The 57671-nt window shown below is 60.5% G+C and carries 44 protein-coding genes, 1 tRNA gene and 2 riboswitches (2 of these 47 cut by a window edge); of the genes, 32 read left to right on the top strand and 13 right to left on the bottom strand.

All coding sequences use genetic code 11. The features are described from left to right. Positions 1 to 1046 carry the 5' portion of a glycosyltransferase family 4 protein gene (locus JFN91_RS15205; protein ID WP_199390037.1) on the bottom strand. Its footprint begins 151 nt before the window's first position, so the window shows 1046 of its 1197 coding nt (coding positions 1-1046); its start codon is at positions 1044 to 1046; its stop codon lies beyond the left edge, outside the window. A 238-nt stretch (positions 1047 to 1284) separates the two neighbouring features. Here JFN91_RS15205 and JFN91_RS22300 point away from each other — a divergent pair, with 238 nt between their 5' ends. Beyond that, positions 1285 to 1419, top strand: a complete 135-nt coding sequence (locus JFN91_RS22300) for a hypothetical protein (protein ID WP_268898711.1) — start codon at positions 1285 to 1287, stop codon at positions 1417 to 1419. A gap of 24 nt (positions 1420 to 1443) precedes the next feature. On the opposite strand, the gene JFN91_RS15200 is transcribed toward JFN91_RS22300, so the two are convergent. From JFN91_RS15200 to JFN91_RS15190, 3 genes are all read right to left on the bottom strand, one after another. Beyond that, positions 1444 to 2997, bottom strand: a complete 1554-nt coding sequence (locus JFN91_RS15200; protein ID WP_199390036.1) for a sensor histidine kinase — start codon at positions 2995 to 2997, stop codon at positions 1444 to 1446. Positions 2998 to 3047: 50 nt separating this feature from the next. Beyond that, complete coding sequence (locus JFN91_RS15195) at positions 3048 to 3506, bottom strand: hypothetical protein (protein WP_199390035.1); 459 nt, start codon at positions 3504 to 3506, stop codon at positions 3048 to 3050. Positions 3507 to 3660: 154 nt separating this feature from the next. Next, positions 3661 to 4158, bottom strand: coding sequence for a Spy/CpxP family protein refolding chaperone (locus JFN91_RS15190; RefSeq protein ID WP_199390034.1), 498 nt, complete (start codon positions 4156 to 4158; stop codon positions 3661 to 3663). Positions 4159 to 4425: 267 nt separating this feature from the next. Between JFN91_RS15190 and JFN91_RS15185 the strand changes: the two genes are divergently transcribed. The 4 genes from JFN91_RS15185 (at position 4426) to JFN91_RS15170 (ending at position 8048) form a co-directional block, all read left to right on the top strand. Continuing rightward, positions 4426 to 4629, top strand: a complete 204-nt coding sequence (locus tag JFN91_RS15185) for a GSU3473 family protein (protein WP_183348214.1) — start codon at positions 4426 to 4428, stop codon at positions 4627 to 4629. A gap of 417 nt (positions 4630 to 5046) precedes the next feature. After that, a complete protein-coding gene (locus JFN91_RS15180; protein ID WP_199390033.1) occupies positions 5047 to 6342 on the top strand; it encodes an L-lactate MFS transporter in 1296 nt (431 codons plus the stop codon). 114 nt (positions 6343 to 6456) lie between these two features. Beyond that, the gene (locus tag JFN91_RS15175; RefSeq protein WP_199390032.1) at positions 6457 to 7635 is read left to right on the top strand and encodes a pilus assembly protein TadG-related protein; all 1179 of its coding nucleotides are present in this window, start codon (positions 6457 to 6459) and stop codon (positions 7633 to 7635) included. Positions 7636 to 7643: 8 nt separating this feature from the next. Then, a complete protein-coding gene (locus JFN91_RS15170; RefSeq protein ID WP_236015214.1) occupies positions 7644 to 8048 on the top strand; it encodes a DUF309 domain-containing protein in 405 nt (134 codons plus the stop codon). Positions 8049 to 8123: 75 nt separating this feature from the next. Here JFN91_RS15170 and JFN91_RS15165 read toward each other — a convergent pair whose 3' ends face one another. Then, entirely contained in the window at positions 8124 to 8813 is a 690-nt protein-coding gene (locus tag JFN91_RS15165; protein ID WP_199390031.1) for a carbonic anhydrase, read from the bottom strand. 226 nt (positions 8814 to 9039) lie between these two features. Here JFN91_RS15165 and JFN91_RS15160 point away from each other — a divergent pair, with 226 nt between their 5' ends. Further along, positions 9040 to 9213, top strand: a complete 174-nt coding sequence (locus JFN91_RS15160) for a hypothetical protein (protein ID WP_199390030.1) — start codon at positions 9040 to 9042, stop codon at positions 9211 to 9213. Positions 9214 to 9221: 8 nt separating this feature from the next. Here the strand turns inward: JFN91_RS15160 and JFN91_RS15155 are convergent, their stop codons facing one another. Both JFN91_RS15155 and JFN91_RS15150 read right to left on the bottom strand, forming a co-directional pair. Then, a complete protein-coding gene (locus tag JFN91_RS15155; protein ID WP_199390029.1) occupies positions 9222 to 9536 on the bottom strand; it encodes a DUF1634 domain-containing protein in 315 nt (104 codons plus the stop codon). Then, on the bottom strand, positions 9527 to 10363 hold the full coding sequence (locus tag JFN91_RS15150) for a sulfite exporter TauE/SafE family protein (protein ID WP_199390028.1): 837 nt from the start codon (positions 10361 to 10363) through the stop codon (positions 9527 to 9529). The genes JFN91_RS15155 and JFN91_RS15150 overlap by 10 nt, the downstream gene beginning before the upstream one ends. 511 nt (positions 10364 to 10874) lie before the next feature. Here JFN91_RS15150 and JFN91_RS15145 point away from each other — a divergent pair. The 8 genes from JFN91_RS15145 (at position 10875) to JFN91_RS15110 (ending at position 20357) form a co-directional block, all read left to right on the top strand. Next, a complete protein-coding gene (locus JFN91_RS15145; RefSeq protein ID WP_199390027.1) occupies positions 10875 to 11618 on the top strand; it encodes a hypothetical protein in 744 nt (247 codons plus the stop codon). A gap of 176 nt (positions 11619 to 11794) precedes the next feature. Continuing rightward, positions 11795 to 11871, top strand: a tRNA-Met gene (locus tag JFN91_RS15140). A 258-nt stretch (positions 11872 to 12129) separates the two neighbouring features. Continuing rightward, complete coding sequence (locus JFN91_RS15135; protein WP_199390026.1) at positions 12130 to 12795, top strand: class I SAM-dependent methyltransferase; 666 nt, start codon at positions 12130 to 12132, stop codon at positions 12793 to 12795. 39 nt (positions 12796 to 12834) lie between these two features. Further along, positions 12835 to 13866: a radical SAM protein gene (locus JFN91_RS15130; protein ID WP_199390025.1), complete on the top strand. Its 1032-nt coding sequence runs from the start codon at positions 12835 to 12837 to the stop codon at positions 13864 to 13866. A 234-nt stretch (positions 13867 to 14100) separates the two neighbouring features. Further along, positions 14101 to 14694, top strand: coding sequence for a transposase (locus JFN91_RS15125; RefSeq protein WP_236015193.1), 594 nt, complete (start codon positions 14101 to 14103; stop codon positions 14692 to 14694). A 480-nt stretch (positions 14695 to 15174) separates the two neighbouring features. Then, positions 15175 to 16980, top strand: coding sequence for a TIGR03768 family metallophosphoesterase (locus JFN91_RS15120; protein ID WP_199390023.1), 1806 nt, complete (start codon positions 15175 to 15177; stop codon positions 16978 to 16980). 48 nt (positions 16981 to 17028) lie between these two features. Next, a complete protein-coding gene (locus tag JFN91_RS15115; RefSeq protein WP_199390022.1) occupies positions 17029 to 18507 on the top strand; it encodes a metallophosphoesterase in 1479 nt (492 codons plus the stop codon). A gap of 230 nt (positions 18508 to 18737) precedes the next feature. Then, positions 18738 to 20357, top strand: coding sequence for a methyl-accepting chemotaxis protein (locus JFN91_RS15110; RefSeq protein WP_199390021.1), 1620 nt, complete (start codon positions 18738 to 18740; stop codon positions 20355 to 20357). A 102-nt stretch (positions 20358 to 20459) separates the two neighbouring features. On the opposite strand, the gene JFN91_RS15105 is transcribed toward JFN91_RS15110, so the two are convergent. Together JFN91_RS15105 and JFN91_RS15100 are read right to left on the bottom strand one after the other, a co-directional pair. Further along, on the bottom strand, positions 20460 to 22739 hold the full coding sequence (locus JFN91_RS15105) for an Ig-like domain-containing protein (protein ID WP_199390020.1): 2280 nt from the start codon (positions 22737 to 22739) through the stop codon (positions 20460 to 20462). Positions 22740 to 22968: 229 nt separating this feature from the next. Then, positions 22969 to 23045: riboswitch (cyclic di-GMP riboswitch) on the bottom strand. Between the two features lie 119 nt (positions 23046 to 23164). Then, positions 23165 to 23240, bottom strand: a riboswitch (cyclic di-GMP riboswitch). 364 nt (positions 23241 to 23604) lie between these two features. Next, a complete protein-coding gene (locus JFN91_RS15100; RefSeq protein ID WP_199390019.1) occupies positions 23605 to 24078 on the bottom strand; it encodes an Lrp/AsnC family transcriptional regulator in 474 nt (157 codons plus the stop codon). A gap of 163 nt (positions 24079 to 24241) precedes the next feature. Between JFN91_RS15100 and ald the strand changes: the two genes are divergently transcribed. After that, on the top strand, positions 24242 to 25357 hold the full coding sequence (ald, locus tag JFN91_RS15095) for an alanine dehydrogenase (RefSeq protein WP_199390018.1): 1116 nt from the start codon (positions 24242 to 24244) through the stop codon (positions 25355 to 25357). A gap of 157 nt (positions 25358 to 25514) precedes the next feature. Here ald and JFN91_RS15090 read toward each other — a convergent pair whose 3' ends face one another. Beyond that, positions 25515 to 26378 carry an ABC transporter substrate-binding protein gene (locus JFN91_RS15090; protein ID WP_199390017.1) on the bottom strand — a complete coding sequence of 288 codons (864 nt, stop codon included), beginning with the start codon at positions 26376 to 26378 and terminating at the stop codon, positions 25515 to 25517. Further along, positions 26378 to 28255: a TonB-dependent receptor plug domain-containing protein gene (locus JFN91_RS15085; protein WP_236015192.1), complete on the bottom strand. Its 1878-nt coding sequence runs from the start codon at positions 28253 to 28255 to the stop codon at positions 26378 to 26380. Before JFN91_RS15085 ends, JFN91_RS15090 begins: the two co-directional genes overlap by 1 nt. A 364-nt stretch (positions 28256 to 28619) precedes the next feature. On the opposite strand from JFN91_RS15085, the gene JFN91_RS15080 reads away from it, so the two are divergent. Next, a complete protein-coding gene (locus JFN91_RS15080; RefSeq protein ID WP_199390015.1) occupies positions 28620 to 30977 on the top strand; it encodes a hybrid sensor histidine kinase/response regulator in 2358 nt (785 codons plus the stop codon). Between the two features lie 88 nt (positions 30978 to 31065). Here the strand turns inward: JFN91_RS15080 and JFN91_RS15075 are convergent, their stop codons facing one another. Beyond that, positions 31066 to 32070, bottom strand: coding sequence for a peptidylprolyl isomerase (locus JFN91_RS15075; protein ID WP_199390014.1), 1005 nt, complete (start codon positions 32068 to 32070; stop codon positions 31066 to 31068). A 397-nt stretch (positions 32071 to 32467) separates the two neighbouring features. Here JFN91_RS15075 and JFN91_RS15070 point away from each other — a divergent pair, with 397 nt between their 5' ends. The 7 genes from JFN91_RS15070 to JFN91_RS15040 all read left to right on the top strand — a co-directional run bounded on the left by JFN91_RS15070 (position 32468) and on the right by JFN91_RS15040 (position 41901). After that, positions 32468 to 33835 carry a cytochrome c3 family protein gene (locus JFN91_RS15070; RefSeq protein WP_199390013.1) on the top strand — a complete coding sequence of 456 codons (1368 nt, stop codon included), beginning with the start codon at positions 32468 to 32470 and terminating at the stop codon, positions 33833 to 33835. A gap of 353 nt (positions 33836 to 34188) precedes the next feature. Further along, on the top strand, positions 34189 to 35124 hold the full coding sequence (locus tag JFN91_RS15065) for a hypothetical protein (RefSeq protein ID WP_199390012.1): 936 nt from the start codon (positions 34189 to 34191) through the stop codon (positions 35122 to 35124). Between the two features lie 379 nt (positions 35125 to 35503). Then, a complete protein-coding gene (locus tag JFN91_RS15060) occupies positions 35504 to 36508 on the top strand; it encodes an NHL repeat-containing protein (protein WP_199390011.1) in 1005 nt (334 codons plus the stop codon). Positions 36509 to 36525: 17 nt separating this feature from the next. Next, positions 36526 to 37101, top strand: a complete 576-nt coding sequence (locus JFN91_RS15055; RefSeq protein WP_199390010.1) for a cytochrome c3 family protein — start codon at positions 36526 to 36528, stop codon at positions 37099 to 37101. 966 nt (positions 37102 to 38067) lie between these two features. Next, positions 38068 to 39099, top strand: coding sequence for a hypothetical protein (locus JFN91_RS15050; protein ID WP_199390009.1), 1032 nt, complete (start codon positions 38068 to 38070; stop codon positions 39097 to 39099). Next, the gene (locus tag JFN91_RS15045) at positions 39096 to 40124 is read left to right on the top strand and encodes a 6-bladed beta-propeller (protein WP_236015191.1); all 1029 of its coding nucleotides are present in this window, start codon (positions 39096 to 39098) and stop codon (positions 40122 to 40124) included. The genes JFN91_RS15050 and JFN91_RS15045 overlap by 4 nt, the downstream gene beginning before the upstream one ends. Positions 40125 to 40197: 73 nt before the next feature. Continuing rightward, positions 40198 to 41901, top strand: coding sequence for a cytochrome c3 family protein (locus tag JFN91_RS15040; RefSeq protein ID WP_199390008.1), 1704 nt, complete (start codon positions 40198 to 40200; stop codon positions 41899 to 41901). A 40-nt stretch (positions 41902 to 41941) separates the two neighbouring features. Here JFN91_RS15040 and JFN91_RS15035 read toward each other — a convergent pair whose 3' ends face one another. Continuing rightward, positions 41942 to 42322, bottom strand: a complete 381-nt coding sequence (locus JFN91_RS15035; protein WP_199390007.1) for a hypothetical protein — start codon at positions 42320 to 42322, stop codon at positions 41942 to 41944. Positions 42323 to 42852: 530 nt separating this feature from the next. Here JFN91_RS15035 and JFN91_RS15030 point away from each other — a divergent pair. From JFN91_RS15030 to hgcA, 9 genes are all read left to right on the top strand, one after another. Then, positions 42853 to 43320, top strand: a complete 468-nt coding sequence (locus JFN91_RS15030) for a cytochrome C (RefSeq protein WP_199390006.1) — start codon at positions 42853 to 42855, stop codon at positions 43318 to 43320. A gap of 33 nt (positions 43321 to 43353) precedes the next feature. Further along, the gene (locus JFN91_RS15025) at positions 43354 to 47142 is read left to right on the top strand and encodes a hypothetical protein (protein WP_199390005.1); all 3789 of its coding nucleotides are present in this window, start codon (positions 43354 to 43356) and stop codon (positions 47140 to 47142) included. A 253-nt stretch (positions 47143 to 47395) separates the two neighbouring features. Beyond that, positions 47396 to 50377 carry a hypothetical protein gene (locus JFN91_RS15020; RefSeq protein ID WP_199390004.1) on the top strand — a complete coding sequence of 994 codons (2982 nt, stop codon included), beginning with the start codon at positions 47396 to 47398 and terminating at the stop codon, positions 50375 to 50377. 135 nt (positions 50378 to 50512) lie between these two features. Further along, positions 50513 to 51928, top strand: a complete 1416-nt coding sequence (locus JFN91_RS22395) for a sensor histidine kinase (protein WP_199390003.1) — start codon at positions 50513 to 50515, stop codon at positions 51926 to 51928. A gap of 62 nt (positions 51929 to 51990) precedes the next feature. Next, a complete protein-coding gene (locus tag JFN91_RS15010) occupies positions 51991 to 52665 on the top strand; it encodes a response regulator (RefSeq protein ID WP_199390002.1) in 675 nt (224 codons plus the stop codon). 337 nt (positions 52666 to 53002) lie between these two features. Further along, positions 53003 to 53443 (top strand): cytochrome C, encoded by a 441-nt coding sequence (locus JFN91_RS15005; RefSeq protein WP_199390001.1) that lies wholly within the window; start codon positions 53003 to 53005, stop codon positions 53441 to 53443. Positions 53444 to 53494: 51 nt separating this feature from the next. Continuing rightward, positions 53495 to 56614, top strand: coding sequence for a PKD domain-containing protein (locus JFN91_RS15000; protein ID WP_199390000.1), 3120 nt, complete (start codon positions 53495 to 53497; stop codon positions 56612 to 56614). 100 nt (positions 56615 to 56714) lie between these two features. After that, positions 56715 to 57119, top strand: a complete 405-nt coding sequence (locus JFN91_RS14995) for an ArsR/SmtB family transcription factor (RefSeq protein ID WP_199389999.1) — start codon at positions 56715 to 56717, stop codon at positions 57117 to 57119. Then, positions 57112 to 57671, top strand: partial view of a mercury methylation corrinoid protein HgcA gene (hgcA, locus tag JFN91_RS14990; protein ID WP_268898710.1) — the 5' portion only. It continues 601 nt past the right edge of the window; only the first 560 of its 1161 coding nucleotides appear in the window; its start codon is at positions 57112 to 57114; its stop codon lies off the right edge, out of view. The genes JFN91_RS14995 and hgcA overlap by 8 nt, the downstream gene beginning before the upstream one ends.

Genomic DNA, 57671 nt, shown 5'->3' with positions numbered 1-57671 from the left:
CGGTCACGCAACAGGGTAACCACTGCCCGGGCAAAATCCTGCGCCGAATCGGCAACGAGCAGGTCCGTTCCCGGGGCGGCCTCGACCCCCTCGTTGCCGAAGGGGGTGGTGACCACCGGGGTGCCCGCTGCCAGGGCATCCAAGACCTTGACGATGATGCCGCCTCCGGTTAGAATCGGCGCCACGAAAACGCTGGCACTCTTGTAGAGCTCATCGGTGTCGTCCACGAACCCGGTCACCACGGTTCCCTTGTCCCGCTGCGCCAGTTCCTGCAGTCGCGGCGGCGGCCCGAAGCCGGCAATGACGAATTCCGCCTCCGGGACCTCGCGGCGCACCAGCGGCAGCACCTCCTCGTGGAACCAGAGGGCGGCCTCGACGTTGGTGGGGCGGTACTTGTAGGAGGCCAGGAACAGGAGCCGCCCCGGTACCCGCGGGTAGCTCTTCGTGGTGAGATCCATCCCCGCGGGAATGGGGATGGTGGTCACTGCCAACCGCGGGGCGAGGTCGAGCAGGTAGCGGCGGTCGAACTCGGACATGGTGAAGACCCGGTCGAAACGCGCCATTATGGTCACTTCCAGCAGGCGCACCACTCGCCAGCGGACCCACTGTACCAGGCGCGCCGCTCCCCGGCTGCGCAGGTAAGAGCGCCACGCGGGCTTGGTGATGACGTCATGGGCGTCCAGGACCATCGGTATCTTGCCGCGGCGGATCATGACGGCAGTCTCGACCCATTCCACCTGGACCAGGTCGTAGTCCCCCCGCTGGATCAGGCGGTTGGCGAAGAGGCTGAAGGCAATGTAGTTGGCTGCCAGGCGCAGCGAGGCGAGCAGGCCGCGCTTGGGGAGGCGGGGATAGCTGAAAGGGTGGAGGCCGGCGCAGTAGGGGGCAAGTTCCGCCAGCAGCGGTTCCTCCCCCTGCTCGAGGCGGGTGGCCAGGTGGACCTCGTGGTGCTGCGACAGGCGCCGCACCAGTTCGTTTACGTAGCGCCCCCCGGCATGGTAGGCCTTCTGCTGCGGCAGGAAAAGTGAGACGAACAGGATCTTCATGTGGCCGGCTCGCGCTGCAAAGGCGGCGTAAGGCGGCCGCCAGGATGACGTTGAATGCGGCACAGGGTAACCCGATTGCGGCGGCGGGTAAAGACAAATCTCCTCACCGTTCAGCGTCGGAGTTGTTGACACAACGGGCTGGAACTTTAGAATTACCTCATCGGCCCAACACTCATTCCAGAACGCGGAGCGAACGATGAACCCAGATCTGGCCAGATTGACACCGGGGCAGAAGTTGATGAAGCAGGCTATCCATGAGATCGACGACTATTTCGGCGAAGGAGTGGCGTTTAAGAACATCGACTTTCTAGGTGAGTACATGCAGACCCTCGCGATCCTCGAATTGAAGGAAACTCTCAGGAACAAGCTTTAGCCGGCGTTTCTTCCTGTGACGGGGTCACTCGAACTTGTTGGGCAGCGAGAACCAGAAGCAGGCGCCTGTGCCCACTCCCCCTTCGGCCCAGACCCTGCCGCCATGCCTGAGCACGATGCGCTGCACGATGGCGAGGCCCACGCCGGTTCCCTCGAACTCTTCGTTGGCGTGCAGGCGCTGGAACAGCCCGAACAGCTTGTTGGCGTACGCCTCGTCGAAACCGACCCCGTTATCCCTGACGTAGATCTCCTGCTCGTTTTCCCGCTGCACCGCGCCGATGGCTATGGTGGCTGTAGCGCGGGACCGGGTGAACTTGACGGCGTTGCCGATCAGGTTGATCAGCACCTGGCGCAGCATGGCGGCGTCACCCAAGACCACCGGGAGCGGCGCGATATCCCATTGCACCTCCCTCCCTTGCAGGTCCCCCTGCAGATCGGCCACGATCTCCCGCACTAAAAGCCCCAGGTCCACCCATCCCTTCATCATTTCGCTGCGCCCCATCCTGGAGAAGGCCAGCAGGTCGTCGATGAGCAGCCCCATCTTCTTGGCCGCGCCGCCGATGACGTCGAGGTAGTGGCGGCTCTTCTCGTCCAGTCCCGTACCTGCCTTCGCGTTCAGAAGATCGACAAAGCCGATGATATGCCGCAGCGGCGCACGCAGGTCGTGGGAGACGGAGTAGCTGAACGACTCCAGCTCGCGGTTGGTGGCGGCGAGCTGCTCCACCTGGTTCCTGAGGGCGAGGTTCAGTTCCATGATCTTCGCCTCCCCCTGTTTTTGGACGGTGATGTCGCGGATCACAGCGAAAACCCAGGTCGATTCCTGCGCCTCGATGGGGTTCAGCATGATGTCGACGGGGATTTCTGAGCCGTTTTTATGGCGCCCGTACAGCTCCAGTCCGATTCCCATTTTCCGTGCCCTGGGATCGCCGAAGTAGTTGTGCAGGTGCTGGCGGTGGCGCTTGTGGAAACGCTTGGGGATGAGGATCTCGATGCGCTGGCCTACCAACTCCTCGCGCATGTAACCGAAGATCACCTCGGCCTGCTGATTCACCTTCCTGATCACACCCCCGCCGTCCACTATCACGATGGCGTCGGGTGCGGTTTCAAAGAGACGCTCCAACATGGTGCGGCTCTTCACCATCGCCTCCTCGGACGCGCGCCGCTCGGTGTTGTCGTGCAGGATCAGCACGTATCCGGCACGCTCACCGTCCTCGTCGCGGAACTCGTTCAACGCGATGGCGGCCCAAAAACGGCTGCCGTCCTTACGCAGACGCCACCCCTGCAACTCGAGGCTCCCCATGCTGTCCGTGATGGAGAGCTCCCGATGCGGCGCTCCGGAACGGATCTCCTCCTTGGGGTGCAGCACGGAGAAGTGCCTTCCCAGTATCTCGTGGGCGAGATAGCGGGTAATGCGCTCGGCGCCGGTGTTCCAAGACACGATCTCCCCCTTGGCGTTGAGCAGGATCAGGGCGTAATCCTTTACCTGCTCCGCCATCAGGCGGAAGTACTGGTCCCGGGCCCGCTGCGAGGGAGCCTTAACCTCATCGACGATCTTTTTTTCATCCCGCTTGTTGAACATTGCCTGTCCCTATGCCGCAGACGTTGCCGCGCTTGGTGCATAACGGCCGGCTACCGCGCCGGAATGGTGGTCTCGAAACTCTGCATCCAGTTGGTGCCGTCACCAAGGCCGTGGGTGCCGCCATCGGTGCCGAAGTACTTATAGGTAATGCGGAGCCGGTCCCCCGCAGCCAGTGGCGCCGGGACCTTGATGCTGAAGTCCGCACTCTCGTCGAGCCCCAACTCCGACGGCATGATGAAGGTCATCCCCTGGGCCCGGACCTTGCCCCGGTCGTCCAACTGCGCCGCCCAGATCTCCAGGTTGCGCATCCGGAAGTAGCGCACGTTCTTCACGACCCCCTGGACGACGGTGTGCCCGCCGGCAGGAAGCACTTCATATCCCATGAGGACGTCGAATTGCTTGTAGTGTTGCGGCAGGGCGGCCATCCGTTGCTGCTGAACATCGGGATAGGTGGCGCAGGCGCCAACGAGGAGGAACAGTATTAAAAAGATAGGTCGCAGCAGTCTCATGTGACACCTCCTTGAACAGCTGCTATTTTACGCCACTGGAGGGTAATGCACAACGCGCAGGGAATTTGTACGGCACCCGGGGAGGTGGCTGGTAAGCAGGAGACGGCTTGGAGGGAAGGCGCCGCCGCAGCCGGGGCGGCAGCGCCTGGTGCGGTTATCGGTTGTGACGGGGAGACGGCCCCCGGCCTTGGTGGCGTGCTTCGCGCATGGCTTTGAACTTGGCGGCTTGCTCCGGTGTCAGCAGGGCGATGAACTGCCTGCTCTGTGCTGCTCTTTGCACCGCGAGGTCAGCCTGCAGCGCCGCCACTTTTGCCGACTGGGCGCGGATCGCGGCTTCGTCGGCGCTGCCGGAGCGGACCAGGGCCTGCAATTCGTGCCGTTCGTGCCTGAGGGACGCGAACAGCGGGGCGTTCTTGGTGCGGCCTGACTCGAAGATGGCCCGTGCCTCGTGCCTTTGCTGGTCGGACAGCCCCAGCTCCTTGGCCATCTTCATGAACATGCCCCGGCGCCCGCCGTCTTCCTGCTGTTCTACGCACCCTTTGCTGCCGTCGCCCTCCATCGGGCCGTAGCCGGCGAAGGCATTGTGGCTCCCCAAAACGGCCGACGCGGTAATGCAGGTGAACAGTGCCAGTTGCTTTAGCTGTGTTTTCATGTCAGTTCTCCTTTGTGGATCAGGCTTAGTGGTGGCTCTTCCGGCTGTCGTATGTAGATACCGTACCTCCAGATTATGAAGGTAATGTGAAGGAAATGAGGAAACCGTCACTGCGTACTCTCGATAAGGGGGCAGATGCTCTCACCGTAATGGATATGACTGTGGCGGTGTGAATTTTGCCGGAGTCGTTCTTGCCATCCCGGCTGATATTGCTAAAATATACTAACAAAGATGGATCTACCCTGAAGAGCCATGGAGGAGGGTGCTATGAAGATTCCGGTTGTGTTTGCTGATGAAAGGCGCGGGCTGGTAAAAGCAGAGGAACTCCAGGAACTGATCGAGCAGGCAGCCATCGTCTCCTTCTTGCGCAGCGATGGTGAGTGCGTGCAGGTCGGCGTCGACAGCGTGAGAGGAATGGGGGGGAGAACCTATCGCGGCCCCGAGCGCAGAGGTAACGTCCTGTTCTGCTAAACCTACCCCGCAGGGCAAGAGACAAGGCCGGCCTTCATCGTTGAGCCGGCCTTTGCTTTTGGTCTCCCCAAAATTCGATACCCCACCTGTTATACAAATCCGGCCTTATTTACAGTTTTGCAAAACACGAACATCCCTTTTGCATTTATGCGAAAGGGATGCGGCGACGTGGCAGCGATGATCAACGTGCTGATATCACGCCGCATCACGGAGGTCCGGCGGTTTTATCCGCGACCGGACCTTTTGCTGTAATGCGAAAAGGGGGCGCCGCCGCTCACCCGCACCGAAATATCATTGACGTTGTAAGTTGCCGATTTTGCGCGACTTGTAAAAATATACAAAATCGTAAAACATTGGTATGCGAGTTGCTAAGGTCTGTGGCAAGAGTGGTCAATCCCAACATGGAGGTATAAAGGCATGACACAGACAACATCTAACAAGGGCTGGCAGGTAGTTTTCGCCGGAACCGGAATCAACCTGGCGCTCGGGGTGCTGTATGCCTGGAGTATCTTCAAGGGTGCCATCAAGGCGTCCATCGAGTCTCACGCCCCGGACGCCTTCCAGTGGGACAAGGCTTCCATCAACGATCCGTACGCCCTCTGCTGTCTCGCCTTCGCCTTCTCCATGATCCTCGCCGGCAAGTGCCAGGACAAGATCGGCCCGGCGCGTACCGCGCTGATCGGCGGCATCCTGGTGGGCTCGGGCTTCTGCCTCATGGGCTACTCCAACAGCTACGCCGCCTGGGTCACCGGCTTCGGCGTACTGGCCGGCTCCGGCTTCGGCTTCGGCTACTCCGCCGCCACCCCGCCGGCACTGAAATGGTTCTCCTCCAAGAAGACCGGCCTCATCGCCGGCATCGTGGTCGCCGGCTTCGGCTTGGCGCCGGTGTACATCGCGCCGCTCTCCAGCTACCTCCTGGGCGCCTACGGCATCCAGCAGTCCATGTACATCCTGGCCGCCGGCTTCGCGGTCATCGTCTGCGGCCTCTCCTTCGCACTGGTGAACCCGCCCCAGGGTTACGTCCCGGCCGAGCCGGCTCTCAAGGGCGACGAGGCCCCGGCCAAGAAGTCCGGCTATGACGCCACCGTGAGCGAGATGCTCAAGTCCCCGAAATTCTATATGCTGTGGGCTACCTTCTTCATCGGTGCCGGCGCGGGCCTCATGGTAATCGGTTCCGTCGCGGGTCTCGCCAAGAAGAGCATGGGCCCCATGGCGTTCGTAGCCGTCGCCATCATGGCCATCGGTAACGCCTCCGGCCGCGTCGTCGCCGGCGTGCTCTCCGACAAAATCGGCCGTCGCGCCACTCTGACCCTCATGCTCGGGTTCCAGGCCATTCTGATGTTCGCCGCCGTCCCGGTGGTCGGCTCCGGCTCCGCCGCCATGCTGGTACTGCTCGCCTCGCTGATCGGCTTCAACTACGGCTCCAACCTGACCCTGTTCCCCTCCTTCGCCAAGGACTACTGGGGCTTCAAGAACTACGGCCTCAACTACGGCGTGCTCTTCTCCGCCTGGGGCGTCGGCGGCCTGGTCATGGGGCGCGTCTCCGAGATGATGAACGCACAGCCGGGCGGCCTGAACAAGTCCTTCATCCTGGCAGGTTCCTGCCTGGCCCTGGGCACCGTGATCACCTTCTTCCTGCGTGAGAAGAAGGCGGTCGAGGTCGAGGCCACCGAGGTGGCTGGCGAGAAGGTCGCCGTCAAGGCTTCCGCCTAGGTCTTGTTACTCCGAGGTTAAAAAAAATGAAGGGGCCATGCGATTCTGCATGGCCCTTTTTTTCGCGATGATGCTATTATGTCGCACCCGTAACAAACACTGCCCATTCCGGAGATGATCGTGTCCGAAGAAGAGTCCGCCTTCGATACCAGTTACGTCACCATCATGCTGGTCGTCTTCCTGGTGGTGACAGGTCTTGCCATCGACATCGGGTACATGTACGTGAGCGAGGAGGACCTGCAGCATTCCGCGGAGACGGCGGCCCTGACCGGTGCCCAGAGCATCAAGCAGCGCTACCTTTTGCAGGCGCAGACCGACCCGGCGCGCCTGCCCGAGCTCTCCTGCGACACCGTCCAGTCCCAGGCCCGCGCCGCAGCGGTGGACCTGGTCACCGGCAAGCACGATGCTGCGGCGCTGGTAGGTCTTTTGAACAATAACGGTAACGCCCTGACCGGCGACAACGACATCACGGTCGGCTTCTGGAACATGAGCAGCCGCAGTTACACTCCCGGCGCCACTCCGGTGAACGCCATACAGATAAGGACCAGGCGCACCGCCGAAAGCAGTTCGGTGGGACTGGGCACCCTGGGGACCTTCATCGCCAAGATCAGCGGCACCGAGGACTTCGGCTCCACGCCGGTGGCGACCGCCGCCCTGGTGCCGGGAACCCGCTCCAACATAGCCATCTGCTCCGAGGCGTGCCAGCCCTCCTGCACCTTCCCCCAGATCTGCAACATCCCAGAACGGCGCATGAGCCATGCCGCCTGGGATCCGAAATCCGGGGTGTCGCTCTCCGGCCGCTACCTCTACACTTCCTTGCTGCATCCCGTCACCATCACCAACTCCATGTCCGATCTGGTCTGCCAGGAGATGCCGGTCCAGGAAGTCTGCGGCCTTCCCATCTTCGCCGCGGCCAGCAACAGCGATACCGTTTTACGCGACATCAAGGCTATGATGTACGACCCGCAGGTGGACCGCTCCAACAAGGAGTACGACAAGAACGGCAAACTGATCGGGTGGTGGGTGATCGTTCCGGCCACCGACTGCTCCGGGTTCCTTCCTGGCGAAAGCTATCAGCAGCACGTAGTCAGCAGGTACTCCCTGGTGCGCATCAGCAGGATCTGCACCAGCGGCGCTGCCGGCTGCGGCAAGTCCGCCAGCCAGTCCGACCTCCCGGCAGCCTCCTGCACCCCCGGAGCCGACGGGCTCTACATCGACCGGATCAGCTGCGTAGGATGTGACAGCCAGGCGAGAAAGCTCCTGCCGGGGCTGCGCCCGGTGCTGGTGGACTAGCGGTGACCATGCCGGGCATGCCGGATGCCGGACCGTGCCGGGAGGCGCCTCCGGAGGAGCTGCACCAGGCCATCGAGGAATTCAACCTGCGGGAGTGGTTTGCCTGCCACGAGACGCTCGAAGAGCTCTGGGTGGGTGCACAAGGGGAGCTGCGGGATTTCTACCAGGGGGTGTTGCAGGTCGCCGTGGCGCTGTACCACTGGCGTAACGGGAATTTCAAGGGCGCCGAGGGGTTGTTGCAGCGGGGACCCGACCTGCTGCGACGGGTCCCCGATACCTGCCTGGGCGTGGACGTCGCCCGCCTGGTGGCGGAGGCGGGGGGGCTGCGCGAGGCACTCCTCTCGCTGGGGGAAGAGCGCATGGCGGACGTGGACCAGGCCCTGATCCCGAAGCTGCACCGGCTGCAACCCTGAATCGGTCGCCTCAGGGAAAACTGAAAAAGCCGCCCCCGGATGGGAGGGCGGCTTTTTCTTTGCGCGTGGCAGGGGCTACTTGAGCAGGGTGACCTTGCCGTCGTCCAAGTCGTACTTGGCGGCGACGATCTTGATCTTCCCCTCCTTCAGCTCCTTGGCCAGGATCTTGGACCTCTTGGGCAATTCGGCGGCAACGGCCTTGGCGTTGATCTCGACCGCGCACTCGACGATCTCCTCCTTCGCCTTACCCTTGCAGGTGGCCTTGGCCTTCTTGGCGGCAGGGGCGATCTCCTTCACGATGGCGCCGATGTTTCCTTCCGGCTTGCCTCCGGCGACGGTTGCGGTGACCGCACCGCAGCGCTCGTGCCCGAGCACCATGATGAGCGGGCTCCCCAGGTGCTCGGCGGCGTACTCCACGCTCCCCAGGACCAGCGGGTCGGCCACGTTGCCGGCGACGCGCACCACGAAGACCTCGCCCAGCGCCTGGTCGAAGATGATCTCGGGGGGGACGCGGGAGTCGGAGCAGGAGAGGATGATGGCGTAGGGGTGCTGGCTCTTGGCCAGCTTGCCGCGGGCCGTGGCGTCGCACAGCGCCAATGCCGAGAGCTTGCTGTCGACGTAGCGGGTGTTACCGTCCATCAGTTTTTGGAGTGCCTGGTCTGCAGTGATGCCGCTTACTTCGCCGGAGGCGAAAGCGATGCCGACCGTTGCGGCCAGGGCTGCTGCCACTACTGCGATCCTGCGTGCTAGCTTGCTGCTCTTCATAATTTCCTCCTTTAATGTAGCCCTGGGGGCGAAGCAGATCCTTTCCTTCTCGGTTCGGGAACTGCTGGTCATGAGGGAAAAGCCGCCTCATTCTACATGAAAAGAAATATTACGCCAGTCTAATTTGTCCGGAGGGTTTACGGGTGCGGGGATGGGGAGGTTGACAAGCGTCGGCGCTTCAGGCAGATTGGGCTGGCGTAAAGACACGGGAAAAGCGGGGTAAGCGATGTTCTTGCTGAAACTTTTGGCTATCGGTGTGCTGGTCACGGCGGGGATCGCCATGATCGCCTTTCTGGAAGAGAAACTGGTGAGCGGGCCGCGCAGGCGCCAGATCGCCGAACGGGCGCGCCAGAAACTGGCCGGCAGCGGCAAAGGGGAAGGGGAAGGGGAAAAGGAGTAATTCCCCGGTCACATCCCCTTGCCGAAGTAGATCCCGGCGGCGAGGGCGCAGAGTACCACCAGGGAGAACAGGGCGAAGTGCCAGTCGCGCTCCTTCACGAAGATCACGGCGGCAGCCATTACCCGCAGGACCGGGGTGCCGAGCAGCACCAGGAGACCGGCGGTGATCAGCTTGGGCGCAAACCCGGTCTGCCCGAGCACCATCAGGGCGATCCCCACGGCAAGAAGCGCCGCAGCCACCAGGGATCCCAACCGCAACAGCCGCGCCAGCACCAGCTCGATCGGGTGCTCGCTCTTTTCCTCCGGCTCGATTGCTACCACCATTTCACCCCCTTGTAGATCATCTCGATCGCCGTGTAGGCCAGGATGGGCATGAAGAACAGCCTGATCTTGCTGGCCGGCATGCGCATCATCAAGCGTGCCCCGAGGATTGCCCCGAGCAGCACCCCGAGCACCACCGGCCCCGCCACCAGCGGCTTCACGTCGCCGCGCGCGAAGTACACCACCGCCCCCGAGGCAGCGGTCACCCCGATCATGAAATTGGAGGTGGCGCTCGACGCCTTGAAAGGCATCCCCATCACCTGGTCCATGGCCGGCACCTTGAAAATTCCGGCCCCGATCCCCAAAAGTCCTGCAGCCGCTCCCGAGAAATACATGATGATCAGTCCCGGCAGCGTGCGGGTCACCTGGTACTCCACCCGACGCCCCAGCGCCTTGTCGTAGTAGGAGCCGCCCAGCCTGAGCTTGCTGGAGATGGCGTCCGGCACCACCTCGGGCCTTGCGTGCTCTTTGCGGGTGCGGAACATGTTGTAGGCGGAATAGGCCAGCAGCAGGCCGAAGAGGATGAACAGGACGCGCTGGTTCACGAGGGCCGCCACCAGGGCGCCGGTCAGCGCCCCCAGCGAGGTTCCCATCTCGAGCCAGATCGCCACCCGGGTGTTGGTGAGGCGGTCCCTGAGGAAAGCCACCGCGGCACCGGTCGAGGTGGCGATGATGCAGACGGTCGAGGCCGCCACCGCGGTACGCATCGGCATGCCGAAGCCTAAGGTGAGGGCCGGGACAATGATGATGCCGCCGCCAAGGCCGAGGATCGCCCCGACCACGCCGGCCGCGATCCCTATCGCGAATATCGTTATGAAGGTGATGACCACGTACGTCCTCCGCCCGGCGCCTGCCGGGTCTCGTTGCAACCGGGACAATCTACCTTTTCTTGATCCGCTTTACAAATAAATAAAGGGTCATAAAAACCGATATCCAGGCCGGTTCGCGTTGTGGTCGGCACGGCTGTTCGCGCGGGGGGGTGAGGCGGCCGCGGGAGCCCCTGCCGCTGCACAAGTATTAGGCGCTTCTGCCTGTTTTGGGTCACGGGTGTCGGGCGCATTGAACGGCCAATTTTGTCTAAGTAGCCGTAATGGTAGATGCTTATGCTGAAAACGATAATGTGGCACAGCTTCTGCTAAAAGGTGGCCAGGTAACGAAGCACAACGAAGTGCACGGGACCGCAGGCACGACAGGCAAAGGCGCCTCTCCATAATGGGTGAGAGGCGCCTTTTTTTATGCAATCCAGTGAAAGGGGGATGTTCAGTCGTAACGGTAATCAGTCTCAAAGAGATCTACGCAGCACCAATACAGAATGAAATACAATTACAAAGGAGTAAGGACATGAAAAGAACCATTAAAAGCCTCATCTTGGCAACGGCGCTGACCATCGCAACCAGCGGGATCGCTATGGCGACTCCCTCCACCCAGATCTGGATTCCCTCCACCGACATCCAGGGCTTCAAGAGCCTGCACCTCGGTATCGACAACTACACCCGCACCTCCAACAACTCCAGCGTGGGCAACGTCTACGACCTCGGTGTCACCGCGGGCGTGCTCCCCTTCGAGAAGATCCAGGCCGAGGTCGGTGTGGACTACATAACCAGCGGTTCGAACGGCTACGACAGCAGGCCGATCTATTTCAATGCCAAGATCGGCACCCCTGAAGGATCCCTGTTCGAACTCTCCCCGGCTCTGGCCGTCGGCGGCTACGGCTTCGGCACCAACGGCGACAAGAACAGCGCCTTCCGCACCGACCAGAACATCGTGTACGGCCTGGCCGCCAAGACCCTGCCGGTAATAGGCCGTCTTTCCGCAGGCTACTACTTCGGCAACGACAAGGTGATCGGGCCCAAGGATGACGGCGTGCTTCTCTCCTGGGACCGCACCATGAGCGAGATTTCCGACAAGCTCTGGCTTGCCGCCGACTACCAGGGCGGCAAGAACACCGTCGGCGCCTTCAGCTTCGGCGCCTCCTGGGCCTTCTCCAAGAACGTCTCGGTGATCCTCGGCTACGACATCTACAATGACCAGCAGCTTGCCGGCAAGAACACCTTCACCACCCAGGTGGACATCAACTTCCCCTAAGGTGGCGTAACAGCAGGGTGAAACGGGACGGGGAGGTGCCTCAGGGCGCCTCCCCCGTTCTTTTATTGCCCGGCCGGTTGGTGCCGAGCGGGGATTTTTTTTGATTTGTTCAAACTATTTCCCAAAAAAGGGTTGACGGCACCGGAACGGCTGTGGTACAAGTTGGGACTCGATGACGCGGGGTGGAGCAGTCTGGTAGCTCGTCGGGCTCATAACCCGAAGGTCATAGGTTCAAATCCTATCCCCGCAACCAAAACAACAATGGCCAGTTAGCTTACAGCTAACTGGCTTTTTTGTTACCCTGCAAAAAATCGCACCCACCAAGCACACTGTTCCCAAAGCCATCTCGTCTCGCTGTGACATGTAAATCAGCTTTCATGTTTGCGGCTTTCATGATATAAACCAGCCGGATTAGCATCCCCCCATTTCAACACTCCATGTCAGTCCATGCCATCTGCTACATGCTACCAATGCAGCACGTGACATCTGCAATGTATAAAGGAGAAACTGAATGAAATTCGAAGTAATAAAAGAACGCTTAGAGGGCCTTCTTTTTATGACTCCCGACGAGGGGAAAAAGGTCTATGACTTCATAATTAATAACGAGCTGACTGAGTGTCTTGAACTGGGTTTTGCCTATGGCGTGAGTAGTTGTTACGTAGCTGCTGCACTTGATGAGATGGGGAAAGGCCACTTGACCAGCGTGGATATGGAGAAGGCGAAATCATGGCAGAAACCTTCTATTGAGGAAACAACGGCACGAGTTGGCCTTGACGCATATGTAACCCCTGTGAGAGAAAAAACCTCCTACACATGGTTTCTAAAGCAGGAAATCGAGCGGAACACCGTGAATGGGGTGTGTGTGCCGAAATACGATTTTTGTTATATCGATGGATGTAAGAATTGGACGGTGGATGGACTCGCCTTCTTCTGTGTCGACAAACTGCTGAAACCGGGAGGCTGGATTCTTTTTGATGATTATAAGTGGACATATGGTGCTACTGGAAGAGAGCAGACTGACGGTATCATTCATGCGCAACTTTCTGATGAAGAACGCGACAACCCGCACGTAGAAGCTATCTTCAGGTTGCTTGTCCAGCAGCACCCGGATTATGCCGACTTCAAGGTAGAGGGAAATTGGGCATGGGCGCATAAGTCCCCAAAAGCGACGAAATAGCCGGCTTGCACTGAAACACCGTGTCGTTGGAGAAATCATATGACTAAAGTACCCTTCTGTTTCTATCCTTTTTACTTCATGGAATTTGCTTTTTTTGGGAAAGTGTTCTCCTGCTGTCCGGCTCACGTAAAAAAAGAAATCGGTAATATCGGTACTCAAACTATTGCAGAAATATGGAACGGCGACTACATCAGATTTATGCGGTCGGAGTTGTTAAAAGGTGATTGGGAAAATACTTGTGATCCGTCTTGTCCTTTTGTTCAAGATTTCATCCACAACAATAAATTTCAATCTCTCGATGATCTCGTAAAAAACCAACGCATAACCAGAAGTATAGCCGAGGAAATAACTGCCGGCAGGACTACTTTGACCAGTATGCCTACTGTCTTTAACTTTTGTAACTCGGATATATGCAATCTTGATTGCATCATGTGTTGCTGCAAAGGCATGAAGTCGGATACGGATCTGACGAAGAAGGCTTATGATGATGCATTCAAATACCTTCCTACGCTGAAAACTCTCGCTTTAAGTGGTTCAGGTGATCCCTTTGCTTGCACGGATACCCGAAACCTGCTTATGTCGTTTGAAGGGCACAAATATCCGGAAACCAAAATACAGCTTTTGACCAATGGGTTGCTTTTACCGAAGTTCTGGGACCAAGTGAAGCACAATAATTTCTCATTTATTGGCATCTCAATCGATGCAGCTTCAAAGGAGACCTATGAGCTGATAAGGAAAAATGGCCGTTGGGACGACCTCCTACGCGCTCTTGACTTTATCAACTCCATAAGGGAAAGGTTTAGTGGCGTAATGATCAACATGACTGTTATGAAACATAACTATCATGAAATTGAGAAGTTCCTGGAGCTTGGCGTAAAGTATAATTTCGGGGTGTCTTTTAATGAGGTAAGAGTAGAGGGGAATGCTTCACAAGATTTGGATATTTTTTCAAACGTCGAGAACGATGATTTCCCTAAATTTGTTTCCATAGTCAAAGAAGCTTCAAGTAAGAAATATCCCGTCTACGTCAATTGGGGCAACCTATCCTCCTACACTAAATGGGGCTGCTGAATCGGGAGCCACGCTCCCGGGCATTCCGGTCCGCGGGACTGGGCGCTTTTCCGGCGCTTTTCCGGGGACATCGCTTTTCCGGGGACATAATACAGATTGCGCTTTTCCGGGGACATAATACAGATTGAATCTTGACACATTAGTTGGTCCTTGTATTCTGCTGTGATGGCACGCATTTCCAGGGTCGTAGTTCCCGGACATCCCCATCATGTAACGCAGAGAGGCGTCAGGTCGATGGGCATCTTCGACAGCGACGATGACCGCTGCGCTTACCTGCAATTTCTAAAAAAACACACCGATGATAGCGGCGTCGAGATCCTTGCCTGGTGCCTGATGACCAACCATGTTCACTTCATCGTGGTTCCTGAGACGGAGTTGTCTTTGGCACGCGCGTTTGGGGAGGCTCACAGGTCGTACACTCGAATGAAAAACTTCCGCGAGGATGTCAGAGGATATTTATTCCAGGGACGCTTTGGATCCTGCGTTTTAGATGAACTTCATCTCATTGCTGCGGCCAGGTATGTCAACCTAAACCCGGTGCGCGCAAAAATGGTCAATGCGGCTTGGGACTATGAATGGTCCAGTGCCCGTTTCCATGTGGGTGTCAGGGGCTCTGATCCTCTCGTCAAGGACCGGACTCTTAAGGGATTGGTTAATAATTGGCGTGAGATTCTCACAGAGGGAAATGAGGATGTAGACAAGCAGCTTCGTGAACGCTTTAGAACCGGTAGGCCACTTGGCAATGATGACTTCTTGCTAAAGGTAGAAAGGATCACTGGTCGTGACCTAAGCAAGAAAAAGCCTGGCAGGCCGTCGAAAGGAACCTAAACGTTTGAAGGTTAATGAGTCAATTAACAATAGGTATTGTGTCCCCGGAATAAACGAGGGGATGTAAAAGCATTTGGCGACATGCCGAATCGGGTAAAAAACGCTTTCGGGTGCGAAAGCGGGGGCAAAGTGGGCCATCTTCCGGCGGAGGTGGCCTTTTTCATGCCCGGCGTGGCATGACCCTTCGAGCCAGACTGGACGCATCTTCCGGCACTGACATAACCGCCTTGCTACGCTCCTGCTGCACGCTTTGTGTCCGCAAAAAATCCCCAAAATTCCCCACCGAATGCAGGACCCGGAACCTTTTTGCCATTACTGTAAGTGTTTCAGGAAATGCAATGCCTGCCGATAACATTCTAGATCGCTCACCACAGCTTGCTTTTGAAGAACAGAAACTGCCTGACCGGGCGCGACCATAAGACCGACAGCGAAAACTGTAGCCACGGTGGCCCCTCTCTGCATCAAAAAGGAGATGAACCCATGGATGACGATTCGGAAAAGGCTGGAGGGGTAACGCGGCGGGAGTTCATCAAGTACTCCATCGGGACCATGGCAGGCTGCTACCTCGGCATGTCCATCGCCGGATGCGGCGGCTCCAACACGAACACGCCGGTGCGCCGATGGCCCATCGCCAAAGACGTTTTCACTACAGCGCAACAACAGATAATGCCCGTCCCCGTCCCTCCCGCCGCTCCCCTGATCAACCCGCGGGACCTGGCGCTCTACTCGGAATATGGCTACGACGCGTGGCAGGTGGGGCCGGGGCTGCCGCATGCCGTTTGGAAAAGCATCGCCCCGGATTACGCCGATGCGCCAAAGGCCGCCCGTCTTTTGTCCTTCTTTGCCATGACCGATATCCACATCGCCGACAAGGAATCACCGGCCCAGCCTCTGTATATCGGTTGGTCGGCACCGTTTGGACCGACTGGAAATTCGTCGGCCTACTCCCCGGTCCTGCTCGCCTCGACCCAGGTGCTCGATGCGGCCATCCAGACCGCCAACGCACTGCACAAGAACTCCCCGTTTGATTTCGCGATTTTCCTGGGGGACGCCTGCAACAACTCCCAGTACAACGAGCTCAGATGGTACATCGATGTCATCGACGGCAAGGTGATCACTCCCAGTTCCGGAGACCACCGCGGAGCCCGCAGCATCGATTACCAGCGCACTTTCCAGGCAGCAGGGCTCGACAGATCGATCCCCTGGTATCAGGTGATCGGCAACCACGACCAGTTCTGGATGGGGTCCTGTTACGAGGATGCCAAGACCTTGGCGGCTCGTACTTCCGGCACCGTCCTCAACATGGATCTGGGAGGCCCCAGCTCCGGGGCCATCGACCGAAGCGGCTATTACATGGGCGTGATCGACGGTTCCGACCCGTTAGGAGCTGTGATCCGGTCCGGACCGGAGGCAGACTTTCCCACAGCCCCGACCGTTGCAGCCGACCCGCGCCGCCGGGCGCTCTCCACGCTTACCGAGACGGGCAGCAGCTGGACGCAGGAGTTCTTCGACACCGCGTCTGCCCCGGTCGGCCACGGCTTCAACCTGGTCGATCCGGCCCTGGGCAGCGGTTTCGCCTGCTACAGCTTCGTGCCCAGGCAGGATGTGCCGATCAAGGTGATCGTGCTCGACGACACGGTAAAGGGAGCCGGCCAGCCCAATTACGCCGCGGGGTGTCTCGATCAGCCACGGCTCGACTGGCTTAAAAAGGAACTGCAGGCCGGCCAGGACGATAACCAGCTCATGATCGTCGCCGCCCACATCCCGTTTCACCCCTACAGGAATCTGGTCACCGACCCGAGCCAGGTGGACGCGGCTCCGCCGTTCATGAATCTGTTTATCCCCGCGCCCTTTCCGGGGGCGACCTCGGTGGTGAGCGACCTGTCGCTGCTCGCCGTGCTCCAGAATTACCCGAACCTCCTCATGTGGATCTCCGGGCATCGCCACATGAACACCGTCACCCCGCACATCCACCCCGGCGACCCGACACGCAGCTTCTGGGAAGTGGAGACCTCGTCCCTGAGGGATTTCCCGCAGCAGTTCCGGACCTTCGAAATCTGTCGCAACAGCGACAACACCATATCCATCGTCGTAACCAACGTCGACCCAGCAGTCGCTGCGCTATCGCCAGCCGCCACGTCTCGAGGCAAGGCGATTGCAACGGCGCGGATCACCTCGGCCTGCACGCTCGCCGATGCATCCTCGCACGCGATCAACGCGGAACTGGTGGTTCAGTTGTCGCCTGCCATGCAGGGGACCATCGCCGCGCTGGGGACGCCGGTGTAACAGTGACCAAGTGACACAACCATGGGAGTTTTCGGGGAGGGTATCCGGATGAACGAAGCGGCAGAAAAGGACGGCCAGAGGCCGGCAGGTATCAGCAGGCGGGACTTCGTGAGGTATTCTGCCGGGACGATTGCAGGTATCTATCTCGGCGTCTTTAACAGCGCCTGCGGCAGCAGTTCAGACACAAGAGGCAACGACTTCCCGCTGCTGGTCTTCTCGGATGTTCACTTCAACCCGTTGTACGATCCCGCACTCTTTTCGGCGCTGGTCTCGGCCGAAGCAGGCGACTGGGACGCCGTGTTCCGGAGTTCGGGCATGACCGCGCCTGCGGCATATGGCAAAGACAGCAACTACCCTTTGCTCAAGCTTGCGCTGGCAGGGATCAGGCAGAACCTCGCCTCGAGCCCGTTCGTGATCTTCACCGGCGACATCCTCGGGCACGGCCTGCCGCAGCTTTTTTATCACTTCCTCAACGGAACCCTGGTCCCCCGTGACAATGCAGATGTCGCATCCATGAAGGCTTTCACGGACAAGGCGGTCGCCTTTTTCCTGGATCAGGTGAGATCGGCGGTCGGCGACCTCCCGGTATTCTTCGCGGTCGGAAACGGCGATTCCTACACCGGGTACGGGCCGGACAGCAGCTTTCTTTCCAACACGGCGGAACTTTTTTACCGCACCTTCCTGAACGGTATCGGTGACCGTCAGGCGTTCCTGACCACCTTCACTGCCGGCGGGTATTATGCCGTGGAACCGGCCGGAACCAACCTGATGGTGATCGGTCTCAATACCATCATCTTTTCTCCGCTGGTCGCGTCCACTCCCGGCGCCAATGACGCCGCTGTGGCCGCTCAACTGGATTGGCTCGACGCGAGGCTCGCCGCCGCAACGGTTGCCGGTAAGAAGGTGTGGCTCCTGATGCACGCCCCTCCCGGTGCGGATATCGGCACTACCGCGAAGCCCGCCAACATCGACAGCAATGGCCACATCGCCGGCGCCACCATGATGTGGGTGCCGCAGTATCAGACGCGATTTTTGCAGATACTGGCGAATTACCCGGGGCTGGTATCCCTGGCGCTTGCCGGGCACACCCACATGGACGAGTACCGTGTCTTGCCGTCTTCCGATACGATCGAAATAACACCGGCTATAGCCCCGTACTTCGGCAACAACCCGGCATTCAAGACGTTTACCATTTCCGGCAGAGCCCTTAAGCCTACCGACTTCTGCGCCTTCAACTGCGACCTCGCTGCCGCTGCCGCCCAGTTCTCCGCGTATTACTGGTTCTCGGTCTCATACGCCCTGCAGGGGGATTTGGGCCTTTCCCTTGCGGCACTTACTCCCGCTCTGGCAGCAGACGGCACCAAGCGGGCGCTCTACCGCGGGTACTATTATTCCGGGCACAATGCCCCCGGCTCGCTGAGCGATACCCTTTACAACCCCGTAACGGACCTGAACTGGCCGATCTACTGGAGCGGTATCGAACACATGGACCAGCAAGGACTTGTCAGCAGCGTAAATGGCGGTTGATGGCCGCCCCAGCAAGGGTCAGTTACTGCGGGTGATGCGTCGACTACCTCATCACCCTGAGCACCAGCTGAACCGATTGTTGGTCCCCGAACCTGCCCAGAAGACTGGTTTTCGCATTCGGCTCTCCTTTATTGCAAAAAAATGGACTGATTGTTTCAAGTTTTGCCGCGAAGTTCCGACAAGAGCTTCCAGCGCAGTTCAAGCCAGGCAGGAAAAAGGGGAGGTAGGGCATGCCGAGGTTGTCCATTGGAACCAAGCTCACGGGTGGTTTTTTACTGGTAGCGTTCATCTCGCTGCTGGTAGGGGGGTTTGGTTACTTACAAATACACAAGATCAATGACGCCGATACCTTTCTTTACCAGAAAGGTCTGACTCCGGTCAGGGAGATCGGCACCATCGCGACCAACTTTCAGAGACTGCGGGTGAATCTGCGAGATATCGTTCTGGCAACGGACCAGAAGGATATTCAGCAGTACGACGCGAAGATCAAGGAGTTCCGGGGCAACATCGACAAGGCGTGCCTGGAACTTCAGAAAGCTCTCCCCACCGAGGAGACGAAGAAGTTATTCGCCCATTTTTTGGAGACCCGTAAGGCATTCACGCCCCATGTGGACAAGATAGTTGCCCTTGCCGGCGAAAATAAAGATGCGGAAGCGACCGAGTACATCAAGGGGGCTGCCAACAAGGCGGTGCGCGACGAGATGGACGCGATAGACAACCTGGAGCAGGTGATGGTGAAGGAGGGGCAGCGCATCTCCGACAGCAACACGATCGTGGCCGACCGGGCCGGCAGGATCATGATCGGCCTTGCGGTGGCCGGCTTTGTCGTCGCGTTCCTGCTGGGCATGATGATTTCGCGTTCCATCACGGTTCCGCTCCGGGTGTTGGTGGGCAAGGCACAACAGGTATCGGATGGCGACCTGCTGGTGAGCATCGATAACGCCTCCGGTGACGAGGTGGGTGAGTTGGCCGATGCCTTCAAGTCCATGACCGAGAACCTGCGCGGCATCCTGGGGCGGGTGGCAGAAACGTCGAACCAGGTCGCTTCCGCTTCCAGCCAATTACAGGCGACGTCGGAGCAGATCGCCACCGGGGCGGAGGAGGTTGCCGCCCAGGCCGGCACCGTGGCGACCGCCGGCGAAGAAATGTCGGCGACCTCCGCCGATATCGCGCAGAGCTGCCAGATGGCGGCAGCAGGGGCGAAGCACGCGTCTGTCACCGCGGAAAACGGCGCGGTCGTCGTGGAGCGGACCGTCGCCGTGATGAATCAGATTGCCGAGAAGGTGCAGGCCTCGGCGCGCACGGTGGAGAGCCTCGGGGAGCGCAGCGATCAGATCGGCGCCATCATCGGAACCATCGAGGACATTGCCGACCAGACCAACCTCCTGGCGCTCAATGCCGCCATCGAGGCGGCCCGGGCCGGTGAGCAGGGGCGGGGCTTCGCGGTGGTGGCCGACGAGGTGCGGGCACTGGCGGAACGGACCACCAGGGCGACCCGGGAAATCGGCGAGATGATCAAGGGGATCCAGTCGGAAACCAAGGGAGCCGTGTCGGCCATGGTGGAGGGGGTGCAGCAGGTGGAGACCGGCACCGAGGAGGCCGCCAAGTCGGGAGCCGCCCTGCAGGACATCCTGAGCCAGATCAACGAGGTACGGATGCAGATCAACCAGGTGGCCACCGCCGCAGAAGAGCAGACCGCCACCACGGGGGAGATTTCCAGCAACATCATGCAGATCACCGCCGTCGTGCAACAGACGGCACGGGGCGCCCAGGAGTGTGCCGGCGCCGCTTCCATGTTGAGCGGCAACTCGGTAGAACTGCAGCGTCTGGTGCACCAGTTCAAGTTGTAGATAGCGCCAAAAGAAAAAACCCCGACTCTGAGAGAGAGGCGGGGTCGAGTGGGCCACCTCCTGGCGGAGGCGGCCTTTTTTCATGCCGGGCGGCGGCCCGGGTTAGTCGTCGTAGCGCTCCTTGCGCTTGAGCCTGAGCTCGCTGAGGGTCGCCTTGCGGTAGATGACGTTGCGGGTGACGGTGCTGCTGTTGCCGGCGGCGTCGGTGGCGACTACGGTGATCGCGTAGGTGCCGTTTTTCAGGAACCTGAGCTGCTGCTTGAAGACGCCGGTGCTGTCGACCTTGGGCTTGTAGGTGCGGCCGCTCATCTTCACCAGGACGGTGGCCTTGCCGACCGTGTCGGCCACGGTGCCGGTCAGGACGATGCTGCTCTTGCTGGTGGTGATGTCCTGGGCCGGATAGGTGACTGCCATGGTCAGGGCACCGGTCGGGGTGTAGGTCACGGTGCGCTTGGCGCTGGTGACGTTGCCGGCCAGGTCGGTCGCGGTGATGGTGATGGTGTTGACGCCGGCCACCAGGTTGACGGTGGCAGTGAAGGTGTTGCCGCTGATGGAGGCCGAGGTCTGGTTGCCGCTGTTGTCGGTCACGGTGACGGTGGAGCTTTCGTCGACGGTCCCGGTCACGGTGATGTAGGACTGGGCGGAGTCGCTGTTGTCGCCGGGGGCGGTGATGGCAAGTACCGGCGCAGTCGGGTCGAAGTTGATGGTGCGGGCGTCGCTCTGGGCGTTGCCGGCCTGGTCCACGGCCACCACGGTGATCACGTTGGCGCCGGTAACCAGGGGGACGGCGGCGCTGAAGGAGCCGTCGGGGTTGATGGTGACGGCCTGGCCGTTGATGGTGAGCGACTGCAGCCCGCCGGCGTCGGTGGCGCTGCCGCTGATGTTGAGGGTCACCTTGTTGGTGTAGGAGCCGTCCGCGAGGGTCGAGACGACCAGGGTCGGGTTGGTGGTGTCGGCGGTCGGGGCGGGGATGGTCACGGTGACCGACGCGCTCTTGCCGATCGATACGTTGCCTGCCGCGTCCTTGGCGAAGGCGTAGAAGGTGTTGCTACCCTCGACGGCGGTCACCACTGCCGAGGGGGCCATGCTCCAGCCCATGGCGCCTGCGGACGGTGCTGCGGAGCTGGTGCTGATCAGGTAGCCGGTGACGGCGACGTTGTCGGTGGCGGTGAAGGCGCTAACCGGCACGGTCAGGGTGGTGGCGGTGGCCGGCAGGGTGAAGGTCCCGACGACCGGAGCGGTGGTGTCGGGGAGGGTGACGGTCACGGTCGCGCTCAGCGCGGCGGAGACGTTGCCTGCCGCGTCCTTGGCCCAGGCGTAGAAGGTGTTGTTCCCGGCGACGGCGGTGACGCTGGCCGGTGCGGTGGCGCTCCATCCTGCTGCGGAGGCGGCCGGTGCCGCCGAGCTGGTGCTGATCAGGTAGCCGGTGACGGCGACGTTGTCGGTGGCGGTGAAGGCGCTAACCGGCACGGTCAGGGTGGTGGCAGTGGCGGGCAGGGTGAAGCTCCCCACGACCGGAGCGGTGGTGTCGGGGAGGGTGACGGTCACGGTCGCGCTCTTCGCGGCGGAGACGTTGCCGGCGGCATCCTTGGTCCAGGCGTAGAAGGTGTTGCTCCCGGCCACCGCGGTGACGCTGGCCGGTGCGGTGGCGCTCCACCCTGCTGCGGAGGCGGCTGGTGCCGCCGAGCTGGTGGTGATCAGGTAGTCGGTGACGGCGACGTTGTCGGTGGCGGTGAAGGCGCTAACCGGCACGGTCAGGGTGGTGGCGGTGGCCGGCAGGGTGAAGCTGCCCACGACGGGCGCGGTGGTGTCGGCGGCGGGAGCCGCGGCAACGGTGAAGGAGTTGGTGCTGACGTACTGGTAGCCGTGGTTGGGGTTGTTGGGGTCGGGGGTCCAGCCGGCGCCGAAGGCCGCGGAGGATGTGTCGTACTGGTTGCCGTACCACCCCACCTGCCAGGTGTAGGTGCCGGCGGCGGCCGGTGCCGGCGCGGTCAGGATGGCGGGGAGGGTGGTCGAGCTCCCCATGCCGCTGGCGGCGCCGTTGGAGATGGCCACCTGGGCGCCGTTCTGGTCGAGCAGTACGGCACGGACCCAGCCGGTGCGGTAGCCGCCGGTGATGGTGACGGACACGGTGTCACCGGGGGCGTAGGAGGTCTTGTCGGTGGCCCCGGCCACGTTGATGGTGTTCTTGGTGCTGGTGGCATGGGTGCCGTGGGCGTGACAGCCGTTGCAGGTGGAGGTCGCGGTGTGGCAGTTCACGCACCCCATGGTGGTATAGTAGGACGACTGTGCCTGCGCCTCGTTGCGCCAGAGCTGAAAGGACAGCAGGGACAGTGCGAAGACAAACAACACCAGTAACCTTCCTTGATTCTTTTGAGTCATGCTTTCTCCTTTGGTTGTAAGAAACCTTTTGTGTTTGTTTGAGATGCTGCGGTTTTTCCTCATACAGCTTCGGGACATCCGGAGTGTGTATCTCCTCCTTTGGCATTGCCTGCCGCTACCAGGTGGCGTGGGCTCAGGCTGTAACTCCGGAAGCATAAGGACTGCGACTGCGATGGTACAGGTTTGGTTCGGGCACGAAAAAAGCCGGGCGCGAACATCGTAAAGATATTTCGGCGACCCGGCTGTCTCGGTGAGACCCTGTAGGCTTTCCGTCCCACCCTCGCGGGTGGTTTAGTATTGTCGTGTATCGGTTGATTTGGCTCCGCAGGGGACGCTGCGGATATGTGGTGCGTGGGCGTTAGGGCAAGGAAATCCTCCCGAAGACGCGCGCAAAAAAAGCCGGGCGCGAGTATCGTGAGTGATATTTCGGCGACCCGGCTGTCTCGGTGAGACCCTTAGGCTTTCCGTCCCACCCTCGCGGGTGGTTTAGTATTATCGTGTACCACAATTTTTATAGATGCTGAATCCGATATATCTCATCACGACAAAATTGGTCAACAAGAAAAAAACAGCAACTGTCAGCCACATGTGAAAAAGAAATTTCTGTCGATGGGCCAGCGCAGTGTCAGCGGAGGTCGTAGCAATGAGCAAAAAATGGTATGAATTAAGGGCCGGGCGAGCCCTGGTGCCATTGCCTTAAGTTAGCGAATACAGAAGCCGCTTGGGTAATGTGAGTCAAACGCGCATGCTGTGAAAGTTTCTTTCAAATTCAAACTGTTAACGACGCCGGTTGTAACAGTATCTTTATAAAACTGCTACGAAAAGGTAACGCCTGCATTCCAGAAAAATAATCGCCAGGAGCGGGCTACAGCGGCAGCGAGGTCCTGCTTACCACGGTGCGCAGGGCGAAAGAGGACTGCACCCGCAAAACACCCGGAAGGCCGGTCAGCTTGTTGTGCAGGCGCAGGTAGTCGTCGGTATCCTTGACGATCACCCGCAGCAGGTAGTCGACGTCGCCGGACATGAGGTAGCACTCCATCACCTCGGGCACGGTCGTGATCGCCTCCTCGAAGCTGGACAGCTTCTCCCGCTGCTGCCCGTCCAGGGTGACGCGCACGAAGACGTTGCCCGGCTTGCCGATCGCCCCCTGGTCCACCAGCATCACGTAGCGGTCGATGATGCCGTTTTGCTCCAAAAGGCGCACCCGGCGCAGGCAGGCGGATTCGGAGAGGCCGACCAGTTCGGCGAGCTGCACGTTGGAGAGCCTGCCGTCCTTCTGCAGCTCGTTGAGAATGGCCCGATCAATCTTGTCTACGGCTCCTGGCGCAATATCCTTCATCGATGCTCCTTTATTTTGAAATCTTCTGCGAAAAAATATCCTCTTTGCCCGTGATTCGCAAGAAAAAACCGGACCTTTTTTGGTATGCTAGCTACAGGTGTTGAAACTCCGGCCGCGGCGGCTCAACCGGCTTCCAGCCGACCAAAAAGGAAAGGAAACGAAGATGATCGTCGGAATTCTCAAGGAAATCAAGGTAGAGGAAAATCGCGTCAGCATGACCCCGGCTGGGGTGGAGGTCATGGTGGGGCACGGGCACACCATGCTGGTGGAGGCCGGCGCCGGTGCCGGCAGCGGCTTCGCGGACGAGGCCTACCAAAAGGCCGGCGCCGAGATCGTGGCCACCCCCGCGGAGATCTATCGCCGCAGCGACATGGTCATGCACGTCAAGGAGCCGCAGCCCAGCGAGTACGACCTGATCCGCGAGGGGCAGATCGTCTTCACCTACTTCCACTTCGCGGCGGCCGAGGGGCTCACCCGCGCCTTCATCAAGAGCAAGGGGGTCGCGGTCGCCTACGAGACCATCACCGGTCCGGGCAACTCGCTGCCGCTTCTGACCCCGATGAGCGAGGTCGCCGGCCGCATGGCGGCCCAGCAGGCGGCCAAGTACGCGGAGCGGGCCCAGGGTGGGCGCGGCATCCTTTTGGGCGGGGTCCCGGGCGTGGCGCCTGCCACCGTGGTGGTCATCGGCGGCGGCGTGGTCGGCACCCACGCGGCGCAGATGGCGTGCGGCATGGGGGCCAAGGTCTACCTCCTGGACATGAGCCTGGAGCGCCTGCGCCACCTCTCCGAGGTGATGCCCAAGAACTGCTTCCCGGTGATGTCGTCTCCGGCCACCATCCGCGAACTGGTCAGGGAGGCGGACGTGGTGATCGGGGCGGTGCTGGTGCACGGCGCCAAGGCCCCCAAGCTGGTCACCCGCGACATGCTGAAGACCATGAAACCCGGGGCGGTGCTGGTGGACGTCGCCATCGACCAGGGGGGCTGCTTCGAGACCTCGCGCCCGACCACGCACCGCGAGCCGACCTACCTCGAGGAAGGGGTGCTGCATTACTGCGTCGCCAACATGCCGGGCGCGGTGCCGCTCACCTCGACGGCGGCGCTCACCAACGCCACGCTCCCTTACGCGGTGGCGCTGGCGGACCGCGGCTGGCGCGACGTGGCGCGCAGCAACGCCGGCGTCCGGGAAGGGATCAACATCGCGCTGGGGCAGGTGACCTACCGCGGCGTCGCCGAGGCCTTCGGGCTGGAGTACACCCCGGTGGGCGAGGTGCTCGGCTAAACGGAGCGGCAACGCAGCAGTAAAAAAAGAAGAGGCCAGCCGGTAAAACGGCTGGCCTCTTTTTGTTTGGCCCCATGGGCGATCCTCTGCGCCTCAAAGCCCCGCACCGCGGGAGGGGACTGGCTCCGCCAGGTGCCTGTCCCTTAAGCCCCTTCTGCTACCGCCCTTCCGGCATCTTCAGGCGCAGCTTGCGCAGCACGCTCTCGTTCACCTGGAGCCGGACCTTGCGCGGCTCCAGCACGGGGACCTTGTGGTAGACCCCGCTTCTCAACAGGGAGAGGGTCAACTCGCCCGCCTGCACCCCGATGTCATGGGGGTCGATGTCCAGCGATGCCGCGGCGCCGTTTTTCAGGTACTGGCTGGTGAAGGTGACGGCAGGGATCCCTTCGGTCATGGAGAAGAGGAGCAGCGCCTCCATGTTGACCGTGGTGACCACGGTGCTGTCCGGGAGCAGCCACAGCAGGTCCACCTCCCCCTTGAGCTTCTCCAGTTTTCCCTGCAGGTCGCGCGAGTTGCGCACCGGCTCCATGTTCAGGCTGACCCCGTAGTCCGCCGCATCGGCGCCGGCCCGTCTCAGATAGAGCCCCGACAGCTTCGGGTCGTAAAGGACCCCGACCCGCTTCACGCCGAGCTGGCCGAACAGTTCCAGGTAGCGCTCGGGGGGCGCGATCATGGTCACCCCGCCCACATGGTCGAGCTGGGACTTTTGCGACAGGGAGAGGGCGAGCATGGAGACCACCGGCACCTCCCGGATCTTGCGGCAGGCGGTCAAGGCCTTGTCGCCGACGGCGACCACCAGCCTCGGGCGCTCCTCCCGGACCAGGCGCTGTACGTCCACCTCGGCGTAGTCGGAGAGCACCAGGGGCTGCTCGTTGCTTTTCGCCGCGGCGCGGAAGCCGCGCAGGGCCTCGGAGTAAACCGGGCTGCGGCTGGACTGCAGGATCAGGAGGTCCGAGGCGAGTGCCGGGGCGGCCATGACCGATGCCAGGAGCAGCAGTATGCAGAGGGTGAGGGGGCGCATCAGAAGCGGAACCTCCCCCCGATTTCGAACCAGCGCGGCGCAGCCTGGTGGAAGTCGTACTGGTACAGCTTGGCGTCGAAGATGTTGCGCAGCGAGAAGAACAGTTCCGGCGAGTTGTCATGGGACGGCAACAGCTTCTGGTTCACATGCAGGTCGAAAAGCGTCGCCACCGGGTGCGCGCCGGGGGTGTCGAGGTTCCAGTCGGCGTAGTTGCCGGTCAAAACGCAGGTGAGGCCGGCCGGGGCGTTGTCGTAGCTGAGCGATCCCTTGAAGGCGTGGCGCGGGCCGGTCAGGCTGCCGTCCAGTTCCGCTCCGGTGCTGCTGTTTCTGGCATCGGTGAAGGTGTAGGCGCCGGTAAGCGCGAAGCCGTGCCAGGGGGAGGTGCGCAGCTCGAGGTCGACGCCGTGGCGGCGCTGGCGCTGCTTGCGCATCACGCCCGCCTGGTAGTCGTACTCCTGGACGTTCCAGACGTTGTTGTGAAACAGCATCCCCTTGAGCCAGAGGTAGGGGACCGCGCTGCTCTCCATCCCCCACTGCACCGTGGTCACCTGCTGCAACTCGTGCTGCACCTCGCCGTTGGTCGAGCCGTAGAAGCTGATCAGGGGGAGGCTGTAGCCGCGCGCGGCATAGCCGCGCATGAGGGTGCCCTCGCCCAGGCGCACGGTGGCGCCCAGGGTGGCGCTGAGCGGGTCGTCGAGCAGGTTCAGGTGGTCGACGCGCACGCCGGGGAGCAGCGAGAGCCGGCCGACGGTGAAGGTGCCGTTGGCGTAGGCGGAGTAACGGGTAAGGGTGAGGTCGGCGTCGCTGCCGGGCCTGTGCTGCACCAGTTCGGCCTGGCTCACCCCGATCCTCTCGAACTCGAGGCCGGTGATCACCCCCTGCTGGGCGTCCCCCAGGTTGAGGGCGGCGCTGTACCCCTGGTGCACTTCGCGCGCGTGGGCGTTGAAGAATATGAGGGGCTGGGAGAGCAGGCCGCGGCGGTCCGCCGTGTCGCGCACGCCGCCGCGGGCGGTGAGGTCGAGGCTGGCGCGCTCGGCCAGCGGCACCTGCAGGGTGAGGTAGCTGTTCAGGTAATGGGTGGTGCCGGTCTGGGCCATGTCATAGCGCGTCGAGGCCATGGTCCCGGTGTCGGCGTAGCGGGCGTCGAGCCCCAGGGTGGCCCTGGCGCCTCCTGCGAAGTCGTAGGTGATCTTGCCGAAGCCGTGGCTGAAGTCGACGTTGTTGCCGGGGAGAAGCCCGTCGGAGCGGATGGTCCCTCCGGTCAGGTAATAGCCGAAACCGTCGCGGGTGCCGCTTACTTCGCCCCTCAGGTCGCTGGTCGATTTCTTGCCGATGGAGGCGGAGGCGAGGCCGGCGGCGCCCCGGTCGGTCACCGGCGACTTGGTCACGATGTTGATCACGCCCCCAAGGGCCGAGCCCCAGGCCGCCGAGGCCGCACCCTTGATCACCTCGATGCGCTCGACCATCTGGACCGGGATCATGCCCACATGGGCCAGGTTCTCCGCGGAGACGAAGTTCTGCGGCACCCCGTCGATCTGTACCAGGATGTGCCGGTTCGGTGAGCCGAGGATGTCGTAGAGCATGATGCTGCCGGGGGTCTGCAACAGGTCCAGCTGCACGCCCGGGACGGTCTGCAGCACGTCGGCCACGGTGTGGGCGTTCAGGCGGGCGATCTCTTCGGCGGTGACGACGGTGACGTTTTCGGCGATGAGGGATGCGGGGCGGGGCAGGTGCGAGACGGCGTCGGGCTGGTCCTCGGACAGGCCCAGCGAGCGGGTCACCTCGTCCCCCTCCTCGCCCCTGGCGCTATACGGGGCCAGCGGGATCAGGAGCAGCAGCGAGGCGAGCAAAAGTTTGCGGAGGGATTTACCTGTCAAATATCCTGCCCATCGAAAAAAGAACGTTGACAGCTGCAGTTTTTTCTGGAAAAACTGGCTCAAAACTGGTCGTATACCTATCAGCTTAAGGGATTGCTGTCAAAACAATTTCCATTAATACTATCTGATGGCTGTCCTGTAGTCTTTTGACCCCAGATTTGTGGATGAACGCAAAGCTAGAAGCTGTGGTTCTTACTGTCGCGCATGAATCTGTCATACGGATCATAGCGTCACAGGTCCGGGCAGCGCACCCGCCGCGCAGGACGGGCCCCGGATCCTGCGTCGATCACGACCACGCAGTTGCACCGCTTCCCGCCCCGCGGGACGCGGGCGCTGCCCGGTCCACCCCGAGAAGGCCTTCGTCATGAACAGGTTGTCCTTGCCCCAGCGCTTTTGCACCTTCCGCTCCAGCTTTCAGTTCAAGCTCTTCCTGCGTTTCACCCTCTTCTCCGCGGTGATCGCCCTGGTCTGCGGCACGCTGTTCGTGCTGCACCAGATCCACCAGAACAAGAGTCACGCCGAGCAGATGCTGCAGCTGCAGGCGCGCGCCCTGGCCGACGCGGTGCGCCTTCCCCTGTACGCCGAGAGCACGGAGCTGCTGCAGGGACACGCCGCCGACACCCTGCGCCTGCCGGAGATCCGGGGCGTCGAGATCGTCAGCGCCCGCGGCAAGGTGCTGGTCCGGCTCACCTCCCCCCACCCCGGCCCGTCCGAGGAGTTGATCACCCAGACGGCCGAGGTGCACGGCCATCCCCTGAGCCTGTCGCCGGAACAGATCCTGGCCGGGGAGCAGGGGGCGCCGGGGGACCTGGTCGGGGAGGTGCGCCTGTACCGGGGCACCGACGACCTGTGGCGGGAAGGGAGACGCCTGGCGGCCCTGAGCGTGGTGCTCGCCACCGCCTGCTGGCTCTTCGTGAGCCTCTCCTGCTACGTGATCCTCAGGCGTGTCACCGCCTCCTTCAACACGCTCATGCGCGGCATGGAAAGGGTCCACGGCGGGGACTACGTCTCGCGCATCGACATCGTCTGCGACGACGAGCCGGGGCGGGCCTCGGCATCCTTGAACCAGTTGGCCGAGTCGCTTAGACAGCGCGAGCAGGAGAACCGCCGCCTGCACGCCGAACTCATGGCCGCCATGGACTTCGAGATCGCCTCCAAGGAGCAGCTGGTCTCCGTCAACCTGGACCTGGAAAAGGAGATCGAGCAGAGGACCCAGGCGCGCCAGGAGCTGAAGAACCTGGTGCAGCAGCTCCCCATGGGCATCGTCTGGTCCGACGAGCGCGGCGACATCGAGTACCAAAATTCCTTCATGCTGGACACCTTCGGCTACGGCGCGGAGCAGGCGCCCGACCTGGAGGCGCTCTTCGCCCTCATCTGCCCGGACCCGGAGTATCGCGAGGCGGTGCTGGCAAAGCGGCGCGCCGCCATCGCGGCGTGGGAACAGGGGAACCTGGTCACCTTCTACGAGGTGCGCGCCCTGTGCCGGGACGGCTCCACGCGCCACCTGAACTGCAGCAACCAGCGTTCCGGCGCCAGGATCGTCGACATCATGATCGACATGACCGAGCGCGAGCTTTTGCAGCAGCAGATCGTCAGGAACCAGAAGCTGGAATCGATCGGGGTCCTGGCCGGCGGCATCGCCCACAACTTCAACAACGCCCTGACCGGGGTGCTGGGCTACATCTCCTTCGCCAAGAAGTTTCTCGACCCCAGCCACGGCTCCCACGAACTGCTGCTGCAGGCGGAAAAAGCGACCATGCGCGCCGCCGGCTTCGCCAACCAGCTCCTCTCCTTCGCCAGGGGGGGCGCCCCCCTGCGGAAGGGGGTGCCGGTGGCGGCGCTGGTCGAGGAGTCGGTGCAGTTCTCCATCAAGGGGACCAACGTGCGCGCCGTCATCGAGCTCCCCCCGGAGCTGCCGCCGGTCTACGTGGACGACGGGCAGATGCGCCAGGCGTTCAACTGCATCTGCATCAACGCGGTGCAGGCCATGCCGGAAGGGGGGGAACTCACCGTAGCCGGCAGGCTGGTCTGCAGCGATCACGAGCGGCTGCCGGTGCCCCTGTGCGGCTCCTACGTGGAGCTTTCCTTCCGGGACGAGGGGAGCGGTATCCGTGACGAGCACAAGTCCAGCATCTTTACCCCCTATTTCACCACCAAGGCGCAACTGGGGACCGGGCTTGGACTGGCTACCGTGCACTCCATCGTCGCCAGGCACGGCGGCCTGATCAGCTTCGACAGCCAGTGGGGGAAGGGGACCACTTTCACCCTGTACCTGCCGGTCTTCAGCATCGAGCCGGTGGCGGCGCAGGCCGACGCCGAGCGCCCGGTGCGGGAGCGGGACCCGGTCAACGCGGTGCTGGTCATGGACGACGACGAGATGATCAGGGAGGTAGCCGAGGGAGCCCTCTCCGGGCAGGGGTACCGCGTCACCGTCTGCGGCACCGGCCACGAGGCGGTGGAGCTGTACCAGCAGGCCCTGGACAGCGGCGCCCCCTTCCTGGCCGCGGTCCTCGACCTCACCGTCCCCGGGGGGATGGGGGGGAAGGAGGCGGCCCAGAAGATCCTGGTCCGGGATCCGGCGGCGCGCCTGATCGTCTCCAGCGGCTACAGCGACGACGTGGTCATGCAGGACTTCCGTACCTACGGCTTCTGCGCCGCCACGGTGAAGCCTTACGACCCGGACCAACTGTGCCGGCTCTTGGACGGCTTGCGCCAGGCATAAAAAAGCAGCCAGGCCGGGAGAGAGTCGGCGCTGGCTGCAAACATGAATAACAGGTATGGTGATAGGGGCGCTGTCCCCTACGCTGCCGTTACACCCTGGTGATCTTCGCCTTGCTTTTCAGCTCGTCCACGAAGCTCATCACCGCTTGTCTTACCTTCTCCGCCTTCAGGTACTCGACGATCTTCGCCTTGGCCTCGTCGTAGCTTACCTTGCCCGCCTCGTGCTTTTCGACCAGCTTGATGATGTGGAATCCGAACTGGCTCTCCACCACGGAGCTGATCTCGCCCGGCTTCATGTCGAAGACCGCCTTCTCGAAGGAGGGCACCATCTGGCCGCGCCCAAAGCTGCCAAGATCTCCGCCCACCGTTGCACTGGGGCAGCCAGACTCGGCCTTGGCCACGGCGGCAAAGTCCTCGCCTCCCTTCACCCTTTTAAGCAGCGCCTCAGCCTTCTCCCTTGCCTTTTGTTTTTCCTCCGGCGTCATCTTCTCGTCCGTCTTTACGAGGATGTGGCTCGCCCGCGCACTTTCCGGCTTGGTGAAATACTTGTCCAGCCCCTCCTGGTAGAACTTCTGCGTGTCTGCGTCGCTTACCTCCGTCTTGGAGGCGAAGCGCTCCTCGATGAAGGTGTTAATCGCGATGGTCTTGCGCGTGTTGCGGGTCATTTCCTCAACCGTGAGGCCGCTCCCCTTGAGCGCTTGCTCGAAGGCGGCGGGGGAGGGGTAGAGCGCCTTTGTTTCTGCGATCTTCTTCTCGACCTGCTGGTCCAGATCCTTGATCTCGATCTTTGCCGCTTCCTGGTAGAGAAGCTCCGCCGTGGTGAGCTGGTCAAGCGCCGTTTGGGCCGCCTGTTTCATCTTTTCCTGCGAATTTTTCTGGTGCGATCCGCCTTGTGAGAGGATTACACGGCTGGCGCGCTCGACATCTGCGCGGGTTATGGCTACCCCGTTGACGAACTGCACCGCCTCCTTCACCTCCGCCGCCTGTGCCTGGGGAGCGGGAGCGGGGATGGCCGCTTTGTTGGCGCCGGCGCAGCCGGCGAGGCAGAGAAGCGCTGCGGTGCTCGATGCGATACTCTTGGTGATTCTCTTCATTGCATGGTCTCCTTTTTTGCATCGGATGGCTGTCTTGCTGGAGCTTTCCCGGGACACCTCCCAGGCGGCCACAGGGTGACAGCGGTAACTATAGCAATTCCAGAGCCAAACTTTGGTTTTGATTTAAATATCTGACTTTATAGATGCTTAACAGGGGCTTATTTGGGCGAGGCAGGTGGTGCCTGCGGGAAAACCCCCACCGCGGCATGGAGAGGTTTGCTGTGGTGGGGCAAATGCCCCACTTTTGCGCCGCCCACGCCGGCGGGCTGCGCCCACCCCAATTTCACGTTGACTTCCAGCCGCTTATGCGCTAACAAGGGGCTCACTTTTATATAGGTATTTATCTATATATGTGCCGACCCCGAATCCTACCGATGGCGGCGCCCAAGAGGTTCCCATGAAAAGATACCTGTTACTGCCGCCCTTGCTTGTCGCTCTCTCCGCCCTGAGCGCGGCGGCCGCTGAGAACTGCCTCAGCGTGGCCTGCCACGCCAAGGTTGGCGCCTACAAGCATCCACATGCTCCGGTTAAGGGGGACTGCCTCTCCTGCCACGTGCAGAAGGCGAAGGAACACCCGCTCCCCAAGGCGAAGAGCTTCGAGCTCGCCGCGAAGGGGAGCGCCCTGTGCGCCACGTGCCACGACGGCATCGGCAAGAAGAAGATCGTGCACCCGCCGGTGAAGGAGGGGGAGTGCACCTCGTGCCACAACCCGCACGGCGGTAACGGCAAATTCCTTATGGAGGCCGATGAAGACCGGAAAGAGCTCTGCTTTGGTTGCCACGACACCGCACCCTTTAAGAAACCGCATGTGCATGGCCCGGTCGCCGAAGGGGCCTGTACCGCCTGCCATGATCCGCATGACTCCAGCCAGAAGGCCCTGCTGAAGGGAGATGTCAAGGAACTTTGCCTGAAGTGCCACGAGGACTTCGCAAAGGGAATGAAGCAGGCGACCCGCGTACACGGCCCGGTGAAGAACACCCCCTGCACCTCCTGCCACGACCCGCACAGTTCTGTGAACCCCTCCCTACTGAAGGAGAAGATGCCGGAGTTGTGCATTGGCTGCCACAAGGACATTGGCAAGAAGATGAAGTCTGCCAAGCTGATGCACCAGCCTTTGACTGACGCCAAGGGGTGCGGCAACTGTCACTCCACTCATTACTCCTCGGCTAAGGGGCTTATGGCCGGTGACCAAAAGACCATCTGCCTCATTTGCCACGGCGCCAAACCGCCGGGAAATCCGCCTCTAAGGGACGTTACGAAGGAAATGGGCTTCGGCAAGAAGCTGCATGGGCCCATAAAGGACTCGAAATGTGACGGCTGCCATGACCCGCATGCATCCGACTATCGCCGCTTGCTGCTGGGGAACTACCCGACCTCCCTCTACACGCCGTACCGGGAGGGTGCTTATGACCTTTGCCTGCGCTGCCATGACAAAAACTTGCTACGCTACCCTGATACCACCCTCTACACCAAGTTCAGAAACGGCGACCGCAACCTCCATTACGTACACGTTTCCAATCGCATCAAGGGGCGTTCCTGCCTCGTCTGCCACGAAAGCCATGGGGCAGACGGCGAGAAACTGATGAACAAGGACGGCTCTCGTTTCGGGCAGTGGCAGATCAAGACGCGCCTGAAACTCACCGCAACGGGCGGCAGCTGCGCCCCTGGCTGCCACTGGGCCTACAGCTACGACCGGGTGAAGCCGGTGAACTACGCCACGCAGCCGCAGCAGCAGCCGTCTGCGCCGAACCAAAAGCCCAAATAGCGGTCCCACCCACCCCCTGTGCCATCCTGCCCCCCTCTCGCTTCTCGCGACAGGGGGATTTTTTTTTGCCCGAGGGCGTGCAAAACGCCCACAGCGAGACCCAGTGTGGGTGATCTCACCCATATGTCTCCCCGGGAACTTTTGCGCGCCGGACAGGCCGGTTGCGTGATTTCAATCACTTAATCCGTTATTTTCGTTTGGCACGGTGGTTGCTCATGAGTTGGGCGTTTGCTAATTCCGGCGTCCCTTCGGGGGGAGGTGACACCGGTCTTTAATCAGGTGAAATCCAAGTTGCAAAAGAGAGAGCCGAGCAGCGAGTTTTCACTACACATCACAAAACGGAGGAACATGTAATGAAAAAACAATTCGTGGCAGTAGCAGCAGTAGCGGGCCTCGCTCTCGGTGCGGCCGTTGCACAGGGCGCCAATTCCAGCGGCTCCAGCATCGTAGGTTCCGTTCACGATCTTAGCAACAGCGGTACCGGCGTTGCCATCTCGGACTATGGTATGACCAAGTCCGATCCGGGCAAAAGACTCTGCGCCTTCTGCCACTCCCCGCACCACTCTGCCGAGACCAACCAGAATCTAGCCACCACAGTCAACTTCCTTGGCGGCAACGGGACCGTGAACGCAGCGACCGGCGAAGTTACCGGCGGCACCACCGCACAGTACAAGATCTACGCACCGCTCTGGAGCCGCACCACCAACGTTGGTGACTACGGCACCTACGTGAGCCAGACCTTCGACCCGGCCCGCCAGGGCAAGGCGTACGACCCCCTGATCGGACCGTCCCGCCTCTGCCTTAGCTGCCATGACGGCAACATCGCCGTTGACTCCTACTACGGCGCTACCGGTGCCGCGGCCACCGATACCGGTGACCTCTTCGGTGGCAAGAGCGGTGGCCTCGGCAAAAGCTCCATCGGCATCGCAGGCGGCATCGTAGGCGCTGGCGGCGGGCTCACCAACGACCACCCGATCGGGATGAGGTACTCCGACTACGAGGGGAGCACCGATCCGAATGGCAACCCCTACGAGTTGAACCAGGTCACCACCAAATTCCCGAGGACCTCTGGCACCCCGACCAATACCATCAAGAGCGTACTGTATACCGATCCCTCTGATACCAACGTCAATGGCTTCGTCACCTGCGCCTCCTGCCACGATGTCCACAACGGCACCGCGGTGGGCAACCAGCCGGTTGCTTACGACGGCCAGACGGCCATGAAGGGCTTCCTGCTCTACGGCACCCAGGTTGGCTCCGCATTCTGCCTGACCTGCCACAAAAAATAGAGAGAACCTTCTCTGTGCAGCACCGGAGGCCGCCACTTTCGTGGCGGCCTTTTCGGTCTTAATCAGCCTGTAATCGACCAGATTTAACTTCACTTTTAACTCTTCTTGTTATATATACAACATAATTAATGTTTGCCGAAAAACGGGAGGAAACATGTCGCTCAGACTCGTAATGGGAACGATCATCGCTTCTTTGGGCTTGATCCTTTTGGGAGGGTGCGCATCCGATACCAAAAAGATTGTTCAATTCTGGCCCCCGGCGCCCGACGAACCCAGAATCCAGTACCTTACGAGAATCACCGATTCGAGCGACGTCGTTGTCAGAAAGTCCTTCTCACTCCTCGATACGGGGGGAAGTCAGGAGCAGATCATCCCTATCATGAAGCCGTACGGCCTCGCTGCCAGGAAAGGAATGCTCTACGTCGTTGACTCGGTCCAGGCTCAGGTGATCATGCTTGACCTGCCCAGGAAGAAGGCTTCCGTACTCAGCGGGAACACCGGAGCGGGTAAGCTGCAAAAACCGCTCTGGGTAACGGTGGATGCCGATGGGGTGCTTTACGTGGCGGACACCTCGCGCAAGAAGGTGCTCAAGTACGGTCCCGACGGGAGTTATCAGGGAGTCGTGAGTGAAGAGGATATGAAGCCGGTAGGCGTCGAAGTCGACGACCTCTATGTTTACATACTGGACCAGCAAAACGGCTTGGTCCGGGTCTACGACCGTCGCACCTCCGCTCCGGTGCGCAGCTTCGGTCAAGAATCGGAGAACCCGCTGGGACGTCTTGCTACGCCCCTTGCCTTGGGATTGGACGGCAAAGGCGGCGTGTTTGTCAGCAACCTCGATGGCAGGCTGGTCGAATTCGACCGCGACGGTCACGCGCAGCGCTCCTTTGGGAAGTTGGGCACCGGTCTTGCCGAATTCAATCGTCCCCGTACCATCTCCTTCGATAAAGGTGGGATTATGTACGTCGTCGATGCTGCCACCCAGAACGTACGACTTCTGGACAAGGACTTCAGGCTTCTCATGTCCTTTGGAGAACCCGGCACACCAGGCTCCCTCAACGTCCCGGCAGGGCTCGCGGTGTCGGACGAGGATCTCGACTACTACCAGAAATTTGCAGCTCCGGATTTCGTCCTGGACCGCGTGATCTTCGTGATCAGCCAATTTGGCGAGAGCAAGATCAGCGTGTACGGCTTAGGGAAGAAGAAAGGTGTCGACTACGACGCTCTCGTCAAGGAGCGGATCGAGCAGATCCGTCAGAAAGAGGAGGCTATGACGGAGGCGGAGAAGAAGGAGAAGGCAAAGGAGCAGGCAAAGGAGCAGGCAAAGGATGGAAACCCAGCTCCGGCCGCAATGACGCCGCCCGCTTCTGCCCCTAGTAAGTAAGAGTTGGTCGCACCCGTATGAGAATCATACTGTCACGAATCCTCGTGTTGGTTGTTGCCGTACTGACTCTTGCCGGATGCGAGCCGGCGGCCAGGCAGAGGTTTCTGACCACCTTCTTTGACGAGGTGCCCGTGCTGCCTCCTGTTGAAGAATACTGCGCCGAGGCGGCAGTTAAAAACACGGTACAAACCTCCGCCGGCAAACCGGTTGCCGTTGTGAAGCCGGAGTACAAGCCAAGCAGCCATCCCCCCTACGAGGAGAAGCGCTGCAACGGCTGTCATGAGGCGGAGAAGACGACTATCAGCGGCCTGATCAGGCCGCGAAACGAACTGTGCTTTCTCTGCCATCCCCGTATTCTAAAGCACCGGTTCGCCCATGGTCCGGCGGCGGAGGGAGATTGCCTTGCCTGCCATTTCCCGCATGAGGGGAGCTATCCCTCTCTATTGCTGCTGGAACCGGAGCGCTTGTGTGACAAATGCCATCTCGAAGCGCGTGCCGCAGCGGGAATGCACGCCAAAATCGAGGCTAACGGAGTCAGATGTATCGATTGCCACGATCCCCATTCGGGCGACTCCAGATACTTTCTCAAGTAGGAAGGACGAAGCTTGCTGGGGAACCGGATGTCCCGTTTGCACAACCAAAGACGACGGTGTTTGCCACTGTGGAATGCAGTGCCGTGGGTTGGAGTATTGCTCTGCCTGCTCCTCGCTCGACGCGAGGCCTCCGCCTTTTCTCTCCTCGCCATTCGGGACTTTCACCATTCCGCTGGGGCCGGGTACAACTATAGCAATTCACAAAGTTCCTCGGAGAATGTAACCGACCAGAAGGCACAAGGATTTAGGGGCGATTATCACGCTGGTTTCGACTACTTCATCCTCAGCCCTCGGTTTTTGAAGGGGGAAGCTTCGCTGGGCCTTGAGTGGCTGCGGGATTCGCTGACGCAGGAGACGACCGAGAGTCGCTCCTCGCTCCAACTTACCTATGGCGTTTTCGGCCATATGCTGCCCCAGTCAGACCTTCCGTCAAGTTTTAGTGCATCTTCCACCAGTCAGACCGTTTCTCCTTCTTTTTCCCCATCCTACCAAACGGAAACGGATAGCTTCTCCGCTCACCTTGGCGTTCACAACGACGTCGTTCCATCCTCGGTGAGTTTTTCCCGCCAGTCGCAGGAAACCAGCGGACTCTTGATCAACACACGGCAGAACAGCCAAAGTCTTGCTTTCTTCGCGTCTCATAGTGCTCCGTACGGCAATCTGTCATTGTCGACGAGCCTCTCCAAAAGCGATTCGACGGTCATAGAGACTGGCGTGTCCAGTGAAAGCAGGACTGGTTCGGCTGTGGCTAACTACCAGGGAAACTGGGTTACCCCTGGTGGATTATCCCGCAACCTGTCGCTCAATGGCACCTTTCAACAGGCAGCAGGAAACACCTCCTTCGACACTACGAGCATGTCCGGCAATCTGGGGTGGCAACTTGGCAAGAACCTCACTGCAGATCTTACTGCAGTCTCCGGCGAAACCAGTTCCTCAGGAAAGTCAAGCCTGACGCGGGGGGGCAGTGTGCACCTGCAGCATAGGCTTCTCGGCAGCCTTACTACCGGACTCAGCGCCTCCACGGCTCGCAGCGATTTTTCTGACGGAAATAACGTCATCTACACTGCCGGTGCAAGTGTCGGCTACCGCAAGAAATTGCCGGAATCCAGCATCCTCAACGTGGGGTACTCCTATTTGAAGGGGCTGAGTGAACACAACGGTGAGGTCTCCCTCATTCCTGTCGTTAATGAGCAGCACCCGATTCCGCAGGATCTGTTGCGCCACATCCCCATCGGGCAGCCGACCTTCGAGCCGAGCACCGTGGTGGTAACGGGAGCGCAGTCGCTACTCACGTACCCCCCGTCGTATTACCGGTTTACCGGTGACGGCATTGACCTGGTCAATACGTATCCCGCGGACAGGGAGGTAGTGATTTCTTACAGTTACCGGCAGGACCCGAACATCTCCACCATCTCCACCTCGCAAGGCTTGTCGGCCTCCGTCGATCTCTTCGCCAACAGGTACCGGATCTACCTCGATGCCACCAAGTCGGACACCTCCGTGCAGAGCGGAACGGCTACAGCCTTGACCCTAACCGGGACGCGTCATTACGACCTTGGCGCCGTCGCAAAGCTCCAGCGGCATTCACTGAATGCTGAAGCCGGTTATGACAAGCACTTCACCAGCGATGCGACCTACCTGAGCTGTTCCTGGAGCTATGCCGCTCCCTACGCCAACGGCAACCTGTCGCTCTCTGTATCCGACAGATGGACCCAGCAGTCTGCCGGTACCGGCACGAGCCTCTGGGTAAATAGCCTCACTGCACAGACCGCCTACCAGCGCCAGTTCAAAAAGGTGCTGGGGAACTTCACGGCAAACTATGCCAACGTACTGCTCCCCGGGGGGGCTATGTCACACAGTTCCAGTGCAGGCGTGAACCTCGAGGCGAACTTCGGAAAACTGGCCGGCATACTCAGCTCCAACGTAAGCTTCCGTATGTCCGATGCCGGCTGGGCCGCATCGGAGAACGTCGGCATCTCGGTAAGGAGGTCCTTTTGAGCCCCTTCGCGCGTACTAGAAGGCTTATCCGTCGCTGCACGGCACTGTCGCTGCTGGTTGCCGGCAGTCTCCTGTCCCAAGGCTGCACCCACCAGGATCAGAAGATGGGGCGCGCTTGGCCGGTCCGCCCGAACCCTACCCGCATCGTCTGGGTCGGGGCCGCCCGATCACCACAGGAAGTAGGGATCGGCACCGGATTTTGGGGGACACTCTGGCGCAAAATCAGTGGTGACGAGCAGGAAGTGATAGGACGGCCGTATGGCGTCCACGCCGACTGCAGAAAACGGATACTGGTCGTCGACACCCTCAAGAAGGGTGTCCACCTTTTCGACCGCGAGGAGAAGCTCTACTACTTCATCGGCGCCGGTACTTTCAGCCATCCCATCGGAGTTACCGAGGACGACCACAACGTAGCCTATGTCACCGACTCCGCGTCCGGCACCGTCTTTCGTTTCAACCTTGGTGACCGCAACCCCGTTCCCTTCATCCAGGGGCTCCAGAGACCAACCGGCATTGTCTACAGCCCCTCCAACCAGTTGCTTTACGTTACCGACACCCTTGCCGCTCAGGTCGTGGCCTACAACCGGGAGGGCAAGGAGGTGTTCCGCTTCGGCAGACCGGGCAGCGGGCGGGGTGAGTTCAACCTCCCCACCGACCTCGCGGTCGATATCCAGGGGAGGATCTACGTGACCGACCCCCTCAACGCCCGAATCGAGATTTTTACTGCCAAAGGGGCTTATCTAAAGGAGTTCGGATCTGCGGGGGACACCCCCGGTTACTTCGGCAAGGCCAAGGGGGTGGCGGTGAACAGCGAGGGGCACATTTACGTCTGCGACGCCCAATACGACCGGGTCCAGGTGTTCAACTACGATGGGAAGCTTCTACTCACCTTCGGCTCTACCGGAAGCGGCATGGGCGAGTTCTGGATGCCTGCGGGGATAGCGATAGACAAGGATGACAACATCTATGTTGCGGACACCTTCAATAACCGCATCCAGTTGCTCGGCTATGTCTGGCTTGATTAATAAGCTATTGAGGAAATATATGGTCGTGAAAACAAACTTGTTGAAACATGTGATTTGGCTTTGGATGTCGGTCGTGACCCTGACCCCGGTGTTGGCACAGGCGACAGGGGAGGGGATAATCCACACGAGGCACAACCTTTCCGTGAGTGGCCCGGGACCGATCAAGGCTGAACAGGAGGTTCAAGTCTGCATCTTCTGTCATACCCCCCACCACGCGGGGGATGTAAAACCCCTTTGGAGCCGCCCCGAGGTAAGCACCGTCTACGAGACCTACAGCTCCTCGACCCGATTTGCCAAGCCGGGGCAGCCGACGGGGGCCTCACGGCTGTGCCTTTCCTGCCATGACGGCACCATCGCCGTCGGGGCTCTCATCAACAACGTTACCATCGCCATGGCAGGCGGATTCACCACCATCCCCGTTGACCGTCCTTCGAACCTTGGCGGGAGCGCCGGCCGTGACCTCACCAACGATCACCCCATATCCTTCAGGTACGACAGCGATCTCGTCAGCAAGAACAGGCAACTGCGTCTGCCGTCGCAAATCGAGTCGAAGCTGAAACTTGACTCGGGCCAGAACCTCCAGTGCACCACCTGCCACAACCCTCATTCCGATTCCTACGGCAAGTTCCTGGTGATGAGCAACACCCAGTCGGCGCTTTGCATCGGCTGCCATCTCGTCAACGGCTGGAGCGGCTCCATCCATGCCACCAACGTCTCAATGCTCGCAAAGGGGTGCGGCAACTGTCACGTGCCCCACAACGCGAAAATGGCGCAGAGGCTGATGAAGGGATACCCCGAGGAGCAGAACTGTCTTCCCTGCCACTCCGCAGCCGGCGGCGCCTCCGATATCCAGACGGTGCTCGGACAGGTGTACCGGCACCGGGTTGCGGATACCGTGGGGGTGCACGACACGGCAGAGTCTCCCCTGAACTTCCAGAAGCACGTCGAGTGCGAAGACTGCCATAACCCTCACGCGCTGAAGCAAATGGCTTCTGTGCCTCCCATGGCCGCCGGTTCGCTGCAGGGTGTGAAGGGGGTGGCTCTGACCGGGGAGGTTAAGGAGAAGGCCGACTACCAGTACGAGATCTGTTTCAAGTGCCACGCCGAGAAGGCCTTCGCCGGTACGTCGATTACGCGCCAGATAAACACGCAGAACACCCGCTTCGAGTTCTCCCTGGACAATCCTTCCTATCATCCGGTTGCCGGCCCCGGAAAAGCCATTACCGTCCCAAGCCTGCGTACCGATCTTGGCTGGAGCACTTCCAGCGTCATATACTGCTCCGACTGCCACGGCAGTGATCAGAGCAAGAAGGCGGGTGCCACCGGTCCCAACGGGCCCCACGGTTCCAGTTATAAGTACCTGCTCCTCGCCAATTACGATACCGACTTCTACCCGCGCCCCTACAGCGACGCGAACTACGCTCTCTGCTTTCGCTGCCATTACCAGAACAGGCTCTTTGACAGCACCTCGCCGTTCCAACTCCCCTCAACCGGAGTTTCACTGCACAGCGTGCATGTCGTGCAGCAGGGGGTGCCTTGCTTCGTTTGCCACGAACCCCACGGGGTCAGCAGTGTCAACGGCGCCACCGATCAGAACAACGCTCACCTGATCAACTTCGCCACCAACTTCGGGATTGTGGCAAGCTATGATGCTACGGCCATTCCTAAAAACTGCACCTCGAACTGCCATTCCAGCAATCCCAGGAGCTATGGTCCCGGTTCCTCCGCACCAAAGCTGGTGCCGGGCGTAAAAAAAACCGCGCTGCGACCCTTTTAAGGGCGCAGGCGCGGGGCTTTTTTAATCGTTTCTCGGCCTGCTACTGGATGACCACGCTGGTGTTTGCTCCCGAGTAATCATGCACCACGCCCTTGTCATCGAAGATTACTGTCAACCTCGTAATCGGTTGGGGGCCGCCTTGTGCAACGGCCTGCATCGGCGGCGTAGTCCAGTAGTTCCAGACTTGTGCCGGACCCGTAGTTACCCCGACCGCCCTTCTCTTGATCGAATTCGGCGTGCCGATCTTGGCGAGGATCTCCTTCTCCGTCGTCTTCCCCTTTACGATCACCTCTTTCGCATGCGCCGGCGAGAAGTCCCTCTCAGCCCTTACGGTTTCCTCTTTGGTGTTCGCGCTCTGCGCCGGAGCATGCGCACATCCCCCAACGAACAGTGCTGCCAATACCAGACACAACTTTTTCATCTGTGACTCCTCCTGTAGATTCGAAATACCGGTATTTGAATATGCAAGTATTCAGCCGAAAGCCGTTGGACGTAGTTATAGCTCCTTACACGTGCTGTGTCCGCCAACTTCGGCTGCTGCCCCTGTGTCTTTTCCCCCAGCTAGGCTATATGCCCCCGCTGCATGCCCCAAAGCTCTAACACCCCTAGTTGTGCCCTTGGGGTCTTTACCCCAGCGGGACTGGTGGGACACCCCAGAGCGACGGATGCCGCGGCAGTGATCGCAGCGTCCAGCAGTAAATCAGAATTGGCCCTATGATTCAAGCTGTTTGTAGCCTTACTGCAGGGCATGCTGTCACTTCCTCATGCTTCATTTTTAAAATAATTCTGCGTTCTGAATATATTGGTACTGCTATTGCTTTGTGTAAGGCGGCTCTCAAAAAGCAGCACCTGTAAGGCAGCATCCCGGCACCCCTGTTTCCCCCGAACAGGAAGGACGGGCGGTAGGAATGTGATGATTCATAATCCAAATGTCAAAAAAAGGAACCACTCATGAAGAGAACGAAAAAGAACAGTTCGCTTCTGACGGTTACAGCGGCAGTGGCCGGGGTCACCATGGGCGCCACCATCGCCATGGCGGCTCACCCGCCGATCCAGCTGTACACCTACGAAGAAGTGGCTCAGCAGATGGGCTTTCCGAAAGCCCCGGTCATGGTCGATAGGACGACCAAGCAGGGTATGCCCTACTCCCCGAAGCAGACCTGCTTCGGCGACCAGAACGGCGTAGCCTGCCACGGCACCACCCAGACCGGCGCCAGCGCCAAACTCAAAGTTGACTACGACGGCATCTCCAAGCATGCCTACCACGCCACCCTCGGCTACAACGAGTGGATGGACAACTCCAAGAACGGCCTGTTCGTCAGCACCGGTACCGATGACCTGGTACCTGCCGGCACCCAGACCGGCCTTGCTGCCAACAAGCCCTGGGTTCAGTCCCACGGGCACAACGGCAAGTGGTGACCGCCTTCTCTCCGCCAGGTGGCGGATTATCAGTTGGACGGTACCACCGGTAAGCACATCAACTATTTGAAAGCTGGCGCCAACGCCTTCACCAACTTCCTGAAGGGTGGTGAAAACTACCCCAAAGTCGACCTGTCCCTGTGGGATCAGGCCACCATGTGCGCCACCTGCCACGTGGGCGGGGTCTTCTACGAGCAGGATAGGGAGGGCAATCGTCTCCCCGCCAAGACCATGGATGACTGGGGTCCGGCCCTTGCTAACCAAAGCAACCCCCCGAAAAGCCTGAACCCCATCACGGCCACCGTGTGGGAAAACTACGACGCCACTACCGGCCAGGACAAGTCCTTCGTCGCCATGTCTCCCTGGGTCTACCCGGTCTACATGGGACGCGGCGGTGCCCCCGACCCGAAACTCCCGAACGGCGGCCCGATGGTCGTCCCCAACGGCTTGCAGCTCCCCGCGGGCGTCGAGTCGATCCAGATGCCCGACAACAACGGTGGCGCCCCCTATACCGTGGTGGCCGGCCAGCTCATGATGCCGAACGTGAAGGAGATGGACTGCCTCTTCTGCCACCTCAAAGGCTACGATAACGTGATGGCTTCCGTCATGGTTCAGGCGGGCTCCCTTTCCGCCACCCCTACCACTGGCGCCGGTCTTTTTGACATGTTCTCGCTCTCTCCGACCTTCATGGGTTACGATCCGATGAACGGCAAGACCGCCTTCTACCGGATCGGTAAAGAGAATCTTCCGCCTGCCTTTGTAAGCTACTCCTCGCACGAGGCCGTCTTCCTGACCGCGAAGGTCACCGACAACATCAAAGGCAAGCCCGACTCTGACAACTGCCACCAGTGCCACGCCACCAAGACCCTCAAGAACTTCCCCGAGATGTTCGGCGTCACCGGCGGCAGCACCGGCTTCCTCTCCTCCGCTCCGATGGTCTACGACCCCAATTTCGGTGTAGGGCCGCTGGGTAAGAGGATGGTCAACTACGACATCAACGCCCCGTTCCTGCGGTCCGGCACGTCAGACGTTATCGACGGCAGCAACTACATGAACAACATGATGTCGGGGCTTAGCTACCTCGCGGCTAACGGGCCGACGCCGTTCAACCTCACCAAACTGGGCAATGGCATCGGCGGTGGCAATGAGGCCATGAGCGGTCCGCTGTACTACTACCCGATGGTGCCGCAGGATCCTACGCATCCCAAAAATGTGGACCAGAACACCCTGAAGAAGTCCACCATGCCGTTCCCGCGCGCAGAGTGGTTCAAGCGTGGCGACGCATGGCAGACCGGCAAGGATGTCCACGCCAGCTTCGGTTGTGCTGGTTGCCACTTCACCGGCAACTCGACCGACAAGAACATGTGCGACCCGGCACGTGGCTTCGACGCTGCCTCCACCATCCAGGACGGCCTGCCGGCCTTCAAGGAGCGCGCACCGGTTGCCGACAAGGATCTCAACGGCAACAGCCTGTCCATGGCACAGACCATCAAGAACCACGACACCCGCAACACCGTCAAGCGCTGCGAGTTCTGCCACCTCACCGGCACTGACTACAAGGGCAATGCCATCGATACCTTTGGTGCGCCTAACCCGACCTCCAAGCACACCAGCGCCGGCCTCCTTGCCAACGTGACCCAGATCGTTGACAAGATGGCTCTGCACGGCGACTTCGGCGGTAAAGGCGTACCCAGGGCGTCCAACTTCACCACCAACGATACCGAGACCAAGGTCAACGGCGTTGTCACCGCCACCAACCCGGGCGGCACCATCCTCGGCCGCGGCAACCACCTCGACGTCATGGACTGCACCGTCTGCCACGTGATGAAGGAAACCATGGCTGTCCGTTCGCTGGATGCCTCCTCCGGTATGCGCTTCCCGGCCATCGTGGGCACCGACCCGTCCAAGGGTATGCTCGGCCTCTTCGAGGATCCGTCCGGCATGCGTGCGGTCATGACCCCCGAGGAGCAGACAGCGAACCAGATCCCAGGTGGCGACCTCAAACAGTGGGAGCCGGTTGTCATGTGGCAGCCTTACGGCAACATGGAGCTGCCGCTTTCCACCGCCAACACTCCGAACACCGACCTGAAGTTCCGCCGCAAGCTGTACCTGACCAACCCGATCACCGCCGTCCTTTGGAACAACGAGGGGACGGGCGTAGACGCCAACGGCGACGGCGTTCCGGGCGGCCTGCTGATCGGCGACCTGAACAAGGCCGGCGATCACCACATCGATGCAGACGGCAAGGACATCACCAAGCCCTCTCTCAGAGGCTACCGCGACATCTTCACCGGTGACGTTCCCGACGCCAACAACACCTCCGGCTTCGAAAAGCCGATCTTCGACCCGTGGGCGATGCGCGACCTGAAGTCCGGCTTCAACTTCGGACCGGCTCCGCTCTCCGTCATCTCTGTCGGCTTCGGCGGCTTCGGCACTCCCGCAGGCAAGACCGACACCAGCGGCGGCCTCTACGCGAGCCTGTACGACCAGAACGGCATGTTCGCCAACGACAAGTGGAAGTACGCCTCCGTCTGGAGCGGCGCGGTCGTCTTCACCGAGCCGGATCAGATTCGTGAGTACAAGAAGTACCGTACCTCCATCAGCAGTGCTACCGACGGCAAGTCCTGGGATGACACTACCCTCACCCTGATCGGCGCACCGTTCATGGTGACCCACGGCATACAGCCGACGGCAACCTATGCCAAGGGTAAAAATGGCTGCACCGACTGCCACGCTGCTAACAAAGGCTTCTTCAAAGGCAGCTTCGACATGATTGGTCCGTCCATTCCTGCTACTATCAGCTACAACACCGGTACCTACCCGGAGATCGACCGGTACGGCAACATCGTCCTCGATGCCCAAGGCGAACCTAAGCGTGGTCCTGCAGTCGGGATGAACATGCCCCCGAACATGATGGCGCGTCCGCTTGAGCCGGTCCGCATCAAAGCATTCAAGGGCGACCTGACTGGCTACTTCGAGGGCTACAACAAGCTCGGTCAGCCGCGCGAGATCAACTTCGTGCATGATGTCACCATCCAGGAGACCGACGGACCGAAGGACTACAGCTACGCCTCCACCATCGATCGCGCGGATATCATCTACCCTGCAGAAGACGGCGCGATCTACTACAAGATCGGCGACATCAGCGCTGACGGCGTGCCGAGCGGTTCGCCGGTCAACGGCGCCGCGTACGCCACTTACCTCGAGGATTCCACTAAGTTCACCGCCGCCGGCTTCGGCATCGGTGTGGATCCGAAAGCCACCATCAACCTGCCGCTGGTCGACGACAGCGCTACCCAAAGTGGCGTGCAGTGGGCGACCGGCAGCTTCCACAGTGTCTCCGCTGCGTACGCACAGCCGAACGCCACAACCAACCCGACCGGCGACGCGGGCACCGTGACCTACACCTGGAGCACCAACGACAACGCTGAGATCACCAACGCCAACTCCAGGGACGGCGCTCAGATCAAGTTCACCACCACCGGCAGCAAGGTGATCAAGCTGACCGTCACCGACGAGGAAGGGAAGTCCAGCAGCACCTTCGTCTCCCTGACGGCCATTGCACCGCCGATGACCATCGGCTGGGCGAAACCGACCGCCACCTTCTCTAACCTCCCGGCCGGGACTTACACCGTTAATATCTCTTGGGGTGATGGGACTTCGACGTTGGTCAAGAACGCGAACACGATCATCGCTAACAACACGCTGACCCAAAACCACACCTACACATCCACTACGAGCAAGATCGTTAAGATCTACTGCTACAGCTCCACTGGTAGCTCGCTCGGCTACACGCAGGCAACCATCAATCCGGCTCTTTAAGATTGATGATGCCTGAGATTTAATCTGCAGTTGCCCGGAGGAGAAATCCTCCGGGCTTTTTTCAATGAAGGCATGAAATGATGCAGGGAAAACGGTACCAGAGATCACTTACGCAGCACCACGGATAACCACAGGAGGAGGTATGAAGATTCACCTGAGATTTTTCGCTGCACTCATTTCAATGTCTGTCCTGCTCGGAGCACCCTGTGCAGAGGCGGCCCACCCTAAGCCCGGTGAAATCGGGACGCGCGGCATGCAATTCAACCCGGCGATGATCGGCATTCCGCTGCTGGACTACTTCAACGCTGCCCCCATCAAACCGACAGGTGCTGCCGTCTCGGGTCGCTACCTCGGCCTTCCCCCCTTCAGCATCAAGGCCAGTTGCTACCTGTGCCATTATGACATCGTTATGAACGAGAATAGGAACCGTCACGCGACGATGTCCTTCAACAAGCTCCCCTTGTCCCAATACGGGTACGGTTACGATAAAGAGCGGCCCTGGGTGTCCGGTCCCGGAAAGTTCGGCAGTTGGTCTCCTGTCTACAACCGCCAGTTGGCCAACATGAAGGCCACGTACCCGTCCCAAGATGACCTTCTTAAGAAGCTCGACATGGGTGCCTTCGAGTTCACCACCGAGTGCGGCGTGTGCCATGTCGGCGGCGGCCCGGGGACCTCCAACCCCTACAGCTTCACCTTCCCTTGGCGCGTGAGCACCTACAAGCCCCTTACGAATACAGTGGGCGACGGCGGACCCGGGGGAGTACACAGCAATCTGGATAACGAGCAGCGTAACCAGTCCATCCTGTACGACTACCTCTTCCCGCTGCCGCTCACAAGCCCCTACTATCCTCGTCGCGTGCCGCTCAATCCCTGGGACTTCTTCGTGAATTCTGCGGGTATGGTGAAGACGGTGGATTGGGCGATGTGGGGGATGAATGGCACGCTACAGATGGACTGCCTCATGTGTCACCTCGACGGGTACGATCACCTGGCTCGCAACGAAGAGATCGTCCGCTACAATCGCCTCTACAACGCCGGCACGCTCGGGTCAGGGCTTGCGGTACTTAGTTCCGCAGAGGGCGACACCTTTACTTTGGACTATGACGCTTCCAAGGTGAAACTCGGCAGCGACGGGATCCTCTATCTTGATTTTTCCTTCACCGACCGCATCACCAGGTATCCGAAAGCGGAGAACTGCGTGCATTGCCACATGCCGACCGTGGTCAAGGGAGAGACACCCGACTGGAAAAAATCCTTCTACTCCTACGATGCCGTACCGTCTGACGACCCCGCCAACCCAGCGAACGTGAAGCCCGCTCGGTATCTGAGCGATCTGGTCAAACGCGGAGATATCTGGAACAACCAGGAACTGCACCAGGGCTTCCAGTGCTCCGGATGCCACACCTCGACCGGCAAATACCAGGCCTGGGACCCCTCCCGTGCTGACTACCAGCACAGCCCTGGCAAGGGGTACGATCCCATGAGTGGTACGGCTGATGACTTCGGCGGAACCGTCAAGTTCTGCTATGACTGCCATGTCACCGGCGGGGATCTGAACGGTGATGGCATACAGGAGATGGATAGCTTCGGGGCGCCCCAAGCCGATGCCGCCCATATTGCCACGGGGCTCATGCTGAACATCGTTCCCGGCGCTCGACGCCTCGATGCAACCGGGGCCGAGGCGACTTTCACGGGAAACCACCTGGACGTCATCTCCTGCACCGCTTGCCATATCCAGAAGCGCTACGCCGCGGCGCGCTCCATCGATTACAGTACCGGCGCCCAGTTCTTCAACTTCGTTGGCAATCCCCTGGATCAGCGCGACGGCCCGGAGAGGGTCGATCTCCTCTACAGCTGGAAGGAGACGACACCGCAGAAGACTCTTGCGGACGGCAAGCCCAACCCCGCGTGGCGCCGGCTCATTTACCCGTTCAACTACGTTACCGGCATCTACTGGAACAACATCGGCTCAAAGGACGCCAACGGGGACGGCTTCACTACCGGGATGAGCAACAACGGCAAGATCGTCTCAGGCGATCCCTTCTTCCAGAGGAACGTCAAGGAACGCTTCACCTTCGGGGTCAATGCCGAGAACAATCCCATCCCCGTCGCGCTCACTGGGACGACGGCGTTCGATTCCCAGTCAGTGAAGAATCTGGATGGTGGTGTCATGTTCACACGCCCTGCGGAAATAGCGGCCTACAAGGCCAAGGTGACCCTGGCTGATCCTGGTTTCGTGCCGCAGCTCGTTCTGGAATCCGAACCGTATCTGGTGATGCACAACGTGCAGCCGACGATATCGTTTGTCTTGGGCGGGCGCAAAAAGGATAGCAGCGGCAACACGGTTTACGGCTGTTCCGACTGCCACGGCGCTTCCGGAGGGCTTTTCAACGGGAACGTCAACATGATCGGCAAAGGGAAGGGAGCAGACGGAAGCGTAGCCCCCGTCTCCATCTCCTTCACCAATGCCTCCGACGTCGTCACCAAAGGGACGTTCTGGGACAAAAACGGTACCAAGCGCAGCCTTTCCTTCTCCGATACCAGCGCCGTTCCGAAGAAAACCAGGGAACCGGGCCGCTGGGAGTTCCTGGGGTATGACTCGGCACGCGTAGCTGCCTTGAATGTTCCCCAGGATCCCGCCAATTACGGCATGGGGGTGGATCCAAAAGCGTACATCAATCCCATATCGGATGTAGACCCCATCCAAACCGGCACGCAAGTTTCCATCGGTGTGCCGGTAGCGCTCTCGTGCCCACCGGGGCAGTACCGTGACGCCAATGGAAATGGCAAGTACGATGTGGGGGAGGCTCTGCTAGGGCAGGTGAGCTATGCCTGGAGCAGTTCCGATACGGCGGCTTACATCACGAATGCCACAACCCAGAACGCCACTATAACCTTCACCACGTTGGGCACCAAGGCCATCTACCTCTCGGTAAAGGACGAGGAGGGGAAAAGTTCTTCCACCTTTTTGACCGTTACGGCCGTTATGCCCCCGCTAAACATCGCCTGGGACAGCGGCACAAAGACTGCAACGTTCAGCAATCTTCCCAGCGAGACCGCGATCGTCCAGATTGCATGGGGCGACGGGCTCAGTAACTTGTTGACCAGTGGCGTACATGACCCGCTGAAGGTTACCCACAGCTATAGTTCGACCTCTGCAAAGACCATAAAGATCTACTGTTACAGCTCAACAGGAAAGTCACTGGGCTTCATGCAGAAGACCATCACCCCCTGATACTGCCATTAGTGAACGGCCCGGAAGAACAGCTCCGGGCCTTTTCACACATTGCGAAACTTTGATGTTGATCGTTAAAGCACGATGGGATAATCTACGGCTGCCGGCTTTCATGAGGAATAAAGGGGATAGACGGTGAAAACGGACCTCTTCGCAAGCATAGTGGGAAATCTTTCCGACGGCATCTACGTCATCCAGCATGGCAAGGCCGTCTTTTTGAATCAGCGCTTCGGAGAGATCTTCGGCCACCGGGACCACGAGAGCCTGATCGGTTGCGACATGTTTGCCGAGGTCTACCCTGACTGGCAGAGCGTGGACCTGTTCCGCAAGGTGCACGAGCAGCTTTTGTCCGGCAACTACGACAAGATCTCCTGGGGGCAGCCCTCCGCCAAAGTGGACGGCACGCCCTTCTGGATCGAGGTGGAGGCCAGGCTCATCGAGGTACAGGGGGAGCCCGCCGTCTTTGGCACCTTCCTGGACCGCACCGACTGCAAGCTGATCGGAGAGGCGATGCACGCCTCGCAGGAGACGCTGCGCCTTTTGCTGGACGCCATGGAAGACCGGGTCTACGTGGTCACCGACGACTACCGTCTGGTGTACGCCAACCGGAAGATGAAGGCGGCGCTGCGCGGCGAGATGGAAAAGGAGTACTGCTACAAACTCTGCCGCGGCCTGGAGTCACCGTGCGAGGACTGCTCCACCGACCACGTTTTCATCTCTGACCGTCCCATGCAGAAGGAGTATTTCAACCAGCTCGCACAATGCTGGTACTCGGTCATAGAACTCCCGGTCCGGATGCCGGGGATCGACCGCCCCACCAAGCTCGCCGTCGCCCGTGACATCACGGAGCGCAGGGAGGCCGAAGAAAAGATCCGGGCCCTGTCGCACCGGCTCATCAACGTCCAGGAGGACGAAAGAAAGCACCTGTCCCGGGAGTTGCACGACGACCTCGGACAGCGCCTCAACGCCGCAAAAATCGCGGTGGATCTCCTGGCCCAGGACCTGGCGCAAGCGCCGGGTGACGTTGCCGCCCGCCTGGGGCAGCTCTCCCAGATGCTCAAGGGAGGGGTGGAGAGCGTGCGTCACCTGAGCGCGGGATTGCGCCCGGCTTCGCTGGAGCGGCTCGGACTGGTCGAGGCGGTTCGCAACGACTGTGACCAGCTTGCCGCGCGCCAGGGCCTGAAAGTGGAGTTCACGCACCACGGCATGGAAGGCGTGCGGCTTTCCCAGGATGCAGAGATCAACCTGTACCGGGTGGTGCAGGAGGCGCTCAACAACGTGGTGAAACACGCCGGCGCCACCGAGGTGGGGATCCAACTGGTGGCCTCGTACCCCATCGTCAGGATGCGCATCAGGGATAACGGCACGGGCTTCGACCCCGGTTTGTGCAAAGGGAAGCGCTGCGGAGGCCTTGGACTTGTGGGTATGGCGGAGCGGGTGGAGCTTCTGCACGGCTCCTTCAAGATCCACTCCAACCCGGGCATGGGGACGCGCCTCACCGTGGAGATACCGATCGCCGAAGAGGCGGACCCGGAGCAGGCCAGAAGATAACGACCGGGGGGGCGCATGCGGCCCGCAGCGCGGTCTGATTTGCAATGCAATGAGGAGGGGAGATGGCAGCAAAGAGCCGTGTCATCATCGTGGATGATCATCCATTGTTTCGCGACGGGCTGAAGAGCCTGATCGCCAGAAGTACCAAGTACGAGACGGTCGGCGAGGCGGGGAGCGGCGAAGAGGCGCTGCGCCTGGCCCAGGAGCTCACCCCTGACCTGATGACCATGGACGTCTCGCTTCCGGACATGAGCGGCATCGAGGCGACCAAAATGATCATCCAGGCGGTTCCTTCGATCAAGGTCCTGATGCTCAGCATGTACCAGAACCTCGAGTACGCCACCGACTCCTTCAAGGCCGGCGCACGCGGCTACATCGTCAAGGAGGCCACCAGCGACCGGCTCATCGAGGCGATGGATGCGCTCTCCCAGGGGGAACATTTTCTGGATGGTCAGCTCTCCGGAGACATGGTGATCAGGCACCTGTCCGGCCAGGGCAAGGAAGGGGCTGTGCAGGATTCCCGTTACGCTCTCCTCTCCGCCCGCGAGCAGCAGGTGATGCGCCTGGTGGCTGAGGGCGGCTCTTCCCGCAGCATCGCCGAAGAGCTCCAGGTGAGCGCCAAGACCGTCGAAAACCACCGCACCAACCTCATGAAGAAGCTGGACGTGCACAGCCGCATCGAGCTGGTGCGCTATGCTGCACGGCTTGGACTCATCGATCTGGAGCAGTGGAAGTAACACCAACTACAAACTAGGGCAAATACCCCACTGTAGAATTTGGATGTGGGGTGTTTGCCCCAGCATGGCCGCCCTGGAAATCCCCCCTGTTGTCCCCCCGAGAATCATACCTCTTCTCAAATTGCTGAAATGACTCACTTCTATACATAAAGATAACTCCCCAGTGCATTAGGTACGTTTCCTGCTATGCCAACGCCAAGGTTCGGCTCTCTACCGTTCCTGCGGAAGTCACGCTCCGCACCCCGGTTCCCCCACCGGGGAACCTTGCGTGCTTGCTATTTCGTCGTCGCGTTTCGCGCCGCCGCTGAGCAATGAAATTTTTCAAGGAGGCTTCCACATGCAACACTCGAGGAAGAAGGTCGTCAAGGCGGCCGCCGTCTCCTCCGCAGTCCTGTTAGGACTTGCGGCAGGGTCTGCGCTTGCTGCCACGACCGACCACAACAACATCATCCTTAAGGATTGGCAGGGGCAGGAGATTACCCGCCCGGCCGCAGGCCTTGCCGCTCCCGCCTACAGCGTGAAGCAGACCTGCTTCGGCACCAACAACGGCACAGCCTGCCACGGCAGCAGCAGCGTCGGCAATGCCAAGTACAGCTACGACGACATTGAAAGGCACAACTACCACGCGCAGCTGGGCGCCAACGAGTTCAAGGGTTACAACCCCGCCAACCCGGACGCCTACAACCCCTACACCAACACAGGCGACAAGTGGCGTCCGGGTGCAGGCCCCCAGGGCAAAAACTGGGTGCAGAGCGCCGGCCATTTCGGAAGCTGGTGACCGCCTTCCGCTCGCCAGTTGGCGAGAGCATTCAAAGATGGCGCAGGCACCGTGTACAACGGCACCACCAATCAGTTCGACACCGTGAACTTCGGCAAGGTAGTAGATTCGTCGGGAGCGATCGTAGACAACCCGACTGGGAAGTTCTATGAGCTGTTCAACTTCGGAGCCACCGCTGCCACCCAGCCTGTGGGGACGACCTTCCCCTGGCTGCAAGGCGTGACCGGCAAGGAAGCCTACAAGGCCATGGCGGACAACTCCCTGGCTGGCGAGATGCGCGACTGCGCCGAGTGCCACGTGGGTGGCGGCATGCACGAGTACGTAATGACCATGACGACTCCCTACGCCCCCGCTAACCGTACCGAACTCCGCGGCTTCAACTTCAACGGCTTGGTCACTTCCCTTAACTACTTCATCGATATTTTCAATCCCGACCCGGCCCTCAGGGGCGAGGCCGTCGAGCAGGTTTACAGCGAAACCGGCGTTCTGGAGATGGACTGCCTCATGTGCCACCAGACCGGCTACGACTGGGAAGCCCGCAAGGAAGCCGTGCGTAAAGGTGAGTTCGATGCCTCCCGTGCTGTCGGCGCAGGCCTGACCCACCTGGTCAAGAACGCCAGCGGCCAGGTCACCAATACCGGCGCCGCCAACGGCACTACGGTCTTCTACAACTACACCGCGGTCAAGACCAACGCCGCGGGCAAACTTTTCGTCGACCTCGGTCTCAGCCTGAACAAAAAGCCCCAGTCCAGCAACTGCGCCGCTTGCCATCAGAGTGAGTACAACGTTGACTGGAAAAAGCGCGGTGAGCAGTGGCTTCCGGGCACCGAAGTGCACCAGAGCCTGGGCTGCATGGCCTGCCATCAGCGTACCGACAAGGCGAACCCGACCATCGGTACCACGGGCGTCCAGCCGCCCACCGGCAAGGACCTCCTGGGCCTTTGCGATCCCGCCAAAGGAGGCGCCTCCGCGTTCGACGCTCTGTGGAACAAGCTCGACTCCGTCAACTTCAAGGAGTGCTCCAGCTGCCATGAGCCGACTGCGACCCCGACCTATGAGACCTATGGTGCACCGAACTCCGCTCCCGCACACACCGCTAAAGGCCTCAACGCCAAGATCGCCTACGACAAGGCCGGCAACCCGGTCAGCCACATTCAGTTGATCGATTGCACCGCCTGCCACATCAGGAAGAACTTCAGCGGTGGCGCGTTCGTTGACGGTACCGGCGCCGACCTGGAAGGGCGCGTGGCGCTGCACGACGAGCCGAATGTTTCCAAGAATATGGGCGGTACCAACGGTAATGCCCTCTACTGGGACAACGGCAAGCTTTACGCCGCCAACCTGCTGACCTCCTTCTTCATCCGCGACATGAATGGTATGGACACCGCAAACAACGGTCTCGATGCCAACAACGACGGCCGCAACGCAGGCATGGATCCGCTGCTGCAGACCCATGTCAACGATATCAACATCGCCAATAACCGCGTAGCCATCACCCACGCGACTAACGCTGACGGCAGCTTCGTTAACGAGACCGAGGTCGCCGGCCTGTTCTCCGCGATCAAGGGCGACGGGAAAGGCCTCGCTTCCACAACCGATCCGACTAAATATTCGGGTGGCGTCAAGCAACTCCTCGGGCTCAACGACCCGAACAACGACAAAAAGATCCTGCCGAAAATCTCGTTCCTGATGGTGCCCTTCAAGGCCAGCCACAACATCGCGCCTACCGTTGCCGGCGCTTGGGGTAAAACCGGCTGCAGCGATTGCCACGGCCAGGATAAAGGGTTCTACAACGGCGCCTATCCCGTCCGCGGCAACATGGACGGCGTGGACGGCAGCGGCAACTACCTGTTCCGCTTCAAGTCCAACCAGGTTACCGCCTTCACCAAGGTCAACGGCTTGGCCGACGTCACCGACTCGCACCCGAACGTCGTGACCAAGAAAGGCGACCGCACAGTGCCTGTGCCTATGCTGACTACGTTTGACACCCCGTACACACCGGACGCCTCTGCTACCGGGAACGTCACTTTGCGCAACATCGACAGAAGCGAGGTGATCTACGAGTCTACCTTCCAGACCCGCAACGACGCGTGGGCCACCACCATTACAGGGACGGTGCCTAAGGCCAGCTGTGTGAAGGGAAGTGCGTTCTACTGTGCAACCCCGTCTGGCGTGGTCGGCGAGGAGTTCAAATCTCTCGCCACCTCCACCAAAGGCTGGCTGCTGAAAGTTGAAGTGCGTAGCGTGAAAGACAATGGTGACGACAAGAAGATCTGGTTCCGCACCGCCCAACTCGGTAAGGACAACGCTACAACTATGGCAGAGGTCGTGACTGCTCTGCCGGCATCTTTCAAAGATAACCCCGACTTCACCGTCGCTGAAAGCAACGGTGCCATCGTGATTGCTGTCAAGGCGAACGAGACCGATCCGAAAGAAATCCGCCTCTCCACCCAGACCGATGCAGCACCGTTTGGTCTGGCCGGCAGTGTGTGGAAGGCTGACGAGATCGTGCGCGGCGAGGCCAAGTACGCAGGCCGTGACGCATTCGTTGCGTACCTGAATACTCTCACTGACGCGGCTGCCTTCGGTGTCGGCATTGACCCGAAAGCCAGCATTAACCTCCCGCTGGCCGACGACAGCGCTACTCAAAGTGGCGTGCAGTGGGCAACTGGCAGCGTCCACAGCGTTTCCGCGCCGTACGCGCAGCCGAACGCAGCAACCAACCCGACCGGTGACGCCGGCAGGGTCACCTACACCTGGAGCACCAACGACAACGCTGAGATCACCAACGCCAACTCCAGGGACGGCGCTCAGATCAAGTTCCTCACCACCGGTAGCAAGGTGATCAAGCTCACCGTAACCGACGAAGAAGGGAAATCCAGCAGCACCTTCGTCTCGCTGACGGCTATCGCACCGCCGATCGCCATCACTTGGGCCAAACCGACCGCCACCTTCTCGAACCTCCCGGCCGGGACCACCACCGTGTCGATCTCCTGGGGCGATGGGACCTCAACGTTGGTCAAGAACGCGAACACGATCATCGTTGATAACACGCTGACCCAAACGCACACCTACACGTCCACCACGAGCAAGGTCGTCAAGGTCTACTGCTACAGTTTGACCGGCAGCTCGCTCGGCTACATGCAGGCAACCATCAATCCGGGGCTGTAAGATTGACGTTGCTTGAGCTACAACCTGCATTTGCCCGGAGGAGAAATCCTCCGGGCTTTTTTTGTTTGATCATATCCATAATTTCGGATATGTTTTCCGCATGGAAAACATGGCCCTGCTGTTTCAGTCTCTCGACGACCAGACCCGCCTGCGCCTTCTGGCGCTGCTGCTCCAGGCGGGGGAGTTGTGCGTGTGCGATCTCGTTGCCGTGCTGCAGCTGCCCCAGTCCACCGTCTCCCGGCAGCTCGCCATCCTGAAAAACGCCGGATGGCTGCAGGGGCGCCGGGTAGGGGCGTGGACGCACTACTCGATCGCAGCCGCGCTGGAACCGGTGCAGCAGTTCCTGGTTCCGGTCCTGCGCAACTTTCTCCTGGTCACCGAGACCGCGCGGGAGGACCTGCAGCGGCTGCGGGAACGTCGTGACCCCGCCTGCTGTTCCGGCAATTACGGATCCAAGAAAACGGATACTGCGGGGCGCCGCCCCGGGGGGGAGAACCATGAGTGAAGAAATCAAGATGCGCTGCTTCAAGAAGATCGAGGTGAAGCAGGCAGCTCCATCGTCCTGCGCGCCGGATGATGGCGCCAACCCCGATGCGCCTCCCTGCTGAGGCCCCCCCACCTCCGCCGGCGGCGGAGAAATCACCGATCGGGTCCCCGGCTTTCAGCGCTGGGTTGACGCGGGAACCGGACGGGCGCCACAAGTAGGCAGCACCCTGACCCTTGCCGACCACCTGGGCGCCTGCCTGGCACGCTGGGGCATCAACCGGATGACCTTCATGGTCCCTCCCGGCCTCTACGCCATCGGCGCGCCGGACAGCGAGGCGCCGGTCGTGGTGACCGCCAACTACAAGATGAGCTACGACATCGTGCGCCGGGCGCTCTCCGGCCACAACGTGTGGCTCCTGGTCCTGGAGACCTACGGCATCAACGTCTGGTGCGCGGCGGGGAAGGGGACCTTCGGCACTGGAGAGCTGGTGCGCCGCATCGAGAAGGTGGGGCTGGCGCAGGTGGTAAGCCACCGGCGTCTCATTCTTCCCATCCTCGGCGCCGCCGGGGT

This window comes from Geomonas anaerohicana, from assembly GCF_016458305.1.
GTDB lineage: Bacteria > Desulfobacterota > Desulfuromonadia > Geobacterales > Geobacteraceae > Geomonas > Geomonas anaerohicana.
Note: the sequence above shows the minus strand (reverse complement) of the source record. Positions and strands in the feature narration are given on the sequence as shown.

Bases quoted from the DNA above. Each gene is read 5' to 3' on its own strand.
- JFN91_RS22300 (WP_268898711.1), top strand. From the start codon at position 1,285: ATGAAGCAGGCTATCCATGAGATCGACGACTATTTCGGCGAAGGAGTG.
- JFN91_RS15200 (WP_199390036.1), bottom strand. From the start codon at position 2,997: ATGTTCAACAAGCGGGATGAAAAAAAGATCGTCGATGAGGTTAAGGCT.
- JFN91_RS15195 (WP_199390035.1), bottom strand. From the start codon at position 3,506: ATGAGACTGCTGCGACCTATCTTTTTAATACTGTTCCTCCTCGTTGGC.
- JFN91_RS15190 (WP_199390034.1), bottom strand. From the start codon at position 4,158: ATGAAAACACAGCTAAAGCAACTGGCACTGTTCACCTGCATTACCGCG.
- JFN91_RS15185 (WP_183348214.1), top strand. From the start codon at position 4,426: ATGAAGATTCCGGTTGTGTTTGCTGATGAAAGGCGCGGGCTGGTAAAA.
- JFN91_RS15180 (WP_199390033.1), top strand. From the start codon at position 5,047: ATGACACAGACAACATCTAACAAGGGCTGGCAGGTAGTTTTCGCCGGA.
- JFN91_RS15175 (WP_199390032.1), top strand. From the start codon at position 6,457: ATGATCGTGTCCGAAGAAGAGTCCGCCTTCGATACCAGTTACGTCACC.
- JFN91_RS15170 (WP_236015214.1), top strand. From the start codon at position 7,644: ATGCCGGGCATGCCGGATGCCGGACCGTGCCGGGAGGCGCCTCCGGAG.
- JFN91_RS15165 (WP_199390031.1), bottom strand. From the start codon at position 8,813: ATGAAGAGCAGCAAGCTAGCACGCAGGATCGCAGTAGTGGCAGCAGCC.
- JFN91_RS15160 (WP_199390030.1), top strand. From the start codon at position 9,040: ATGTTCTTGCTGAAACTTTTGGCTATCGGTGTGCTGGTCACGGCGGGG.
- JFN91_RS15155 (WP_199390029.1), bottom strand. From the start codon at position 9,536: ATGGTGGTAGCAATCGAGCCGGAGGAAAAGAGCGAGCACCCGATCGAG.
- JFN91_RS15145 (WP_199390027.1), top strand. From the start codon at position 10,875: ATGAAAAGAACCATTAAAAGCCTCATCTTGGCAACGGCGCTGACCATC.
- JFN91_RS15135 (WP_199390026.1), top strand. From the start codon at position 12,130: ATGAAATTCGAAGTAATAAAAGAACGCTTAGAGGGCCTTCTTTTTATG.
- JFN91_RS15130 (WP_199390025.1), top strand. From the start codon at position 12,835: ATGACTAAAGTACCCTTCTGTTTCTATCCTTTTTACTTCATGGAATTT.
- JFN91_RS15125 (WP_236015193.1), top strand. From the start codon at position 14,101: ATGGGCATCTTCGACAGCGACGATGACCGCTGCGCTTACCTGCAATTT.
- JFN91_RS15120 (WP_199390023.1), top strand. From the start codon at position 15,175: ATGGATGACGATTCGGAAAAGGCTGGAGGGGTAACGCGGCGGGAGTTC.
- JFN91_RS15115 (WP_199390022.1), top strand. From the start codon at position 17,029: ATGAACGAAGCGGCAGAAAAGGACGGCCAGAGGCCGGCAGGTATCAGC.
- JFN91_RS15110 (WP_199390021.1), top strand. From the start codon at position 18,738: ATGCCGAGGTTGTCCATTGGAACCAAGCTCACGGGTGGTTTTTTACTG.
- JFN91_RS15105 (WP_199390020.1), bottom strand. From the start codon at position 22,739: ATGACTCAAAAGAATCAAGGAAGGTTACTGGTGTTGTTTGTCTTCGCA.
- JFN91_RS15100 (WP_199390019.1), bottom strand. From the start codon at position 24,078: ATGAAGGATATTGCGCCAGGAGCCGTAGACAAGATTGATCGGGCCATT.
- ald (WP_199390018.1), top strand. From the start codon at position 24,242: ATGATCGTCGGAATTCTCAAGGAAATCAAGGTAGAGGAAAATCGCGTC.
- JFN91_RS15090 (WP_199390017.1), bottom strand. From the start codon at position 26,378: ATGCGCCCCCTCACCCTCTGCATACTGCTGCTCCTGGCATCGGTCATG.
- JFN91_RS15080 (WP_199390015.1), top strand. From the start codon at position 28,620: ATGAACAGGTTGTCCTTGCCCCAGCGCTTTTGCACCTTCCGCTCCAGC.
- JFN91_RS15075 (WP_199390014.1), bottom strand. From the start codon at position 32,070: ATGAAGAGAATCACCAAGAGTATCGCATCGAGCACCGCAGCGCTTCTC.
- JFN91_RS15070 (WP_199390013.1), top strand. From the start codon at position 32,468: ATGAAAAGATACCTGTTACTGCCGCCCTTGCTTGTCGCTCTCTCCGCC.
- JFN91_RS15065 (WP_199390012.1), top strand. From the start codon at position 34,189: ATGAAAAAACAATTCGTGGCAGTAGCAGCAGTAGCGGGCCTCGCTCTC.
- JFN91_RS15060 (WP_199390011.1), top strand. From the start codon at position 35,504: ATGAAGCCGTACGGCCTCGCTGCCAGGAAAGGAATGCTCTACGTCGTT.
- JFN91_RS15055 (WP_199390010.1), top strand. From the start codon at position 36,526: ATGAGAATCATACTGTCACGAATCCTCGTGTTGGTTGTTGCCGTACTG.
- JFN91_RS15035 (WP_199390007.1), bottom strand. From the start codon at position 42,322: ATGAAAAAGTTGTGTCTGGTATTGGCAGCACTGTTCGTTGGGGGATGT.
- JFN91_RS15030 (WP_199390006.1), top strand. From the start codon at position 42,853: ATGAAGAGAACGAAAAAGAACAGTTCGCTTCTGACGGTTACAGCGGCA.
- JFN91_RS15020 (WP_199390004.1), top strand. From the start codon at position 47,396: ATGCAATTCAACCCGGCGATGATCGGCATTCCGCTGCTGGACTACTTC.
- JFN91_RS15010 (WP_199390002.1), top strand. From the start codon at position 51,991: ATGGCAGCAAAGAGCCGTGTCATCATCGTGGATGATCATCCATTGTTT.
- JFN91_RS15005 (WP_199390001.1), top strand. From the start codon at position 53,003: ATGCAACACTCGAGGAAGAAGGTCGTCAAGGCGGCCGCCGTCTCCTCC.
- JFN91_RS14995 (WP_199389999.1), top strand. From the start codon at position 56,715: ATGGAAAACATGGCCCTGCTGTTTCAGTCTCTCGACGACCAGACCCGC.